The sequence below is a fragment of the Actinospica sp. genome (assembly GCF_035552695.1).
GTDB lineage: Bacteria > Actinomycetota > Actinomycetes > Streptomycetales > Catenulisporaceae > Actinospica.
This window is the reverse complement of record NZ_DASZKT010000249.1, coordinates 1-56,705: the sequence shown is the minus strand read 5'-3', so window position 1 is coordinate 56,705 and position 56,705 is coordinate 1. Positions and strand designations below refer to the sequence as shown.

General features: G+C 70.1%; 54 protein-coding genes (1 of these 54 running past the window's edge). 43 read left to right on the top strand and 11 right to left on the bottom strand.

The annotated features are described in order from the left end of the window. The 5 genes from VG296_RS28175 to VG296_RS28155 all read left to right on the top strand — a co-directional run. A protein-coding gene (locus VG296_RS28175) for a hypothetical protein (RefSeq protein WP_325570991.1) crosses the window boundary here: on the top strand, window positions 1-204 show its end. Its footprint begins 1,290 nt before the window's first position; 204 of the gene's 1,494 nt are visible here — the last part of the coding sequence; its start codon lies off the left edge, out of view; the stop codon is at window positions 202-204. A gap of 134 nt (window positions 205-338) precedes the next feature. Beyond that, a complete protein-coding gene (locus VG296_RS28170) occupies window positions 339-1,727 on the top strand; it encodes an ammonium transporter (RefSeq protein ID WP_325570989.1) in 1,389 nt (462 codons plus the stop codon). Next, window positions 1,727-2,065 (top strand): P-II family nitrogen regulator, encoded by a 339-nt coding sequence (locus VG296_RS28165; protein ID WP_212516065.1) that lies wholly within the window; start codon window positions 1,727-1,729, stop codon window positions 2,063-2,065. The genes VG296_RS28170 and VG296_RS28165 overlap by 1 nt, the downstream gene beginning before the upstream one ends. Window positions 2,066-2,102: 37 nt before the next feature. Further along, entirely contained in the window at window positions 2,103-4,484 is a 2,382-nt protein-coding gene (locus VG296_RS28160) for a [protein-PII] uridylyltransferase (RefSeq protein WP_325570986.1), read from the top strand. A gap of 77 nt (window positions 4,485-4,561) precedes the next feature. Further along, window positions 4,562-6,190 carry a fibronectin type III domain-containing protein gene (locus VG296_RS28155; protein WP_325570984.1) on the top strand — a complete coding sequence of 543 codons (1,629 nt, stop codon included), beginning with the start codon at window positions 4,562-4,564 and terminating at the stop codon, window positions 6,188-6,190. 76 nt (window positions 6,191-6,266) lie between these two features. Here VG296_RS28155 and VG296_RS28150 read toward each other — a convergent pair whose 3' ends face one another. Further along, the gene (locus VG296_RS28150; RefSeq protein ID WP_325570982.1) at window positions 6,267-7,148 is read right to left on the bottom strand and encodes an exonuclease domain-containing protein; all 882 of its coding nucleotides are present in this window, start codon (window positions 7,146-7,148) and stop codon (window positions 6,267-6,269) included. 126 nt (window positions 7,149-7,274) lie between these two features. Here VG296_RS28150 and ffh point away from each other — a divergent pair, with 126 nt between their 5' ends. From ffh to VG296_RS28035, 23 genes are all read left to right on the top strand, one after another. After that, window positions 7,275-8,819, top strand: coding sequence for a signal recognition particle protein (gene ffh / locus VG296_RS28145; protein ID WP_325570980.1), 1,545 nt, complete (start codon window positions 7,275-7,277; stop codon window positions 8,817-8,819). 186 nt (window positions 8,820-9,005) lie between these two features. Beyond that, window positions 9,006-9,509 (top strand): 30S ribosomal protein S16, encoded by a 504-nt coding sequence (gene rpsP, locus VG296_RS28140; RefSeq protein WP_325570977.1) that lies wholly within the window; start codon window positions 9,006-9,008, stop codon window positions 9,507-9,509. Between the two features lie 5 nt (window positions 9,510-9,514). Then, the gene (locus VG296_RS28135) at window positions 9,515-9,754 is read left to right on the top strand and encodes an RNA-binding protein (protein ID WP_325570975.1); all 240 of its coding nucleotides are present in this window, start codon (window positions 9,515-9,517) and stop codon (window positions 9,752-9,754) included. 48 nt (window positions 9,755-9,802) lie between these two features. Continuing rightward, window positions 9,803-10,312 (top strand): ribosome maturation factor RimM, encoded by a 510-nt coding sequence (rimM, locus tag VG296_RS28130; protein ID WP_349259724.1) that lies wholly within the window; start codon window positions 9,803-9,805, stop codon window positions 10,310-10,312. A 15-nt stretch (window positions 10,313-10,327) separates the two neighbouring features. Then, a complete protein-coding gene (gene trmD, locus VG296_RS28125; RefSeq protein ID WP_325570971.1) occupies window positions 10,328-11,116 on the top strand; it encodes a tRNA (guanosine(37)-N1)-methyltransferase TrmD in 789 nt (262 codons plus the stop codon). A 131-nt stretch (window positions 11,117-11,247) separates the two neighbouring features. Next, window positions 11,248-11,601: a 50S ribosomal protein L19 gene (gene rplS / locus VG296_RS28120; protein ID WP_325570969.1), complete on the top strand. Its 354-nt coding sequence runs from the start codon at window positions 11,248-11,250 to the stop codon at window positions 11,599-11,601. A gap of 216 nt (window positions 11,602-11,817) precedes the next feature. Beyond that, entirely contained in the window at window positions 11,818-12,687 is an 870-nt protein-coding gene (gene lepB / locus VG296_RS28115; protein WP_325570967.1) for a signal peptidase I, read from the top strand. 10 nt (window positions 12,688-12,697) lie between these two features. Next, window positions 12,698-13,741: a signal peptidase I gene (lepB, locus tag VG296_RS28110; protein ID WP_325570965.1), complete on the top strand. Its 1,044-nt coding sequence runs from the start codon at window positions 12,698-12,700 to the stop codon at window positions 13,739-13,741. Window positions 13,742-13,819: 78 nt separating this feature from the next. After that, window positions 13,820-14,575, top strand: coding sequence for a ribonuclease HII (locus tag VG296_RS28105; protein WP_325570963.1), 756 nt, complete (start codon window positions 13,820-13,822; stop codon window positions 14,573-14,575). Next, the gene (locus tag VG296_RS28100) at window positions 14,576-14,884 is read left to right on the top strand and encodes a DUF2469 domain-containing protein (RefSeq protein WP_212516052.1); all 309 of its coding nucleotides are present in this window, start codon (window positions 14,576-14,578) and stop codon (window positions 14,882-14,884) included. It abuts the gene before it with no gap. A 131-nt stretch (window positions 14,885-15,015) separates the two neighbouring features. After that, window positions 15,016-15,411, top strand: coding sequence for a YraN family protein (locus VG296_RS28095; protein WP_325570959.1), 396 nt, complete (start codon window positions 15,016-15,018; stop codon window positions 15,409-15,411). After that, window positions 15,411-16,979, top strand: coding sequence for a YifB family Mg chelatase-like AAA ATPase (locus tag VG296_RS28090; RefSeq protein WP_325570957.1), 1,569 nt, complete (start codon window positions 15,411-15,413; stop codon window positions 16,977-16,979). The genes VG296_RS28095 and VG296_RS28090 overlap by 1 nt, the downstream gene beginning before the upstream one ends. After that, complete coding sequence (gene dprA, locus VG296_RS28085; protein ID WP_325570955.1) at window positions 16,976-18,139, top strand: DNA-processing protein DprA; 1,164 nt, start codon at window positions 16,976-16,978, stop codon at window positions 18,137-18,139. Before VG296_RS28090 ends, dprA begins: the two co-directional genes overlap by 4 nt. 275 nt (window positions 18,140-18,414) lie before the next feature. Beyond that, window positions 18,415-19,179 carry an RNA polymerase sigma factor WhiG gene (whiG, locus tag VG296_RS28080; protein WP_349259722.1) on the top strand — a complete coding sequence of 255 codons (765 nt, stop codon included), beginning with the start codon at window positions 18,415-18,417 and terminating at the stop codon, window positions 19,177-19,179. A gap of 126 nt (window positions 19,180-19,305) precedes the next feature. Beyond that, window positions 19,306-19,857: a TetR/AcrR family transcriptional regulator gene (locus tag VG296_RS28075; protein ID WP_249160012.1), complete on the top strand. Its 552-nt coding sequence runs from the start codon at window positions 19,306-19,308 to the stop codon at window positions 19,855-19,857. Between the two features lie 424 nt (window positions 19,858-20,281). Beyond that, window positions 20,282-20,839 (top strand): M23 family metallopeptidase, encoded by a 558-nt coding sequence (locus tag VG296_RS28070; RefSeq protein WP_325570949.1) that lies wholly within the window; start codon window positions 20,282-20,284, stop codon window positions 20,837-20,839. A gap of 269 nt (window positions 20,840-21,108) precedes the next feature. Continuing rightward, complete coding sequence (gene rpsB / locus VG296_RS28065; protein ID WP_325570947.1) at window positions 21,109-22,086, top strand: 30S ribosomal protein S2; 978 nt, start codon at window positions 21,109-21,111, stop codon at window positions 22,084-22,086. 44 nt (window positions 22,087-22,130) lie between these two features. Further along, entirely contained in the window at window positions 22,131-22,970 is an 840-nt protein-coding gene (gene tsf / locus VG296_RS28060; protein ID WP_325570945.1) for a translation elongation factor Ts, read from the top strand. 101 nt (window positions 22,971-23,071) lie between these two features. Then, complete coding sequence (gene pyrH, locus VG296_RS28055; RefSeq protein WP_325570943.1) at window positions 23,072-23,824, top strand: UMP kinase; 753 nt, start codon at window positions 23,072-23,074, stop codon at window positions 23,822-23,824. Between the two features lie 63 nt (window positions 23,825-23,887). Next, window positions 23,888-24,445, top strand: a complete 558-nt coding sequence (frr, locus tag VG296_RS28050; RefSeq protein ID WP_325570941.1) for a ribosome recycling factor — start codon at window positions 23,888-23,890, stop codon at window positions 24,443-24,445. 178 nt (window positions 24,446-24,623) lie between these two features. Then, a complete protein-coding gene (locus VG296_RS28045) occupies window positions 24,624-25,451 on the top strand; it encodes a phosphatidate cytidylyltransferase (protein ID WP_325570939.1) in 828 nt (275 codons plus the stop codon). 38 nt (window positions 25,452-25,489) lie between these two features. Further along, window positions 25,490-26,599: a 23S rRNA (adenine(2503)-C(2))-methyltransferase RlmN gene (gene rlmN, locus VG296_RS28040; RefSeq protein ID WP_325570937.1), complete on the top strand. Its 1,110-nt coding sequence runs from the start codon at window positions 25,490-25,492 to the stop codon at window positions 26,597-26,599. An 11-nt stretch (window positions 26,600-26,610) separates the two neighbouring features. Continuing rightward, window positions 26,611-27,309 (top strand): HAD family hydrolase, encoded by a 699-nt coding sequence (locus tag VG296_RS28035; protein ID WP_325571023.1) that lies wholly within the window; start codon window positions 26,611-26,613, stop codon window positions 27,307-27,309. Here the strand turns inward: VG296_RS28035 and VG296_RS28030 are convergent. The 6 genes from VG296_RS28030 to VG296_RS28005 all read right to left on the bottom strand — a co-directional run bounded on the left by VG296_RS28030 (window position 27,254) and on the right by VG296_RS28005 (window position 32,713). After that, complete coding sequence (locus VG296_RS28030; protein WP_325570935.1) at window positions 27,254-27,877, bottom strand: hypothetical protein; 624 nt, start codon at window positions 27,875-27,877, stop codon at window positions 27,254-27,256. The genes VG296_RS28035 and VG296_RS28030 overlap by 56 nt on opposite strands. Next, window positions 27,874-28,638, bottom strand: a complete 765-nt coding sequence (locus VG296_RS28025) for an ATP-binding cassette domain-containing protein (protein ID WP_325570933.1) — start codon at window positions 28,636-28,638, stop codon at window positions 27,874-27,876. Before VG296_RS28025 ends, VG296_RS28030 begins: the two co-directional genes overlap by 4 nt. 95 nt (window positions 28,639-28,733) lie before the next feature. Then, window positions 28,734-30,104: an FAD-binding oxidoreductase gene (locus tag VG296_RS28020; RefSeq protein WP_325570931.1), complete on the bottom strand. Its 1,371-nt coding sequence runs from the start codon at window positions 30,102-30,104 to the stop codon at window positions 28,734-28,736. Between the two features lie 2 nt (window positions 30,105-30,106). Then, on the bottom strand, window positions 30,107-30,778 hold the full coding sequence (locus VG296_RS28015; protein ID WP_325570929.1) for a pyridoxamine 5'-phosphate oxidase family protein: 672 nt from the start codon (window positions 30,776-30,778) through the stop codon (window positions 30,107-30,109). 52 nt (window positions 30,779-30,830) lie between these two features. Further along, complete coding sequence (locus VG296_RS28010; protein ID WP_349259720.1) at window positions 30,831-32,222, bottom strand: aspartate aminotransferase family protein; 1,392 nt, start codon at window positions 32,220-32,222, stop codon at window positions 30,831-30,833. After that, the gene (locus VG296_RS28005; RefSeq protein WP_349259721.1) at window positions 32,219-32,713 is read right to left on the bottom strand and encodes an Lrp/AsnC family transcriptional regulator; all 495 of its coding nucleotides are present in this window, start codon (window positions 32,711-32,713) and stop codon (window positions 32,219-32,221) included. The genes VG296_RS28010 and VG296_RS28005 overlap by 4 nt, the downstream gene beginning before the upstream one ends. Before the next feature lie 161 nt (window positions 32,714-32,874). Here VG296_RS28005 and VG296_RS28000 point away from each other — a divergent pair, with 161 nt between their 5' ends. The 3 genes from VG296_RS28000 (at window position 32,875) to VG296_RS27990 (ending at window position 36,722) form a co-directional block, all read left to right on the top strand. Beyond that, a complete protein-coding gene (locus tag VG296_RS28000) occupies window positions 32,875-34,302 on the top strand; it encodes a gamma-aminobutyraldehyde dehydrogenase (protein ID WP_325570925.1) in 1,428 nt (475 codons plus the stop codon). A gap of 198 nt (window positions 34,303-34,500) precedes the next feature. Then, the gene (locus tag VG296_RS27995; protein ID WP_325570923.1) at window positions 34,501-35,001 is read left to right on the top strand and encodes a hypothetical protein; all 501 of its coding nucleotides are present in this window, start codon (window positions 34,501-34,503) and stop codon (window positions 34,999-35,001) included. 215 nt (window positions 35,002-35,216) lie between these two features. After that, complete coding sequence (locus VG296_RS27990; protein WP_325570921.1) at window positions 35,217-36,722, top strand: methionine--tRNA ligase; 1,506 nt, start codon at window positions 35,217-35,219, stop codon at window positions 36,720-36,722. Between the two features lie 26 nt (window positions 36,723-36,748). Here VG296_RS27990 and VG296_RS27985 read toward each other — a convergent pair whose 3' ends face one another. Beyond that, window positions 36,749-38,416 carry a PucR family transcriptional regulator gene (locus VG296_RS27985; RefSeq protein ID WP_325570919.1) on the bottom strand — a complete coding sequence of 556 codons (1,668 nt, stop codon included), beginning with the start codon at window positions 38,414-38,416 and terminating at the stop codon, window positions 36,749-36,751. A gap of 410 nt (window positions 38,417-38,826) precedes the next feature. Here VG296_RS27985 and VG296_RS27980 point away from each other — a divergent pair, with 410 nt between their 5' ends. From VG296_RS27980 to VG296_RS27945, 8 genes are all read left to right on the top strand, one after another. Beyond that, window positions 38,827-40,314: a gamma-aminobutyraldehyde dehydrogenase gene (locus VG296_RS27980; protein WP_325570917.1), complete on the top strand. Its 1,488-nt coding sequence runs from the start codon at window positions 38,827-38,829 to the stop codon at window positions 40,312-40,314. Between the two features lie 97 nt (window positions 40,315-40,411). Continuing rightward, the gene (locus tag VG296_RS27975) at window positions 40,412-41,710 is read left to right on the top strand and encodes a spermidine/putrescine ABC transporter substrate-binding protein (RefSeq protein ID WP_325570915.1); all 1,299 of its coding nucleotides are present in this window, start codon (window positions 40,412-40,414) and stop codon (window positions 41,708-41,710) included. Window positions 41,711-41,734: 24 nt separating this feature from the next. Then, window positions 41,735-42,874 carry an ABC transporter ATP-binding protein gene (locus VG296_RS27970; RefSeq protein WP_325570913.1) on the top strand — a complete coding sequence of 380 codons (1,140 nt, stop codon included), beginning with the start codon at window positions 41,735-41,737 and terminating at the stop codon, window positions 42,872-42,874. Continuing rightward, window positions 42,871-43,794, top strand: coding sequence for an ABC transporter permease (locus VG296_RS27965; RefSeq protein ID WP_325570911.1), 924 nt, complete (start codon window positions 42,871-42,873; stop codon window positions 43,792-43,794). Before VG296_RS27970 ends, VG296_RS27965 begins: the two co-directional genes overlap by 4 nt. Then, a complete protein-coding gene (locus tag VG296_RS27960) occupies window positions 43,794-44,600 on the top strand; it encodes an ABC transporter permease (RefSeq protein WP_325570909.1) in 807 nt (268 codons plus the stop codon). Before VG296_RS27965 ends, VG296_RS27960 begins: the two co-directional genes overlap by 1 nt. A gap of 122 nt (window positions 44,601-44,722) precedes the next feature. Continuing rightward, the gene (locus tag VG296_RS27955) at window positions 44,723-45,325 is read left to right on the top strand and encodes an RNA polymerase sigma factor (RefSeq protein WP_325570907.1); all 603 of its coding nucleotides are present in this window, start codon (window positions 44,723-44,725) and stop codon (window positions 45,323-45,325) included. Then, window positions 45,322-45,978 (top strand): hypothetical protein, encoded by a 657-nt coding sequence (locus VG296_RS27950; RefSeq protein ID WP_325570905.1) that lies wholly within the window; start codon window positions 45,322-45,324, stop codon window positions 45,976-45,978. The genes VG296_RS27955 and VG296_RS27950 overlap by 4 nt, the downstream gene beginning before the upstream one ends. Before the next feature lie 155 nt (window positions 45,979-46,133). After that, complete coding sequence (locus VG296_RS27945; protein WP_325570903.1) at window positions 46,134-46,601, top strand: hypothetical protein; 468 nt, start codon at window positions 46,134-46,136, stop codon at window positions 46,599-46,601. 167 nt (window positions 46,602-46,768) lie between these two features. Here the strand turns inward: VG296_RS27945 and VG296_RS27940 are convergent, their stop codons facing one another. After that, window positions 46,769-47,896, bottom strand: coding sequence for a hypothetical protein (locus VG296_RS27940; RefSeq protein WP_325570901.1), 1,128 nt, complete (start codon window positions 47,894-47,896; stop codon window positions 46,769-46,771). A gap of 208 nt (window positions 47,897-48,104) precedes the next feature. Here VG296_RS27940 and VG296_RS27935 point away from each other — a divergent pair, with 208 nt between their 5' ends. The 3 genes from VG296_RS27935 (at window position 48,105) to VG296_RS27925 (ending at window position 52,206) form a co-directional block, all read left to right on the top strand. After that, window positions 48,105-49,502 (top strand): FAD-dependent oxidoreductase, encoded by a 1,398-nt coding sequence (locus tag VG296_RS27935; protein ID WP_325570899.1) that lies wholly within the window; start codon window positions 48,105-48,107, stop codon window positions 49,500-49,502. A 130-nt stretch (window positions 49,503-49,632) separates the two neighbouring features. Then, complete coding sequence (locus tag VG296_RS27930; RefSeq protein WP_325570897.1) at window positions 49,633-51,150, top strand: CoA-acylating methylmalonate-semialdehyde dehydrogenase; 1,518 nt, start codon at window positions 49,633-49,635, stop codon at window positions 51,148-51,150. A gap of 93 nt (window positions 51,151-51,243) precedes the next feature. Then, the gene (locus VG296_RS27925) at window positions 51,244-52,206 is read left to right on the top strand and encodes a hypothetical protein (protein ID WP_325570895.1); all 963 of its coding nucleotides are present in this window, start codon (window positions 51,244-51,246) and stop codon (window positions 52,204-52,206) included. On the opposite strand, the gene VG296_RS27920 is transcribed toward VG296_RS27925, so the two are convergent. Beyond that, window positions 52,173-52,841 carry a phosphatase PAP2 family protein gene (locus VG296_RS27920; protein ID WP_325570893.1) on the bottom strand — a complete coding sequence of 223 codons (669 nt, stop codon included), beginning with the start codon at window positions 52,839-52,841 and terminating at the stop codon, window positions 52,173-52,175. The genes VG296_RS27925 and VG296_RS27920 overlap by 34 nt on opposite strands. Window positions 52,842-53,021: 180 nt before the next feature. Next, the gene (gene gabT, locus VG296_RS27915) at window positions 53,022-54,383 is read right to left on the bottom strand and encodes a 4-aminobutyrate--2-oxoglutarate transaminase (RefSeq protein ID WP_325570891.1); all 1,362 of its coding nucleotides are present in this window, start codon (window positions 54,381-54,383) and stop codon (window positions 53,022-53,024) included. A gap of 378 nt (window positions 54,384-54,761) precedes the next feature. Here gabT and VG296_RS27910 point away from each other — a divergent pair. Next, window positions 54,762-56,705 (top strand): DUF2510 domain-containing protein (locus tag VG296_RS27910; protein WP_325570889.1); only part of this gene is annotated, 1,944 nt, incomplete at its 3' end.

The window sequence follows — 56,705 nt, the reverse complement described above, 5'->3', positions numbered from 1 at the left end:
TCCGCCGAGGCGCACGCCGTGCTCGGCCACCGCGCCGCCGCGGTCGCCGCGCTGCGCACCGCCGGCGGGCTCGCCGTGCGGATCCGGTCACGGCTGGCCGAGGAGCGGCTGCGCGAGGCCGCCTGCCGGGTGCGCGCGGCCTTCCCCGAGGAGCGCGAGCCGGGCGACGGCGCGTCCCCGGCCCCATCGTTCACACATACGTAACCTTCTTGCCGATTCCGTCACGGCCGGGAAACAACGCACGCGGCGCCCGGTAACGGTGCGCCGCAATCGTGTTGCACCATCGCACCACTCTCCGGACCTTGACGAATTCGCGCCAACCGAAGGAAACGTGAACCATGCCAACACTGGACAGCGGCAACACCGCCTGGGTGCTCGCCAGCTCAGCGCTGGTCCTGCTCATGACGCCGGGCCTGGCGTTCTTCTACGGCGGCATGGTCCGCGCGAAGAGCGTACTGAACATGCTCATGATGAACTTCATCTGTATAGCCGTGGTCACCGTGGCCTGGGTGCTGTACGGATGGTCGGTATCGTTCGGTAACGCGAACGACGCGAACGGCAACGGTTTCTGGGGCACCCTCACCCAGTGGGGGATGCAGAGCATCAACACCGGCATCTCCAGCGGCAGCCACGCGACGATCTACGGCACCACCGGTGTGCCGATCTTCGCGGTCGCCTGCTTCCAGCTGATGTTCGCCATCATCACCCCCGCGCTGATCTCCGGCGCGATCGCGGACCGCACGAAGTTCGTCGGCTGGAGCATCTACGTGCTCGCGTGGGTGACCGTCATCTACTTCCCGGTCGCGCACTGGGTCTTCTCGCCGAACGGCTTCATCAACGCCAAGCTGCACGTGATGGACTTCGCCGGTGGTACGGCGGTCCATATCAACGCGGGTGCCGGAGCACTGGCCTGCGCGTTGGTGCTCGGCAAGCGGATCGGCTTCAAGAAGGACCCGATGCGTCCGCACAACGTGCCGTTCGTGATGCTCGGCGCGGCACTGCTGTGGTTCGGCTGGTTCGGCTTCAACGCCGGTTCGGCGCTGACCGCCGGCGGCCAGGCCTCGGTCGTGTTCATGAACACCCAGGTCGCCACCTGTACCGCGGTCATCGGCTGGCTGGTCGCCGAGAAGATCCAGCACGGCAAGTTCACCACCGTGGGCGCCGCCTCAGGTGCCGTCGCCGGTCTGGTCGCGATCACCCCGGCCTGTGCCTCGGTCTCCCCGATCGGCGCGATCTTCGTCGGCCTGATCCCCGGCTTCGTGTGCTGCTACGCGGTGAACCTGAAGAACCGCTTCGACTTCGACGACTCGCTCGACGTGGTCGGCGTGCACCTGGTCGGCGGTATCCTCGGCACCCTGCTGATCGGCTTCTTCGCCGCGCCGAACGAGGTCTCCGGCTTCACCAACGGCGCCAAGGCGGGCCTGTTCTACGGCGGCGGCATCGACCAGCTGCTCGCGCAGTCCGAGGGCGCGGGCATCGTGTTCGCCTACTCCTTCGTGGTCTCCTTCATCCTGGCTAAGATCGTCAACGCGACCGTCGGCCTCCGGGTCAGCGCCGAGGACGAGATCGCCGGCGTGGACCAGACCGAGCACGCGGAGACCGCCTACGACTGGGGCGGCCTGTCCGGAACCCTGCACCGCGCCGCGGTCAGCGTGGCCGCGGCGACCGCCACCTCCAATGGGTCGACCCCGGCGGGGGAATCCGACGAGGAGAAGGTCACCGTCTGATGAAGCTCATTACCGCAGTCGTCAAGCCGTACAAGCTGGACGAGGTGAAGACCGCGCTGCAGGCCTTCGGGGTGCACGGTCTGACCGTCAACGAGGCCTCGGGCTATGGCCGGCAGCGCGGGCACACGGAGGTCTACCGCGGTGCCGAGTACACCGTGGACCTGGTGCCTAAGGTCCGGATCGAGCTGCTCGCCGAGGACCACGACGTCGAGGACCTGCTCAACGTGATCGCCAAGGCGGCGCAGACCGGCAAGATCGGCGACGGCAAGATCTGGGTCACCCCGGTCGAGACCGTCGTCCGGGTCCGCACCGGGGAGCGCGGGGCCGAGGCGCTGTAAGCCCTCTGCTTCGTGGAGTCTCGGTAACGCCACCGAAGTGAACGACGAAGTCCGGCCGGCCAGCCGGGATCTCGAAGGGGAGCACGTTTTGCGATTCGCACAGGGACGCGAGGCGCGATCCGACGAGATGGACGCTTGGCTGGCCGGGCTTCTCGGCGACGTCGAGGGAGCCGCCCTGGTGGCGGTCGGCGGCTACGGCCGTCGACAGCTGAGCCCGGGCAGCGACCTCGACGTCGTGCTGCTGCACGACGGTTCACGGGACGCCGCGGCCATCGCCGAACTCGCCGACTCGATCTGGTACCCGATCTGGGACGCGAAGGTGAAGCTCGACCACTCCGTGCGCACGGTCGCCGAGGCGCGGTCGGTGGCGCAGGAGGATCTGGCCGTCGTGCTCGGCCTGCTGACGGCGCGTCACGTGGCCGGGGCCGCGGAGCTCACCGAGGCGCTGCGCTCGCTGGTGCTGGCGGATTGGCGCAAGCAGGCGCCGCGTCGGCTGCCGGAGCTGAAGGCGCTGCGCGAGGAGCGCCGCGAGCGGCACGGGGAGCTGGCCTACCTGCTGGAGGGGGACCTCAAGGAGTGCGCGGGCGGCCTGCGTGACGCGGACAGCCTGCGGGCGATCGCGGCGAGCTGGATCGCGGACGTGCCGCACGGCGCCCCCGAGGCCGCGCAGGGCTTCCTGCTGGACGTCCGCTGGGTGCTGCACACGCGCACCGGCCGGGCCGCGGACCGGATCCTGCTGCAGGAGCAGGACGAACTGGCCGCCGAGCTCGAATTCGAGAGCGCCGACGAGCTGATGCGGGCGGTCAGCGACGCGGCACGGACCATCGACTACGCCTGCGACGTCGCCTGGCGCCGCGTCGATCAGGCGCTCGCCACGCGGAACAGGTCGAGCGGCATCAGCGGGCTGCTGCGCCGCGGCGGCAACAGCGCTCCGCCGCGCGAGCCGCTGGCCGACGGCGTCGTCAAGGCCGAGGGCGAGGCGGCCCTGGCGCTCGCCGCCGACCCGAACGATCCGGTGCTGCCGCTGCGCATCGCGTCCGCCGCCGCGCGGGCCGGACTGCCGATCTCACCCGCGTCCCTCGAACGGCTGGCCGCGTCCCCGGCCGTGCTGCCCGAACCGTGGCCGGAACCCGCGCGCGCCGAACTGCTACGCCTGCTCGGCGCCGGACCCGGCCTGATCCCGGTCTGGGAGGCCCTGGATCGCACCGGGCTCCTCGTGCGGCTGCTGCCCGAATGGGAACGCATCAGGTCCCTGCCGCAGCGCAACGCCCTGCACGTACACACCGTGGACCGGCACATCGTGCAGACGGTCGTGCACGCCGCCGAGCGCACCCGTCGCGTGGACCGGGCGGACCTGCTGCTGGCGGCCGCGCTGTGCCACGACCTCGGCAAGGGGCTTCCCGGCGACCACTGCCAGACCGGAGCCGACATCGTCGCGAAGCTGGGCGTGCGCCTCGGCTTCCCGGCCCACGACGTCGCCACGCTCATCGCGCTGACGCGGCATCACCTGCTCTTCGCCGAACTCGCCGTGCACCGCGACCCGACCGACCCGGCCACGCTGGCGCCGCTGTTGGCCGCCGCGGGGGAGTCGGGCACCGGCCCGGGGGACTTCGTCGTGCTGCTGCACCTGCTGACGGAGGCGGACTCCCAGGCCACCGGGCCGGCCGTGTGGTCCACGTGGCGCGCGTCGCTGTACCGCGAACTCGGCCTGCGCGCGCAGGCCGTGCTGGCGGGGGAGGACCAGCCGAGCACGCAGACCGCCGGGCACGAGGAAGCCGATCAGACACTGGCCGGCCAGGCCGCGATCGCCCCGGACGGGATCGCCGTGCAGGCCGTGGCGCCGGGCAGTGCCGGAATCGGCCGCATCGACGTCGCGATCCCGGACCAGGTCGGCGCGCTCGCACTGGTCGCGGGCGTGCTGACGCTGCGTCACGTGCGGGTGCTGGCCGCCGAGCTGAGCTCGGCCAAGGCGGGTGCGGCCACGTATGCCGTGCAGCGGTGGACGGTCGCGGCCGAGTACGGCGAGCTGCCGGACCTGGTACGGCTGCGGACGGATCTGCGCGGCGCGCGGGCCGGGACGCTCAAGATCGCCGAACGGCTGGCCACCCGGGACCAGGAGCGCGCCGGGCAGCGCAGGCAGCGCCCCGCCACCCCGCCGGCCACCGTGCGCCTGCTGCCGAGCGCGTCGGAGACGGCGACCGTGCTCGAGGTCCGTGCCGAGGACACCCCCGGCCTGCTGCACCGGATCGGCGCGGCGATCGCCGGAACCGGCGCCGACATCGAGCGGGCCCGGATCGCCACGCTCGGTCCACAGGCTGTGGACGTGTTCTATCTGACCTTCGGCGTCGGCTCGGAGACGGCCGTCGGCAGCGCGGCGGCCGAGGAGCTGGTGGCGGAGGTGAGGGCCGCGCTCAACTGACAGTTCGCCCGGAAGTCACCTCGCATTTCTCCGCGCGGTAACGGCTCAGGACACCCTCCGCGACTAACGTCCGGGGCATGACTACCCATCACGCCGAAGGCGAGGGCAAGCTGCCGCTCTCGCGTCGTTCCGCGCTGCGCGCCGCCGCCGTCACCGGCACGCTGGCCGCCGCGCCCGTGATCCTCTTCGACTCGGAGGCCTTCGCCGCAGTGTCTTCCACCTCGTCCGCCAAGGTCGCCGCGTCCCCGAGCCCCTCCCCGCTGCTGTGGAAGCAGCCCGAGCGCCTCGGAGCGCCGCCGAACTCCGGTCTGCACCTGACCTTCGGCGACGACCCGGCCCGCGAGATGACCGTGTCCTGGAGCACCGCCACTTCCGTCGCCAATCCGCGGGTGCGCTTCGGCACGCCCGACGGCGGCTTCGGCAACGAGGTGCGCGCCGAGACCGTGACCTACGTGGACGGCGACTCGAAGATCGAGTGCTACATCCACCACGCCAAGCTCGCCGGGCTGCACCCGAACACGACCTACATCTACGCCGCGCTGGCCGACGGCGTCCTGCCGGATGCCGGGAGCTTCGAGACCGCGCCGGTCGGCCGCAACCCGTTCACCTTCACCAGCTTCGGCGACCAGTGCGTGCCGACCTCGAGCTGGGGCGCGAGCGGCACCTCGTACGCCGCGGAGCTCACCACGCTCGCCGCGCCGTCCGCAGGTGACATCGTCGGCGCGATCGAGCAGGTGCGTCCGCTGTTCCACCTCATCAACGGCGACCTGAGCTACGCGAACCTGTCCGTGGACCGGGTGCGCACCTGGAACGACTTCTTCACCAACAACGAGCGCTCGGCGCGCAAGCGGCCGTGGATGCCGGCCCCCGGCAACCACGAGAACGAACTGGGCAACGGCGCGATCGGCTACGACTCGTTCCGCACCCGCTTCTCGGTGCCCAGCAACGGCTCCGCGGACTACGAGGGGCTCTGGTACGCCTTCACCGTCGGCAGCGTGCGCGTGATCATCGTCGCGAACGACGAAGTGGCCCTGCAGGACGCGGGCGACAGCTACGTCAACGGCTACAGCGACGGCCGGCAGAAGGCCTGGCTGACCCGGCAGCTCGCGGCGGCGCGCAAGTCCAGGGAGATCGACTGGATCGTCGTCTGCATGCACCAGGTGATCATCAGCTCCTGCAACGCGAACGGCGCGGACCTGGGTATCCGGGAGAGCTGGGGCCCGTTGTTCGACGAGTACGAAGTCGACCTGGTCGTGTGCGGCCACGAGCACGACTACGAGCGCTCCTACGCGCTCCGGGGCACCGTCGCCGGCTCCGAGACGCTGACGCCGAACCCGGTATCGACCGAGGCCGCGAACATCGACACCAGCCAAGGCACCGTGCACATGGTGCTCGGCGGCGGCGGCAACTCCTCGAAGAGCAACACCGAGTTCTTCACCAACGGCCAGGCGAAGGTCATCACCGCGGTCAGCGGACCGGTCAGCACCGGCAAGCGCACGCCGACCTACGTGATGGAGGACGCCGTCTGGTCGGCCTTCCGCGACGAGGAGCACCCCTACGGCTTCGCCTCGTTCGACGTGGACCCCGGCTCCAAGCCCGGCGGAACGACCAGCATCCGGGTCACCTACTACAACGTGCTCCAGCCCTACGGCACGATGCAGAAGCTGGAGAGCTTCACCCTGTATCGCCGTCGTTCCGACGGCTGATCCTCGGAATCTTTATGCGGAACTCCGCATGATATTCCACGTGGAACATCATGCGGAGCTCCGTGCGTCAGAACAGTCAGAACAGCGCGCCGGGCACGTCCGGCATCTCCGCGAACCCCGGGACTGCCGCCTCGTCAGCCCCCGGACGCTGCCGCACCGGCCAGCCCGGCTCGGCCACATAGGCCTCGCCGCGGCGCAGCCGGTATGCCGCGAAGTCCTCCTCGGACGCGGCCTTCCACTGCTCCTGCTGCCGGTGCAGTTCCAGCGGGGTGGCCTCGCCCACCTCCGGATAGCGCTCGGCCAGCGCCTTCGCCACCTCCAGCGCGGCGATCGCGTCCACCGCCGCGTCGTGCGCCCCCTCGATCCGCACGCCGTAGTGCGCGCACTGCGACTCCAGGTTCCGCTTGCCCTTGCGGAAGCGGTCCACCGCCTTGTCGATCACCAGCGGGTCGATCACCGGCTCGATCCGGCCCGCGCGCGCCACCAGCGGGCGCAGGCCGTGCCGCTCGAGCTCCACCTCGAGCAGCGTCAGGTCGTACGGCGCGTTGAACACGATGAGGGGCAGCCCGGCGGACAGGTGCGCGGCGAGCAGTTCGGCGATCCGGTCCAGCGCCTCGGCCGGATCCGTGCCGTGCTCGCGGACCTGCTCGTCGGTGATGCCGTGCACGGCCGTGGTCTCCGGCGGGATCGGGACGCCCGGATCCACCAGGAAGTCGTACCGCCGCCCGTCGCTGGTCACGAAGGCCGCCGAGACCAGCCGCGCGGTCAGCGGGTCGCGGCCGGTGGTCTCGCAGTCGTAGGAGCCGAGCACGCCGGTGTGCCAGCCGGGCACGGGCGCGGGCAGGCAGTTCGGGTGGTAGACGACCCAGGCGCCCTGCTCCTTGCGCAGCTCGCCCTCCTCGGCGAGCACCTGGGTCCCGCAGGTCTTGCACGAACCGGGGAAACGGTTGGTAGCCATCCGCCGAACCGACCCTTCCTGTTGACTGCATCTCACGATAGGCGAGCCCGCCGACATCACTCGTGCAGCGGCTACCCTGGACGGGAGAACAGCATTCCACTCCACTCACCGAGGACTGACGCCGCCGTGTTCGACACGCTTTCCGACCGCCTCGCGGCGACCTTCAAATCCCTGCGGGGCAAGGGCCGGCTCTCCGAGGAGGACATCGACGCCACCTGCCGGGAGATCCGGATCGCGCTGCTCGAGGCGGACGTCGCGCTGGCCGCGGTGCGGCCCTTCATCGCGGCGGTCAAGGAGCGCGCGCTCGGCGCCGAGGTCTCCCAGGCGCTGAACCCGGCCCAGCAGGTCATCAAGATCGTCAACGAGGAGCTCGTCAAGATCCTCGGGGGCGAGACCCGCCGGCTGCGCTTCGCGAAGCAGCCGCCGACCGTCATCATGCTGGCCGGCCTGCAGGGATCCGGAAAGACGACGCTCGCCGGCAAGCTCGGCCGCTGGCTCAAGTCCAACGGGCACGCCCCGGTGCTGGTCGCCGCGGACCTGCAGCGGCCCAACGCGGTGACCCAGCTGCAGGTCGTCGGCGAGCGCGCGGGCGTGCCGGTCTACGCCCCGGAGCCCGGCAACGGCGTCGGCGACCCGGTGAAGGTGGCCAAGGACTCGATCGAGTTCGCCCGCGCCAAGGCGCACGACGTGGTCGTCGTCGACACCGCCGGCCGGCTGGGCATCGACGACGAGCTGATGCGGCAGGCCGCGAACATCCGCGACGCGGTCAACCCGCAGGAGATCCTGTTCGTCCTCGACGCGATGATCGGCCAGGACGCGGTCACCACCGCGCAGGCCTTCCTGGACGGCGTCGGCTTCGACGGCGTGGTGCTGACCAAGCTCGACGGCGACGCGCGCGGCGGCGCGGCGCTGTCCGTGGCCCAGCTGACCGGCCGTCAGGTGATGTTCGCGTCCAACGGCGAGAAGCTGGACGACTTCGACGTCTTCCACCCGGACCGGATGGCCTCGCGCATCCTCGGCATGGGCGACATGCTCAGCCTGATCGAGCAGGCCGAGAAGGCCTTCGACGCCGATCAGGCCGAGGAGATGGCCCGCAAGCTGATGGGCGGGGACACCTTCACGCTGGACGACTTCCTGGCCCAGATGGAGCAGATCCGCAAGATGGGATCGCTCTCCAAGATCATGGGCATGCTGCCCGGCATGGGCGAGATGAAGCAGCAGCTCAACCAGGTCGACGACAAGGAGATCGACCGGGTCCAGGCGATCATCCGCTCGATGACCCCGCAGGAGCGGCGCGAGCCGAAGGTCATCAACGGCTCCCGGCGCGCGCGCATCGCCAAGGGGTCCGGCGTGCACGTCTCGGCGGTCAACAACCTGCTCGAGCGCTTCGCCGAGGCGCAGAAGATGATGAAGTCGATGGGCCGCGGCGGCGTCCCCGGACTGCCCGGGATGCCCGGCTTCGGCGCCGGCAACGGCCGCCGGATGAGCGCCAAGGCCAAGGCGAACGCGCAGGCCCAGCGGCAGAAGAACAAGTCCCGCTCCGGCAACCCGGCCAAGCGCAAGGCGGACGAGGCGGCGAAGGCGGAGCGCGCCGCGGCGGCGGCGAACGGCGCCCCGGCGGTACCGCAGAACTTCGAACTGCCGGACGAGTTCAAGAAGATGCTGGGCTGAGGTTTGCCGTCCGCCGACGCGGTCGGAGCAGCGGTTGGGCTCTGGCATAATGGGACGCTGAGCACTCGGCCTCGGCGGCCCCTCTCTCCGCCGGACGCCGCGTCCTTCGGATAGGCGAAGCGGAGCAATCCCCACGCGCCGTTCCCGCCCGTCCACCCGAAGAAGAATTCAGGAGATTCCACTCCCGTGGCAGTCAAGATCAAGCTGAAGCGCCTGGGCAAGATCCGCAACCCCCAGTACCGCATCGTCGTCGCCGACGCCCGCACCAAGCGGGACGGTCGCGCGATCGAGGAGATCGGCAAGTACCACCCGAAGGAGGACCCGTCCTTCATCGAGGTCGACAGCGAGCGCGCGCAGCACTGGCTGAAGGTCGGCGCCCAGCCGACCGAGGCCGTCGTGGCCATCTTCAAGGTCTCCGGCGACTGGCAGCAGTTCAAGGGCCTGCCCGCCCCGGCGCCGATGAGGGTCGCCGCCCCCAAGGCGGACAAGAAGGCGCTGTTCGAGGCCGCCGCCAAGGAGGCCGAGTCCGAGCCGAAGCCGGCCGCGACGCCGAGGAAGAAGGCCGACAAGAAGGCCGAGGCGCCCAAGGCTGACGCGCCCAAGGCTGACGCGCCCAAGGTCGAGGCGCCCAAGGCCGAGGAGTCCGCCGCGACCGCGGAGACCCCGGCAGCCGCTCCGGCCGAGGCCTGAGGCCCATGCTCGAAGAGGCCCTCGAACACCTGGTGAAGGGCATCGTCGAACACCCCGACGAGGTCACCGTCCGCGATCGCACGCTGCGTCGCGGCCGGATCCTCGAGGTGCGCGTGCACCCCGACGACCTCGGCAAGGTGATCGGTCGTCAGGGACGCACCGCGAACGCGCTGCGCACTGTCGTTCATGCCCTCGGGGGCCGCGCCGTGCGCATCGACCTCGTCGAAGCGCCCGGTCTGCGTTGAGCCTGAAGTATGGGCACTGAGCAACGAGACGACGAGCCGCAGGAAGCCCTGCGGCTCGTCGTCGGCCGTATCGGCAGGGCGCACGGGGTCAAGGGCGAGGCCACTATCGAGGTCCGCACCGACGACCCGGAGCTGCGGTTCGCGCCCGGCGCCGTGCTGCTGACGGACCCGCCGGAGCGCGGCCCGCTGACCGTCCGCTCCGGGCGGGTGCAGGGCGGTCGCCTCGTACTCTCCTTCGAGGGGGCGTCGGACCGCACCGCCGTCGAGCGGCTGCGCAACACGATGCTCCTCGCCGACGTCGATCCGACCGAGCTGCCCGACGACCCGGACGAGTACTACGACCACCAGCTCGAGGGCCTGACGGTGCGTTCGGTGGACGGCGTCGAGCTCGGCGTCGTGGACCAGATGGTGCACGGCCCCGCGCAGGACCTGTTCGCCGTCCGCCGGCCCGACGGCGGCGAGTTCCTGCTGCCGTTCATCGCCGAGTTCGTGCCCGAGGTCGACCTGGAGGGCGGCGTGCTGGTCGTCGACCCGCCCGAGGGCCTGCTCTCGCTCTAGAAGGCGGCTCTATCCATGCGCATCGACGTCATCACCATCTTCCCGGAGTACCTCGAACCGCTCCGGGTCTCGCTGCTCGGCAAGGCCGCCGACAAGGGCCTGCTGGAAATCAACACGCACGACCTGCGGCAGTGGACCTACGACGTGCACCGCACCGTCGACGACACCCCGTACGGCGGCGGCCCCGGCATGGTCATGAAGGCCGAGCCCTGGGCGCAGGCGCTGGAGGCCGTCGCGGGTCCCGAGGACGCGCCGCGGCGGCCCACGCTCGTCGTGCCGACTCCCAGCGGACGCCCGTTCACGCAGGCCAAGGCCGCCGAACTCGCCGAACGCGAACACCTCGTCTTCGCCTGCGGGCGCTACGAGGGCATCGACCGCCGGCTGATCGACGCGGCCGCCGAGACCATGCCCGTCGAGGAACTCTCCATCGGCGACTACGTGCTGGCCGGCGGAGAGGCCGCGGTCCTGGTGATCGTCGAGGCCGTCGCGCGGCTGCTGCCCGGAGTCCTCGGCAACGCGGAGTCCGCGCGGGACGACTCGTTCGCCGCCGCCCTGAGCGGGCTGCTCGAAGGCCCGGTCTACACCAAGCCCGCCGAGTGGCGCGGCCGGGCCGTCCCGCCGGTCCTGGTCTCCGGCAACCACGGCGCCATCGCGCGCTGGCGGCGGGACCAGGCCTTCGCCCGCACGGCGGCCAACCGCCCGGACCTGCTCGCGGAGCTCGACCCGCGGACCCTGGACAAGAAGGACCGGGCCGCGCTCGCCGACCTCGGATTTCCGGATTCGCCGCCCGCCGTGCGAGACTGACTTTTCGGCGTGCCGCCCAGCCGTGTGCCTGCCCCTGCCACAGGGGGAGCGGGCGCGTCCGGAGTGCGGCAGCCTCGTCACCCCGAAGAATTGAGCCGTGCGTGACCTGTGGCACGTGCGAGGAGAAAACCATGAACAAGCTCGCTGAGCTCGACGCCAAGTCGCTGCGCTCGGACCTCCCGGCGTTCCGCCCCGGCGACACCGTGAACGTCCACGTAAAGGTCATCGAGGGCAACCGCTCCCGTGTCCAGCAGTTCAAGGGCGTCGTCATCCGCCGCCAGGGCGACGGCGTGCGCGAGACCTTCACCGTCCGCAAGATCAGCTTCGGCGTCGGCGTCGAGCGCACCTTCCCGGTGCACTCGCCGATCTTCGAGAAGCTCGAGGTCATCACCCGCGGTGACGTGCGTCGCGCCAAGCTGTACTACCTGCGCGACCTGCGCGGCAAGAAGGCGAAGATCAAGGAGAAGGTCGACTGGAACAGGTAGTTCCCAGCCGACGGCCGTCTTCAGCCGCCCCCGGTACCTTGGAGCGTTCAAGGTCCGGGGGCGGTGGCGTCTCCGGATTCCGAGCCCCTGGTGTGCAGCGCGGCGATCAGGGGACGTAGTAGTCTGCCGCGACGGATCAGCGTGCGGACGGTCGCCCATCGGCGGACCGGGTGACTGGAGGACCGGGTGGCGGCGAGAGGGCAGCGGCGCAGGCAGATGCCCGCACCCGCCCCCAAGGGAGGCCGCCGCCGACGGCTCAAGCCGATCAAGCTCTGGCGCGAGGTGCCGCTGCTGCTGGCGATAGCCCTCGTGCTGGCCCTGGGTATCAAGACCTTCGTGGTGCAGGCGTTCTTCATCCCCTCCCAGTCGATGCAGAACACGATCATGCCCGGCGACCGGGTGCTGGTGAACAAGTTCTCGCCGTGGTTCGGCGCGCAGCCGCAGCGCGGCCAGGTCGTCGTGTTCAACGACCCCGGCGGCTGGCTCCCGGACACCGTCACCCCGGACACCTCGAACGTGGCGGTGCGCTACGTCAAGGACGTGTTCACCTTCGTCGGCCTGCTGCCCTCGGACGACGAGCACGACCTGATCAAGCGGGCGATCGGCGTCCCCGGAGACGAGGTCAAGTGCTGTGACAAGCAGGGCAGGATCACCGTCGACGGCGTCGCACTGAATGAGAGCTCCTACATCTTCCCCGGCGCCGCGCCGTCCACCATCACCTTCGACGTGCATGTGAAGGCCGGCTTCATCTGGGTCATGGGAGACAATCGAGGCGATTCCGCCGACTCCCGGTTCCACATGACGGACAAATACGGTGGAATGGTCCCGATCAGCGACGTGGTGGGTCACGCGTTCGTGTTGATTTGGCCGCCAAGTCGCGCCGGAGGACTGGGAGTTCCGGCTACCTTTCAGCAGGAGGGCCTGACCGCGCTCTCCAGTCTGCCGACCGGGGCGCTCCCGGCGACCGCGCTGCTCGGCGCCTTCCCGCTGCGGCTGGTCGGCGGGCGGGTGGCGGGACAGGTGCGCCGAAGACGCCGGCGTACGTGTGGTAGGCAGGACCGGAAGGCTAGCCGAGGAACTGGATGAGGGGCGCACGATGACCGTCGAGAGACCGGAGACAGGCCTGCCTGAGGCCGTCGATCCGGACGAGCAGCCGCATGCCGGGGCCTTCGTCCCGGCGGCGGCGACGCCGAGCGAGTCCGCGGGCGCGGGCCCGGAGCCGTCGGGACAGGCGGTGGGCGGCAAGCCGGAGCAGGAGCCCGAGGAGGCCGGCGGGCGGCTCGCCGGAGTCGCCAGGCCGGGGTCCGCGCTCGGCTGGGTGCTGTTCCCGTTCGCCGTCGTCTGGCGCTTCCTGTTCCCGAGGAAGCCGCGCCCGTTCCTCGTCGAACTGCCCTTCCTGGTGGTCTTCGCGCTGGTCCTGGCGTTCCTGATCAAGACCTTCCTGGTGCAGGCCTTCTACATCCCGTCCGGCTCGATGCAGAACACCCTGCAGCCGGGCGACCGGGTGTTGGTCAACCGCGCGGAGCAGTGGCTCGGCGGCACGCCGACCCGCGGCGAGGTCGTCGTGTTCCAGGACCCGGGCAACTGGCTGGAGACCGAGGGCACCGCGACCAGCAGCAACTGGCTCAAGAGCACGCTGACCTGGGTGGGCCTGCTGCCCGCGGACGACGGCGACCTGATCAAGCGGGTCATCGGCGTCGGCGGCGACCACGTGGTGTGCTGCAACGGGCAGGGCCAGATCACGGTGAACGGCGTGGCGCTGAACGAGAACTACCTGTATCCCGGGGACGAGCCGAACTCCGGCTACCTCAAGCCCTTCGACGTGACCGTGCCGCAGGGCTACCTGTGGGTCATGGGCGACCACCGCAGCGTCTCCCTGGACTCCCGGTACCACCAGGACCAGGAGTTCGGCGGCATGGTGCCGGTGGGCAACGTGGTGGGCCGCGCGGACATCGTCGTCTGGCCGATCAGCCACTGGAAGACGCTGCCGATTCCGGGCACGTTCAAGCAGGTGGGGCTTTCCGCGCTGGGCCTGCCTGGAGCGATTCCGGGCGCCGCGCTGGTCGGCACGATGCCGCTCGCGTTGAAGCGCCGCAAGCGAAGGAGGCTGCTGGCGGCGAAGCGGGCCACCACCGGTTAACCTGAGGTGGTGTCGGTAGTCCCGAAGCAATCAGCCCGACGGGCTCGGCCCGGCCCCGCGGCCGAGGAGCCGAGTCCGTTGTTCGAAGGTCCGCGCCCGCCCCGTGTCGGTGACGGGCGCGACCTGTACGCGTACGGCCTCGAGCTCGAGGCGGCCGGCGTGTTCCCGGTGGCGGGCGCGGACGAGGCCGGGCGCGGCGCGTGCGCCGGCCCGCTGGTGGCCGGGGCCGCCGTGCTGCCGCCCGGGCTGCGCCTGGACGGCCTCGACGACTCCAAGCTGCTGACGGAGCGTCAGCGCGACCGGCTGTACGACGAGGTGACCGCGCGGGCGACCGCCTGGGCCGTGGCCGTGGTCCCGGCGACCGAGGTGGACCGCATCGGGGTCCAGGAGGCCAACTACCGGGCGCTGCGCGAGGCCGTGGCGGCGCTGGCGGGCGTGCGGCCCAGGCTGGCGCTGATCGACGGCTTCATGGTGCCCGCGCTGCCCGTGCCCGGCCAGGCCGTGGTCAAGGGCGACCGCCTGGTGGCCTGCATCGCGGCGGCCTCGATCCTGGCGAAGGTGACCAGGGACCGGATGATGGCCGAGCTGCACCTGAGCTGGCCGGACTACGGCTTCGCCATGCACAAGGGCTACGCCACGGCCGTGCACCAGGCGGCGCTGAACCGGCTCGGTCCCTGCCCGGAGCACCGGCTGAGCTACGCGAACGTCCCCGGACGCGCGCCGGGTGACAATGGAGCCGACGGGCCCGGGCCGGACACCGGCGCGGACACGTCCGTCCCGCCGTCCCAGGGCGACCTGCTCGACCTGACCGACACCCAAGTGGGGAGCGCGTAGATGAGCGCGGAAGACCTCGAGAAGTACGAGACCGAGATGGAGCTGCAGCTCTACCGGGAGTACCGCGACGTGGTCGGCCTGTTCCGGTACGTGGTGGAGACCGAGCGGCGGTTCTATCTCACCAACCAGGTCGAGCTCGAGCCGAAGACCAGCGACGGCGAGGTCTACTTCGAGGTGACCATGGCCGACGCCTGGGTGTGGGACATGTACCGGCCGGCGCGCTTCGTGAAGAACGTCAAGGTCGTCACCTTCAAGGACGTCAACGTCGAGGAGCTGGCCAAGCCCGACCTCGAGGTGCCCACCGACTGAGCCTGAAACGGGCACGAGGGCACCTTCACGCCCTCCCCATTTCTAACCTTTCACTGAGATACCGGACATAGTGCCCCTGCTCTGCCCCACCCTGGAATTCAGCGGATTCCACGGATCATGGGGAGGGCACTATGGACAGGCGCAATGCCAGGATCGGCCGCCTGGGCGAGCAGGCGGCCCGGCGGTTTCTCGAGGAGCGCGGCTATCGCGTACTCGACCACAACTGGCGCAGCCCGGCGCCCGAGCAGCGGGGTGAGATCGACCTCGTGCTGCGGGACCGGCGGGCGCTGGTCGTCTGCGAGGTCAAGACGCGCACCGGCGCCGCGCTCGCGCACCCGGCCGAGGCGGTCACCGCCGAGAAGGCGGCCCGCCTGCGCCGGCTGGCCGTGCTCTGGCTGCGCGCCCAGCCGCCGAGCCGCCGCCCGCGCGGCACGCCGGCAATCCGCATCGACGTCGTCGCCGTGCGCCTCGGTCCCTGTGAGCCGCATCCGCTGCTTTCGGTCGAGCACCTGCGGGCGGTGGTCTGATGGCCGGCTACGGTCGTGCGTCGGCGGTCGCGCTGCTCGGCCTCGCGGGCGTCCTGGTGCAGGTGGAGGCCGTGGTCGCGGCCGGTCTCTCGCGCTTCAGCCTGATCGGCCTGCCGGACACCGGCCTGTCCGAGTCCCGCGACCGCGTGCGCGCGGCGGTGATCAACAGCTCGATCAGCTGGCCGCAGGCCTCGCTCACCGTCTCGCTCGCCCCTGCCACGATCCGCAAGCAGGGCAGCAGCTTCGACATGGCGATCGCCATCGCCGTGCTGCGTGCCGACGGCAAGGTGCGTCCGGCGGGCATGAGCGAGACGGTCTTCATCGCCGAACTGGGCCTCGACGGCTCGGTGCGTCCCGTCCGCGGTGTACTGCCCTCCGTCCTCGCGGCGGCCCGGGCCGGGTATTCGTCGGTCTGCGTCGCCGAGCAGAACGTGGTCGAAGCGGAGCAGGTGACCGGCATCGAGTGCATCGGCGTCCGGACCCTGCGCCAGGCCGTCGCCTACGCGAACGGCGAACCCATCCCCGACGAGCCGCCACCGCCGGCCCCTCGCCCCGTCGCGTCGCCGGTATCGAATCCCGACGCACCCGACATGGCCGACGTCCTCGGTCAGTACGAGGCCCGCCTCGCCCTGGAGGTCAGCGCGACCGGCGGCCATCACCTGTTCCTGTGCGGCGCGCCGGGCTCCGGCAAGACGATGCTCGCCGAGCGTCTTCCCGGGCTGCTCCCGCCCCTCGATGAGCGCGCGGCCCTGGAGGTGACCGCGGTCCACTCGCTCGCGGGCACCCTCCAGCCGGCGAAGCCCCTGGTCACTGAGCCACCCTTCTGCGCCGTCCACCACTCGGCCACCGTTCCCGCCCTGGTCGGCGGCGGCTCAAGCGTGCTCCGGCCGGGTGCCGTCTCACGCGCTCACCGCGGGGTGCTCTTCCTCGACGAGGCCCCGGAGTTCGGCCGCGTCGCCCTGGACTCGCTGCGCGAGCCGATCGAGTCGAGGGAAGTGGTGATCGCGCGAAGTTCGGGTATCGCCACGTTCCCCGCCGACTTCCTGCTCGTCGCCGCCGCGAATCCGTGCCCCTGCGGCCTGGCCATGTCGGCGCACGGAGCGTGTACCTGCAGCCCACGCAGCCGTAGCTCTTACCTCGGGCGAATATCCGGCCCGCTGCTGGACCGCATCGACCTGCGCGTCGACGTCCGTCCGGTCGGTCCGGCGGAGCTGCTCTCGGCTGCCGCGGGCGGTGTGGCGAGCGAGAGCACGGCGCAGGTCGCCCAGCGTGTCCGGCAGGCGCGAGAGCGTGCGGGGCGGCGGCTCAAGGACACCCCGTGGCGGCTGAACGCGCAGGTCCCTGCCAGATTCCTGCGCTCGCACTGGCCGCTGAGCTCGGACTCGCTCGAAGGCGCGGAGCAGGCGCTCGAATGCGGCGTGCTCACCGCGCGCGGCCTCGATCGCGTGCTGCGCGTGGCCTGGACCCTCGCCGACCTCGCGGCACGCGATCGCCCGAGCCGGACCGAGATCGACACCGCGCTCAGCTTCCGACTGTCCACGACCTTCAACGCCGGAGCATTCGCATGATTCTTTCCGCCTCCCGAATCGACTACTCCGACGAGCGCACGGTCCGGCTGCTGCTGAGCCGCCTGATCGAGCCGGAGGACAACCTCTTCACCGGCCTCCGCGAATGGACCGTGCCCGCAGACCTCTTGCGCCTGATTCTGGAGGGCGGTTCGTCGCCACCGGGCTGGCCGCCCGGCCTCGCGGAACGGCTCGACAAGCGCCGCGCCGGGATACAGCTGAGGCTCGCTCAGGCCGATCCGGAGGCCGATCTCGCAGCCGGGGCCGCCGTCGATGCGCGCTTCCTGATCCCCGGAGACGCGGACTGGCCCGCATCGCTCGACGACCTGGGCAGTCGCGCGCCGTTCGGCATCTGGATCATCGGCTACTTCGACCCGCGCGCGCCGGCCGTCTCGATCGTCGGGGCACGCAGTTGCACCGGCTACGGCTCGCAGGCCGCCGGGCAGCTGGCCGCCGACCTCGCGCGGGCGAACACCGTGATCGTCTCCGGCGCGGCGCTCGGGATCGATGGGGCGTCACATCGCGGTGCGCTGCACGTCGGCGGCGCGACCGTCGCCGTGCTGGCCTGCGGGATCGACCGCACCTATCCGGCGTCCCATCACGCGCTGATCCAGACGATCGGCCTGCGCGGGGCCATCCTCGCCGAGTTGCCGCCGGGTATGCGGCCGACCAGATTTCGATTTCTGGCGCGCAATCGGCTGATCGCGGCGCTGGGAATGGCGACGGTGGTCGTCGAGGCGGCGGTCCGCAGCGGGTCCCTGGTGACCGCGCGCCACGCCGCGGAGCTCGGCCGGGCCGTGCTCGCTGTGCCCGGGCCGGTGACCTCCCTCCAGTCCGGCGGCACGAACCGGCTGCTGTGCGACGGCGCCACCCCGGCCGTGGACGGACGCCAGGTGCTCGCCGAGCTCGGCATCGAGGTGTCGGCTCCGCCGGCGCCTCGTCCGGAGAGATCCGACACCCCGTCAGCCGAGCCGAAGTTGGATCCGCGCGCCGTGCTGGTGCGCGAGGCCCTGCCCACGGCGAGCTCGGGGCGCGCCGCCGAGGTGCTGGCCCTCGCGGCGGCGACCGGGCTGGCTCCGGGCGAGGTCCTCGCCCTGCTCGGGCAGCTGGCGGCGGTCGGAAAGGCCGTCAGGACCGGGGGAGGGTGGGCGCTGCGGCGGTGACGGACCTTTCGCCCTCCGCTGACGCGGTAGCGGGATCAGATCACCGGATCGTGTGGAAGACGGCCTTGGTTACCGGGCGTGCCGAACCGTGTGCGATACGCTCATGGCCAGTCGGTATACCTTTCCGGAACCACCCGTGGCCGCTCGCGTAAAGGTTGAGTAGATCAGGGCTCGACATGTCCAGGAACAGCCAGCAGCGCGGGAGCGCCGTGGTGCAGGCCGAACCAGGCCGTGCGTCCACGACCGCTTTCGGCGGCGGGGCGCCTGACGCGGTCATGGGCGCGGCGGCGATGGCCGAGCTGTGGGCCAAGTTCAAGGCCACCGGCGATCCGCGGCTGCGCGAGCAGCTGATCCTGCACTACTCGCCCCTGGTCAAGTACGTGGCCGGACGCGTCTCCGTCGGGCTTGTCGGGTCCATGGAGCACGCCGACTTCGTCTCCTACGGCATCTTCGGTCTGATCGACGCCATCGAGCGCTACGACCCGGAGCGGGCGATCAAGTTCGAGACCTACGCGATCAACCGCATCCGCGGGGCCATCATCGACGAGCTGCGCGCGCTCGACTGGATCCCGCGCTCGCTGCGGCAGAAGGCCCGCGAGATCGAGCAGGCCGTGGTCCGCCTCGAACACAAGCTGGGCCGCACGCCCTCGGAGCGGCAGATCGCGGCCGAGTTGCACATCGGCCTCGGCGAGCTGCACCAGATCTTCTCCCGGCTCTCGCTCGTCAACGTCATCGCGCTGGACGAGGTGCTCACCCTGTCCACCGGGGACGGCGGGCGGCTGAGCCTGATGGAGACCCTCGAGGACGTCTCCGCGGAGAACCCGGTGGAGGTCGCGGAGAACCGCGAGACGCGCCATCTGCTGGCCCGGGCCGTCAACACCCTGCCCGACCGGGAGAAGACCGTGGTGACCCTCTATTACTTCGAGGGCATGACGCTCGGCGAGATCGGCGGCGTGCTCGGGGTCACCGAGAGCCGGGTGTGCCAGATCCACGCGAAGGCCGTGCTCACGCTGCGCACCCGGCTGGCCGAACTTCGGTGACGCGGCCGGGCGCGGCGCGAGCGTCGCGTGTCGAACTTCGCTGATGCGGTCCCACGCGGGCCGGGCGTCGTCTACGCTGAGCGTGTGCCGAGGATCAAAGCAGCGACCGTCGCCGAGCATCGGAGTATGCAGCGCGCGGCCCTGTTGGATGCGGCCAGGGACCTGCTCGCTCAGGGCGGGATCTCGGCGGTGACCTTCTCCGCCATGGCGGAGCGGGCCGGCCTCGCGCGTTCCTCGGTCTACGAGTACTTCAAGACCAAGGGCGACGTGGTCGAGGCGCTGGCCGTCGAGGACTTCCCGGCGGCGGTGAACGACATCAGGGGTGTGATGCTCGCGCAGCCCACCCCGGAGCGGCAGATCGCCGCGTACGTGCGCCGGCAGCTGGAGCTGGTCTCCCAGCCCGGCCATCGCAACCTGTTGGCACTCTCGGCGCTGGAGCTCGACGGCTCGGCCAGGGACCGGATAAGGAGCGCGCACAGCCTCCTGGTCGACCTGGTCGTCGGCGCGCTGCGCCGGCTCGGCCACTCCGACGCCCGGGCCACCGCGGCCGCGCTGCAGGGCGCGATCGACGGCGCGGCCAAGCGGATCGACGCGGGGGCCGACCCGAATGCGACCATCGAGGCGACGCTGACGCTGATCCTGTTCGGGGTGCGTGGAGCCCGCCGCCGCCTGTCCTGAGCGTCTGAACGGCCATATTCGCACCAACTGTGTCCTCTCCGGGGTGCGTGGAGCCCGCCGCCGCCTGTCCTGAGCGTCCGAGCGGCCATATCCGCACCGGCTGTGTCCTCTTCGGGTGCGTGGAACTCTCCTTCGGCTGTGCTGAGCGTCTGAACGGCCATATCCGCACCGGCTGTGTCGTCTTCGGGGTGCGCGGAGCTCGCTGCCGCACCATCGAGGCGGCGCTGACGCTGATCCTGTTCGGGGTGCGTGGAGCCCGCCTTCGGCTGTCCTGGGCGTCTGAGTGGCCATATCCCACCAGCTGTGTCCTCTTCGCGGTGCGTGGAGCTCGCTGCCGCTTGTCCTGGGCGTCTGAGTGGGCATATCCGCACCAGCTGAGGACGATTTCGGCGCATAGAAACGGCCAGCTGTGCACCGTGGAGATATGCGTCTTCTGATCACTCTGGTGACGGTGCTGGCCTCGGCGTTCTCGGCGGTGTACGCGAGCGGCGCGGCGGCAGTCGCGGATCCGCCCTGCCGGCCGACGAAGAACGACACCGCCTGGTCCTGGCCGCTCGGCGGGCCGTGGGTGCGTGCGGGCCCGACGATCCTGCGTCCCTTCGAGCCGCCGCCGCACCGCTGGGACGCCGGGCATCGCGGCGTCGACCTCGCGGGCCATGTCGGGGAGCCGGTGCGCGCGGCCGGGCCGGGCGTCGTGCTCTACGCGGGCAAGCTCGTCGACCGCGGGGTGGTGGTGATCGGGCACGGCGTACTCCGAACCAGCTACGAGCCCGTCGAGGCGACGCTTCCGGTCGGCGCCACGGTCGCGCTCGGAGAGCAGGTCGGGACGCTCGACGCCGGGCACTGCCCGGCCGGCCCCTGTCTGCACTGGGGGCTGCTCACCGGCCACGGCCACGCCACCGGCTACTACGACCCGCTGCTGCTCCTCGGCTGCGGGCAGGTCCGCCTCGAACCGGTCATGGCCGGTCCCCGAAGCCGTTAGAATGTCCCCGCAGTACAAAACCAGAACCCAGGTCCTCCGCGCCCCGGCTCTCACGACCGGAGCGCGCGCGGACCGAATTCGCGTGTCCATGGCCGAGTCCGCCCCCGGGCGGACCTGACCGGCGGCCGCACGGTTCCGCCCCGACCCGCCCCTGTGCGGGTACGGCGCGGCGCGGCCTCCGCCCGGGCACCAGGGCGAAGGTCCCGAGCCCCCCGCGGGCCCGAGACCTCGCGGACAAACCGGAAACGAACTACGAGGAGGACACGGCAATGGCCGTCGTCACCATGCGCCAGCTCCTGGAGAGCGGCGTCCACTTCGGACACCAGACCCGTCGCTGGAACCCGAAGATGAAGCGCTTCATCCTGACGGAGCGCAACGGCACGTACATCATCGACCTGCAGCAGTCGCTGTCCTACATCGACCGCGCCTACGAGTTCATCAAGGCCACGGTCGCGCACGGCGGCACCGTCCTGTTCGTCGGCACCAAGAAGCAGGCCCAGGAGGCCGTCGCCGAGCAGGCCAAGCGGGTCGGCATGCCCTACGTCAACCAGCGCTGGCTGGGCGGCATGCTCACCAACTTCTCCACCGTCTACAAGCGGCTGCAGCGGCTCAAGGAGCTCGAGCTCATCGACTTCGACGACGTCGCCGCCTCCGGCATGACCAAGAAGGAACTGCTGGTCCTGCGCCGCGAGAAGGAGAAGCTGGACAAGACCCTCGGCGGCATCCGGGACATGCAGAAGGTCCCCTCCGCGGTGTGGATCATCGACACCAAGAAGGAGCACATCGCCGTCGGCGAGGCGCGCAAGCTGCGCATCCCGGTGATCGCGATCCTGGACACCAACTGCGACCCGGACGAGGTCGACTACAAGATCCCGGGCAACGACGACGCGATCCGCTCCGTCGCGCTGCTCACCCGCGTCGTGGCCGACGCCGTGGCCGAGGGCCTGGTCGCCCGTTCCGGCCAGCAGGCCGCCGCGACCGAGGGCGCCGAGGCCGGCGCCGGCGAGCCGCTCGCCGAGTGGGAGAAGGACCTGCTGGTCGGCGACTCCGCCAAGGCCGAGCAGCCCGCCGCCGAGCCCGCTGCGGCCGAGCCCGCCGCCGTCGAGGCCGTCGCCGCCGAGGCCGTAGTGGAGCCCGTCTCCGAGGCTGTGGCCGAGGCCATCGCCGAGGACGCTCCGGTTGCCGACGTCGTCGCCGACGCCGAGGCCGAGGCCCCCGCGACCGAGACCACGGCCGAGCAGGCCTGACCTTCCTTACCGCGACAAGGTAGAGACAGGGGATCACACAGAAAATGGCGAACTACACCGCCGCCGACATCAAGCGGCTGCGCGAGCAGACCGCGGCCGGCATGCTCGACGTCAAGAAGGCTCTCGACGAGTCCGACGGCGACTTCGACAAGGCCGCCGAGTACCTCCGGGTCAAGGGCCTCAAGGGCGTGACCAAGCGCGAGGGCCGCACGGCCAGCAACGGCCTGGTCACCGCGCAGATCAGCGAGGACGGCAGCAAGGGCACCCTGCTCGAGCTGGCCTGCGAGACGGACTTCGTCGCCAAGGGCGACCGGTTCCAGCAGGTGGCCGCCGAGCTGCTCGCGCACGTTGTGGCCACCGGCCCGGCCGAGGTCCCGTCGCTGCTCGCGACGACGTTCCCGACCAGCGGCAAGACCGTCCAGGAGTTCGTGGACGAGGCGAACGCGACGCTCGGCGAGAAGATCGAACTGCGTCGCACCGCCACCCTTGAGGGCGGCTACGTCGGCGTGTACCTGCACAAGACCTCGCCGGACCTGCCGGCCCAGGTCGGCGTGCTGGTTCAGCTGGACAAGGCGAACGCGGTGGCGGCGAAGGACGTGGCCCAGCACATCGCCGCGTTCGCGCCGACCTACCTGTCCCGCGACGAGGTTCCGGCCGACATCGTGGCGAACGAGCGGCGGCTGGCCGAGGAGACCTCCCGCGAGGAGGGCAAGCCGGAGGCCGCGCTGCCGAAGATCGTCGAGGGCCGGGTCAACGGCTTCTTCAAGGACAACGTCGTGCTCGAGCAGGCGTTCGCCAAGGACCCGAAGAAGACGGTCGCCAAGGTCCTCGAGGAGGCCGGCGTGACACTGCGGGCCTTCGCCCGCTTCCGCGTCGGGGTCTGATCCGAGCCACGAGGGGCGGTTCCGTGTGAGGTGGCGATCTGCACCCACACGGAGCCGCCCTTCCGTGCGAGAAGCCGAAAAACCGAGCCAGGAGGCCGAGCGTGCCGGAAGAACTCGACAAATCCCCGTACAAGCGCGTCCTGCTGAAGCTGTCCGGGGAGGTGTTCGGCGGCGGCAAGGTCGGCGTCGATCCTGACGTGGTGCAGTCGATCGCCCGGCAGATCGCCGACGCCCAGCGCGCCACCGGGACGCAGATCGCGGTGGTGGTCGGCGGCGGCAACTTCTTCCGCGGTGCCGAGCTCAAGAACCGCGGCATGGAACAAGCCCGCGGCGACTACATGGGCATGCTCGGCACCGTGATGAACTGCCTGGCCCTGCAGGACTTCCTGGAGAAGCAGGGCGTGGAGACGCGAGTGCAGACCGCGATCAGCATGGCCCAGGTGGCCGAGCCCTATATCCCCCGCAAGGCCATCCGGCACCTGGAGAAGGGGCGCGTGGTGATCTTCGGCGCGGGCGTAGGAATGCCCTTCTTCACCACGGACACCACGGCCGCCCAGCGCGCGCTGGAGATCGGCGCCGAGGTGGTGCTGATGGCCAAGCAGGGCGTGGACGGCATCTACGACTCGGACCCGAAGTCGAACCCGAACGCGCACCGCTTCGACGTGATCGACCCGCGCGAGTTCCTGGTGCGCGGCCTGAAGGTGATCGACGCCGCGGCCATCTCGCTGTGCGGCGACAACAAGCTGCCGCTGCTGGCCTTCGAATTGGAGACCGAGGGCAACATCGGCCGCGCCGTCGCCGGCGAGAAGATCGGTACCCTGGTGTGCCGTGTCGACGACGTCGACGCGCAGTAGCGTGAGCCCTGCAGCACCTTAGTCTTAGCCCAAATCAAGCAGAACCGGATGTAGGGAGCCGTGATGATCGACGAGACCCTCCTCGAGGCCGAGGAGAAGATGGACAAGGCTGTGTCCGTGGCCAAGGAGGACTTCGCCGGCATCCGCACCGGCCGGGCCACCCCGGCGATGTTCAACAAGATCATGGTGGACTACTACGGCACGATGACGCCGGTCCCGCAGATGGCCACGATCCAGGCGCCGGAGCCGCGGATGGCCACGATCGCCGTCTACGACAAGACCTCGCTGGCCGCGGTGGAGAAGGCGATCCGCGACTCCGACCTCGGCGTGAACCCGTCGAACGACGGCAACCTGATCCGGGTGCTCTTCCCGCAGCTGACCGAGGAGCGCCGCCGGGACTACATCAAGCTCGCCAAGTCCAAGGGCGAGGACGCCAAGGTGTCGGTGCGCAACATCCGGCGGCACGCCAAGGAGGCCATCGACAAGCTGGTCAAGGACGGCGAGGTCGGCGAGGACGACGGGCGCCGCGCCGAGAAGGAACTCGACGACCTGACCGCCAAGCACACGGCCAAGGTCGACGACCTGCTCAAGCACAAGGAAGCCGAACTGCTCGAGGTGTGATCGGTGCGGCGGGGGTGGCTGTCGGCGGGTTTCGGGTCCGCGGGCTGCTCGAGCCGTGAGCGCGGAGGCGGTGTAGCCTTCCTGCGGCGATGATCCTGGGCGAGGATTGTGCCCAAGAGAGTGAATAGAGAAAGTGGGCGGGCTGATGACGAATGCCGTGAAGCGGAGGGAGCAGCCCGTGGCGGAGCCCAAGGCCACGGGCAAGGCCGGTCGCAACCTGCCCGCGGCCATCGGCGTCGGCCTGGGTCTCGCGGCGGTGATCGTCGCCTCGCTGCTGGTCCAGAAGGCCGCGTTCATCGGCGTGGTCGCGGTGGCCGTCATGTTCGCGCTCCGCGAGCTGAGCAACGCCCTCAAGGAGCGCGGCATCGTGCTCCCGCTGGTGCCGGCCTGCGTGGGCGGGCTCGGCATACTCGCCGCCGCCTACTTCTCCGGTGAGGGCGCGCTGGCCTCGGTGCTGGCGCTGACCGCGGTGGCGATCCTCGTCTGGCGGCTGGCCGACGGCGCCGAGGGCTACCTGCGGGACGCGACGGCCGGGATCCTCGCGGTCGTCTACGTCCCCTTTCTCGCGGGCTTCGCCGCGCTGCTGACCGCCGAGAACCGCGGCGACCTGCGGGTGCTGCTCTTCCTGCTCCTGGTGGCCTGCAACGACACCGGCGGCTACGCGGCCGGCGTGCTGATCGGCCGGCACCCGCTGGCGCCGAAGATCTCGCCGAAGAAGTCCTGGGAGGGCCTGATCGGCTCGCTGGTCGCGGCGGGCGCGGCGGGCGCGATCGGGATGCACCTGATGCTGCACGGCCAGTTCTGGCAGGGCGCGGTGACCGGGGCCGCGGTCGTGGCCAGCGCGACGCTCGGCGATCTGTGCGAGTCGATGATCAAGCGGGACCTCGGCATCAAGGACATGGGTCACCTGCTGCCCGGCCACGGCGGCATCATGGACCGGCTCGACTCGCTGCTGCCCACCGCTCCCGTCGTCTACCTGCTGCTCTCCGTCTTCCTCAAGAACTGAGGTCGTAGCCACCCCGCGGGTGATGGGACAATAACGGGATGAGCGCACAAAAGCCGGGGGTGTTGGTCTTCGAGGCCCCGCGTCGGGGCAAGCCCCCGCGTCACCTCGCCGACCTGACCCTCGCCGAGCGCAAGCAGGTGCTGACCGATGTCGGGCTGCCCGGGTTCCGCGCCGCCCAGCTGTCCAAGCACTACTTCGACCGGCTCGAGGACGACCCGCAGGGCTGGACGGACATCCCGTTGACCCAGCGCGAGCAGCTGCGGCAGGCGATGCTGCCCACGCTGATGACCCCGGTCCGCGAGCTGACGGCCGATCAGGGCACGACCCGCAAGACGCTCTGGAAGCTGCACGACGGCGCGCTCGTCGAGTCAGTGCTCATGCGCTATCCGGACCGCACCACGATGTGCGTCTCCTCGCAGGCCGGCTGCGGGATGAACTGCCCGTTCTGCGCCACCGGCCAGGCCGGGCTGACCCGCAACATGTCGACGGCCGAGATCGTCGAGCAGGTGGTCGCCGGCGCCCGTACGCTGGCCCGCGGCGAGGTGCCCGGCGGGCCCGGCCGGGTGTCCAACGTCGTGTTCATGGGCATGGGCGAGCCGCTGGCGAACTACAGGGCCGTGATCAGCGCCGTGCACCGGCTGATCGAGCCGGCGCCGGAGGGCCTCGGCATCTCGCAGCGCCACATCACCGTCTCCACGGTCGGCCTGGTCCCGGCGATCGAGCGGCTGACGGCCGAGAACCTGAACGTCACGCTGGCCGTCTCGCTGCACGCCCCGGACGACGAGCTGCGCGACGAACTCGTGCCGGTGAACACCCGCTGGAACGTCGGCGAGGTGCTCGGCGCGGCCTGGGACTACGCGGGACAGACCGGTCGGCGCGTGTCGATCGAGTACGCGCTGATCAAGGACATCAACGACCAGGCCTGGCGTGCCGACCTGCTCGGCAAGCGGCTCAAGGGCAAGCTCGTGCACGTCAACCTGATCCCGCTGAACCCGACGCCGGGCTCCAAGTGGACCGCCTCCCGGCCGGAGGACGAGGCCGCGTTCGTGCGCACGCTCCAGGCGCACGGCGTGCCGGTGACGGTCCGCGACACCCGGGGCCGGGAGATCGACGGCGCCTGCGGCCAGCTCGCCGCGCACGAGGACTGACCGGGGTGGGCATGGGGTTGAACGGCGGTATCCGGCACATCGTCTGGGACTGGAACGGCACTCTGTTCGACGATCAGCCGCTGGTCACGCGCTCGACCAACGCCTCGTTGAACGCCGTCGGCTTCCCGTCGCTCGGCGCCGACTGCTATCAGGACCTCTACCGTCGCCCGCTGCAGGACTTCTACGTCGCCATGGTCGGACGGGAGTTCACGGCCGAGGAGTGGGAGCGTGTCGAGGACGCCTTCAGCAAGACGTACTCCACCGGGATGCACGCGTGCGGCCTGACAGCCGACGCCCTCTTCGCGCTCGACTCGTGGGCGCCGTACTCCCAGTCGCTGCTGTCCATGTACGACCACGACAAGCTGATCCCGCTCGTCGACTCGTTCGGGCTCGCCGCGCGGCTGGCCCGGATCGACGGCCGTCCTCCCGAGCTGGACTACGGGCCGAAGACCAAGTACCTGGCCGCGCACCTGACCCAGCTTCAGACCGCCTACCCGGGGTTGGTTCCCGCGCGGGTGGCGCTGGTCGGCGACTGCGTGGACGACGCCATGGCCGCGCTGGAGGTCGGTGCGACGGCCGTGCTCTACACCGGCGGCTCGTCCAGTCGGAGCAACCTGGAGGCCGCCGGTCTCGGGCTGCCGGTGGTGGATTCGCTCACTGAGGCTGTGGAGCTGCTTCGCGACGGCCGAGCTTTGCGGCCATCCGCCTGAGTCCCGCGTAGCAGTCGGCAGAACGTTCGCTGCTGAGCACGGCCGTGAACGCGACCAGCAGCAGCACCGACAGCACCGCGGCGAACAGCCAGTTCCCGGACGAGTTCTTGATGGCGATCGCGAGCGGCGCCTGCTGGGGCAGCGCGCGGGCCACCGGGCCGTGCACCGCGGTGATCAGCGCCGTGCCGACGATCGCCCCTGCTGTGGGATACGCCAGCTGCTGGCTGATCGAGGTCGCCGTCGCGCTGCGCGTGTTGATCCGCGCCTGACGCAGTGCCAGGGCCGTTTCGCGGCGGCGCGAGCCGAGCGCAATCGCGCTCATCCACCACACCGGCAGTGCGGGCGCCGACAAGAACAGCAGGCTGAGCAGCGTCAGGCCGGGCACGTGGTCCGCTGCCAAACCCACGGCCAACGGCATCGCGAGGTACCCGCAGGACCCGGCGACCCAGGTGAGCATCCGCCGATCCTGGCGGTCCAGCGGTGGCAGGAAACGCCAGGCCAGCCACAGCAGCACGGGCAGCCGCGAGTTCTCCGGCGCCTCCTCGGGCCGCGCGTTCGCCGCGCTCACCGGACCGGTCCCAGCGGCAGGCCGAAGCTCGCGGCCTCGCCGGTCGACGCCAGCAGCGGCACGGCGACCGGCGGCGGGGTCGCGGGCATCGTGTCGGTGCGGCCGTCGGCGAGCTTGACGGTGCGGTTGAAGTACGCGGCCGTCATCGGGTCGCGGGTGAAGACGACGATCGCGGTGCCATGCGAGACGGCGATGGAGCGCAGGATCCGCGCGGTGGACTCGGCGGTCTGCACGGCCAGGTCGGCCAGCGGCTCGTCGGCCAACAGCACCACGGGGTCGCCGACCAGCGCGCGGGCCAATGCGGCGCGGCGCAGCACCGGCCTGGTCAGCCCGGCGGCCCGGCTCGAGGCGTGATCCTCTATCTCGAAGCGCTCCAGCCAGATCAGGGACCGCGCTATGGCCCGCGCGGAGCTCATCCCGGCCAGCCGCAGCGGCAGCGCGACGTTCTCGGCGACGGTGAGTTCCGGCAGCAGCCGGCAGGCCTGCGGGAGCACGCCGAACTGCCGCCGGAAGAAGGCCTGCCGCCGTTCGGCCGGGAGCACGTGCAGCGGCCGGCCGTTCGCCCACAGGCTGCCGGCGGTCGGCTCCAGCATGCCGCAGAGCAGCGCGAGCAGCGCCGACTTGCCCGAGCCGGCCTCGCCGAGGACGGCCACCGCCTCGCGTTCCCCGACGGCCAGATGGGTTCCGCGCAGCACCGAGCCGTCGGCCGGGAAAGTCAGGCCTACGGCGTTGAGGACGGGATTGTCCGAGGGAAGACTCACCCTCCCACTGTGCCCGAATCAGACGCCCGCTTCTCGCCGATTCGGGCCGAATTCATCCGATCTGACGATCTTCTCGCCTGGCGAGTGGCGGGGCTTCAGCTTCCCAGGAATCTGCCGAAGAGGGCCGCGCGGCGCGAGGGGCGGCCGGTGCGCGCCTCCTCGGAGTCCGCGCCGTCCATCACCCGCAGGCCCAGATTCGCGCCGAACCAGCGGAAGGGTTCGAACTCCCAGTTCGGCGAATGGTGGCCGACCCAGGGCAGCGTCGTCAGTTCGGTGCGCCGGCCGCGGACCAGGTCGGCGAGCGTACGCCCGGCCAGGTTGGCCGCGCCCACGCCGTCACCCACATAGCCGCCCGCCCACGCCAGCTTGGCCGCGCGGTCGAAGCCCACGGAGGCGAACCAGTCGCGCGGCACGCCGAGCGCGCCGCCCCACGTGTGGCTCACACGTACGTCGCGCAGCGTCGGGAACAGCTCGTCGAGCACCCGCTTGAGCTCGGCGTGCACGCGCGGGTGACTGTCGTAGCCCGGCTTGATCGAGGAGCCGAAGTGGTACGGCGCCCCACGGCCGCCGAAGGCGAAGCGGCCATCCGCCGTGCGCTGGCCGTAGATGATCAGATGCCGGCCGTCGGAGAACGTCTGACGCCTGTTCAGGCCGATCTCGGCCCACTGCTCGTCGGACAGCGGCTCGGTCGCCAGCATCAGCGAGTAGACCGGTGCGAGCGTGCGCTTGAAGCCCGAGATCGTCTTCGTGTAGCCCTCGGTCGCGCGTACGACGGTCTCCGCGCTGACTTTTCCGTGCGGGGTGCGCGCCTCGCCGTTCCAGATCGAGGTGACCGGCGTCCGCTCGTAGATCTGCACACCCATCCGCTCGACCACGTCGGCCAGGCCCCTGACCAGCAGTGCGGGTTGGATCGCCGCACAGTGCGGGGTGTACGTGGCGCCGAGCACGTCCGATGCGGCGAGTTCGGCCTTGGCTTCCTCGGCCGTCAGCAGGCGAAGATCCTCCTCGCCGAAGCCGTACTCCCGGAACTCGGCGATCTCCGCACGCGCCCGCTCGAGTTGGACCGGCGTGCGCGCCAGGACGATCGTGCCGCCCTTGGCGTAATGGCAGTCGATGCCCTCGGCCTCGGCGACGGCGCCGACCTCGTCCACGGTCTCGTTGAGCGTGCGCTGCAAGGCGATCGCGGCGTCGCGAGAACCGGCGACTTTGGCCACTTTGCCCAGGCTGGACGGGAACAGCGCCGAGCACCACCCGCCGTTGCGACCGGACGCGCCGAACCCCGCGTACTCGGATTCGAGCACGATGACGCGCAGCCCGGGGTCGGCCTTCTTCAGGTAGTACGCCGTCCACAGGCCGGTGTATCCGGCGCCGACGATGACGATGTCGGCGTCTCGGTCGCCCGGAAGCGCCGGTCGCGGAGTGACGGGGTGCGGCAGGGCATCGTGCCAGAAACTCGGTCCGGTCACGGCTACGCCTTCCAGCGGTGGATGTAGTCGGGTATCCGGGCGTACTCGGGCTTCAGATCCGTGGCGGGTACCGGGTCGCCGCACTGCCGGACCAGCGGCACGCGGCCGGCCCACACCGGCAGCGCGACGTCTTCCGCGTCGTCGTCCGGGCCGTCCGCGTTGATCTTCACCGAGCACTCGTCGAGGGGCAGTTCGAGCACTGCCGTGGCCCTCAGCTCCTGCGCGGAGGGCTTGCGGATCTCGTCCCAGCGCTCCGGCATCAGATGCTCGGTGATCAGCCGCAGGCCGAGCTCCTTGGACTTGCCGTGCAGCACGGTGCAGTGCCCGAGCACCATGACGCTGCGATAGTTCATGGAGGATTCGAAGGCCGAGCGCGCCAGCACCAGACCGTCGAGCAGCGTCACCGTGAAGCAGACCGGCGTGCCCGCGGCGCAGAGCCGGAACAGGCGGCTGGCGGCCGAGCCGTGCATGACCAGCGACTCGCCGTCGCGCGCGTACGCCACCGGGAGCGCGTACGGCTGACCGGTCTCGTCGGCCAGCGCGAGGTGGCCGAGCAGCCCGGCGTCGAGGACCTGATGGAGCGTCGAACGGTCGGTGACGGCGAGCTCGGGGATACGGCGGACCCGGGTCCGCTCGGTGGAACCCGGGTTCGCGAGCATTGCTTCCATGCTCATGCGCGGCCGGAACCCGGGTTCGCGAGCAGTGGCTGTGTTTCCATAAGAGTGCTTAGAGCCTCGTCCAGGCCTCGGTGAGCACCGAACGCAGGATCTGCTCGATCTCGTCGAACTGCTGCTGGTCGGAGATCAGCGGCGGGGCGAGCTGGACGACCGGGTCGCCGCGGTCGTCGGCGCGGCAGTACAGGCCCGCGTCGAACAGCGCCGTGGACAGGAAGCCGCGCAGCAGCCGCTCCGACTCGTCATCGTCGAACGTGGTCTTGGTGGCCTTGTCCTTGACGAGCTCGATGCCGTAGAAATACCCGTCACCGCGCACGTCGCCGACGATCGGCAGGTCGTGCAGCTTCTCCAGCGTGGACCGGAACGCGTGCTCGTTCTTGAGCACCTGCTCGTTGAGGCCCTCGCGCTCGAAGATGTCCAGGTTGGCCATGGCGACCGCGGCCGAGACCGGGTGGCCGCCGAAGGTGTAGCCGTGCGGGAAGTAGTTGTCGCCCTGGTAGAACGGAGCGGCGATGCGGTCGGAGATGATCGCGGCGCCGATCGGGGAGTAGCCCGAGGTCATGCCCTTGGCGCAGGTGATGATGTCCGGGACGTAGCCGAACTTGTCGCAGGCGAACATCGTGCCGAGCCGGCCGAAGGCGCAGATGACCTCGTCCGAGACGAGCAGCACGTCGTACTTGTCGCAGATCTCGCGCAGCCGCTGGAAGTACCCGGGCGGCGGCGGGAAGCAGCCGCCGGAGTTCTGCACCGGCTCGACGAACACGGCCGCGACGGTGTCCGGGCCCTCGGCCAGGATCGTCGCCTCGACCTGGTCCGCGGCCCAGCGGCCGAAGCGCTCGAGGTCCTGGCCGAGCTCGGGGACGCCGGAGATCTCCTCGGCGCGGTAGAAGTTCGTGTTCGGCACCTTGTGCGCGCCCGGGACCAGCGGCTCGAAGTACTTCTTGGCGTCCGGGATGCCGGTGATCGACAGGGCGCCGTGCGGGGTGCCGTGGTAGGCCACCGCGCGGCTGATCACCTTGTGCTTCATCGGCTTGCCGACCAGCTTGAAGTACTGCTTGGCCAGCTTCCAGGCGGTCTCGACCGCCTCGCCGCCGCCGGTGGTGAAGAAGACCTTGTTCAGGTCGCCCGGCGCGTACGCGGCGAGCCGGTCGGCCAGGTCGATCGCGTTGGGGTGCGCGTAGGACCAGACCGGGAAGAACGCCAGCTCCTTCGCCTGCTTCGCGGCGGCCTCGGCCAGCTCGGCGCGGCCGTGCCCGGCCTGCACGACGAACAGGCCGGCGAGACCGTCCAGGTACTTGCGGCCGTTCGCGTCCCAGATGTACGCCCCGTCGCCCTTGACGATCGTGGGCACCGGGCTGTCCTTGTAGGTGGACATCCGGGTGAAGTGCATCCAGAGATGGTCATAGGCCCGGCTGTCGCTGCTCACGGCGGCGCTGTCTGTCATCGCGTACCCCAGGTGTAGGTCTGTTTGTGCAGTTTCAGGTAGACGAAGGTCTCGGTGCTGCGAACCTGCGGGATCGCCCGGATCCGCTTGTTGATGACGTACAGGAGCTGGTCGTCGTCCTCCGCGACCACCTCGGCCATCAGGTCGAACGAGCCCGCGGTGGCGACGACGTAGTCGACTTCCTCCATGGCGGCCAGCGTCTCGGCCACCGGCTCGATATCACCCTCGCACCGAATGCCGATCATCGCCTGCCGGTTGAAGCCGACGGTGAGGGGGTCGGTGACCGCCACCACCTGCATCACTTCGGAATCGAGCAGACGCTGCACCCGTTGGCGCACCGCCGCCTCGGACAGCCCCACCGCTTTGGCGATCGTGGCGTAGGACCGCCGACCGTCCTGCTGGAGCTGTTCGATGATCGCCTTGGACACCGCGTCCAAGGACGCTCCCGGGTTCTTGCGCCGGGCCGCGCCGTCGATCGACACGTCATTCATCATGGGTGCTGTTCCCGTCGTTTGGCAAGGCCGATCCAATGGATTTCGTGTTTCGTGGCCATCATCACCACGGAATCCACAGGATCCGGGGTCTCGCCGAGTCTCGATATTCGGACTAGAGTGCTGTCGCAGAGCGACCTCACGACCTTCAGGAGAGCTGTATGGAGCCCCGCGTGCTGCGCAACATCGTCGGCGGCAAGCCCGTCGAGACTGCGGGCGGCAAGACCAGCGAGATCATCGACCCGGTCACCGAGCAGGTGATCGCCCTCGCGCCGGTGTCCAGCGCGGAGGATGTCGAGCACGCGCTGCGCACCGCCGCCGAGGCGTTCAAGGACTGGCGCCGGAGCACGCCCGCCGTACGCCAGCTGGCCCTGCTCAAGCTGGCCGACGCGGTGGAGGCGCGCGCGGACGAGTTCGCCGCCGTCGAGTCGCAGAACACCGGCAAGCCGCTGGGCCTGACCCGCTCGGAGGAGCTCACCCCCATTATCGACCAGCTGCGCTTCTTCGCCGGAGCCGCGCGGCTGCTCGAGGGCAGGGCGACGGGTGAGTACATGGAAGGCCACACCTCCTCGGTCCGGCGCGAGCCCGTGGGCGTGTGTGCCCAGGTCACGCCATGGAACTATCCGCTGCTGATGGCGATCTGGAAGATCGCCCCCGCGCTCGCGGCCGGCAACACCGTAGTGCTCAAGCCCTCGGACACCACGCCGATGTCCACGCTGCTGCTGGCCGAGGTCGCCCAGGAATTCTTCCCGGCCGGCGTGTTCAACGTCGTATGCGGCGACCGCGACACCGGCCGCGCGCTGGTGGAGAGCAGGATTCCGGCGATGGCGAGCATCACGGGCTCGGTCCGGGCCGGCATGGAGGTCGCGGCCTCCGCGGCCAAGGACGTCAAGCGCGTGCACCTCGAGCTCGGCGGCAAGGCCCCCTGCATCGTCTTCGAGGACGCGGATGTCGACGCGGCCGTCGAGGGCATCAGCGTCGCCGGCTACTTCAACGCCGGCCAGGACTGCACCGCCGCCACGCGCGTCCTGGTGCACGAGAGCGTGTACGACGCCTTCGTCGAGAAGCTCACCGCCGCCGCGGCCGACACCAAGACCGGCCGCCCGGACGACGAGGACGTGCTCTACGGCCCCCTCAACAACGCCAACCAGCTCGCCCGCGTCCAGGGCTTCATCGAGCGCCTGCCCGAGCACGCCGCGCTCAAGACCGGCGGCCACCGCGTCGGCGACACGGGGTACTTCTTCGCCCCCACGGTCGTCGCGGACCTGAAGCAGGACGACGAGATCATCCAGAACGAGGTCTTCGGCCCCGTCATCACCGTGCAGAAGTTCACTGACGACGAGCAGGCCCTCGAATGGGCCAACGGCGTCGAGTACGGCCTCGCCTCCTCGGTGTGGACCGGCTCCCACTCGCGCGCCCTGGCGTTCAGCCGCGACCTCGACTTCGGCTGCGTGTGGATCAACACCCACATCCCGCTTGTCGCCGAGATGCCGCACGGCGGCTTCGGCCACTCGGGCTACGGCAAGGACCTGTCGATGTACGGCTTCGAGGACTACACCCGCGTGAAGCACGTGATGTCGGCGATCTAGGAATGACCGAGGTCCGCTCCCGCTCAAGCGGGAGCGGGCCTGTTGACACTCAGTCAGTCGACTGTTAGAAATGGAAATCGCGGGGGCAACGGGGAAACGCGCTCCCGCATCAACAGGGGATAACAGGGGATTTACGACACGAGGCACGACTGTGCGGTTATCACGCATGTCGTCGACCTCGTTTGGGGGTATTAAGAAATGAGCGTCAAGCGCTCCGTTTTCGGCCTGCTCGGACTTCTGCTCGCGGTCGTGCTGGCGGCTTTCGCCGCCGCGCCGGCCAACGCGGCGACCGTCCAGGCCCACGTCTCCAGCAACGGCAATCACGTCCTGATTTTCCCGCCGGCTCCTCCCGGCGCCCGGTCGGCGGCGGTTCACCCGAACGTCGTCGCGCCGACGAGCTCTCCGGCGGTCACCACGGTCCACGGCGCCCCAGGATCCTCGTACACCTGCAACTCCGGGGATCTGTGCGCGGTGGTCTGGGACCCCACCACGTCCAGCTACGAGGCCTTCGTGTTCTACGTGTGCCAGCGGTACCACCTCGCGAACTGGTTCGGCGACGGAAACTACTTCGACAACCAGTCCTCCAGCGCACACACCTACTTCTACGGCTCCGGCGGCAACGTCCTTACTTCCTTCTATCCCCAGCGCACGAACATCGCGTACGACTGGGATCCGGTCTACTCGATCCGCAACTGCTAAGTGCGTAAACGCCGGCCCGGTGTTTATCTTCGGGCCGGCACCATGCGCACCGTGCTACCCTCGAAATCATGATCAGGACTTCCGCGCAGATGATGCCCCGTTCGCGGGGCTGCTGACGCACGGACGAATTTCGCATCCGAGGCCCCGAGACGGGGCCTTTCGTGTTTTCCCGGTCGGGTCCCGGCTCGCGGTCTCCGCATGAGACGGAGCAACCTATGACCGCATCACGGACCTACATCACGACGACGATCCCGTACGTCAACGCGCGTCCGCACCTCGGGTTCGCGTTGGAGCTCGTGCAGGCGGACGTGCTCGCGCGGCGGGCTCGGCAGCGCGGTGAGGATGTGCGGGCGCTGACGGGGACGGACGACAACTCGCTGAAGAACGTGCTGGCGGCGCGGGCGGAGGGCGTGCCGGTGCGGGAGCTCGTCGATCGCAACGCCGCCGCGTTCGAGGCGCTGCGTGAGCCGCTCGATCTCTCCTTCGACGACTTCATTCGCACGAGCAGCGATCCGCGTCACCGCAGCGGCGTCGAGCGGCTCTGGGAGCTGTGCGACGCGCGCGGCGACCTCTACCGGAAGCATTACTCCGGGCTCTATTGCGTTGGCTGCGAGCAGTTCTACGCACCCGAAGACCTGGTCGACGGGCGGTGTCCCGAGCACGGCACCGAGCCGCAGCTCGTGTCCGAGGAGAACTGGTTCTTCCGGCTCTCGCGGTACGCGGACCAGCTCAGGGAGCTGATCGGGAGCGGGCGACTGCGCATCGAACCGGCTTCGCGGCGCAACGAGATCTTGTCGCTCATCGACAGCGGGCTGCACGACTTCTCGGTCTCGCGCTCGCACAGTCGCGCGCACGGCTGGGGGATTCCGGTGCCCGGCGATCCGTCGCAGGTGGTCTACGTGTGGTGGGACGCGCTGGGGAACTACGTGACCAGCCTCGGCTTCGGGACCGACCATCCGGATTACGCGACGTGGTGGGGTGGGAGCGAGCGCCGCATTCATCTCGTGGGGAAGGGCGTGATCCGGTTTCACGCCGTGTACTGGCCCGCGATGCTGCTTTCGGCCGGGCTGCCGCTGCCGACCGAGATTCTGGTGCACGACTACCTCACCATCGACGGCCGCAAGATCAGCAAATCCAGTGGAGCTACGGCGGATCCGGCGCGGCTGGTCGCGCAGGCCGGGACGGACGCGGTGCGGTGGTGGCTGCTGCGCGAGGTACCGCGTGTGGGGGATGCGGACTTCACGCTGGAGCGGCTGGTCGAGCGGGCGAACGCCGAGCTGGCCGGGGGATTGGGGAACCTCGTGCATCGCACGATCACGATGATTCACAAGTACCGCGGGGGAGCGGTGCCGACCGCGAGCGGTGGCGGCGAGGCGCTCAAGAGCGCGTATGAGGAGGCGTCAGCAGCGATCGACGAGGCGCTTGATGACTTCGACTTCCGGCGTGCGACGTCGGCCGTTTGGCGGATCGTGGATGAGGCCAATCGGGCGATCGACGGCACGCGGCCCTGGGAGTTGGCCAGGGCCGAGCGCGACGGCGATCTTCTGGCGACGGAACGCCTCGATGCGGCACTGGCGGCCCTACACGCCGCGTGCGTAACTCTCGCGGCGAGCCTCACGCCGTTCCTGCCGTCGGCCGCGGAGCTGATCGCCGCCCAGTGCACGCCGGTCGACGGGGTGCTGCCACAGAGTGCTGCGTTGTTTCCCCGGATCGAGGTCTGATCGAGCTCTGATCGGCGTTCGATGCGCTAGATGTTCCGAACCGCTTCCAGCGCGAGCAGCGCGACGTGCAATGAGAGGCAGGACTCCACCGAGTCGAGGTCCACGCCGAGGACGCGCTCGATCCGGTGCAGGCGCTCGTAGAAGGAGGGTCGCGACAGGTGCGCGGCGTCGGCGGCGGCGGACTTGTTGCGGCCCTGGTCGAGGTAGATGCCGAGCATGGAGACGAGATTGGTGCCGCGTTCGGTGTCGTAGGCGAGCAGCGGGCCGAGCTCGCGCTCGACGTACGTCTGCAGCCGTGCGTCGTCGCGCAGCAGGTGCAGCAGACCCCTGAGGCGCACGTCCACGAGGCGGTGGTACGAGGGGCCGCCGGTCTGCCGGATGGCGGCGTCGGCGACCTGGACCGCCTCGAGCAGTGACCGGCGCGCATCCCGGACCGCGCCGACAGAGGTGCCGACGGCGATGGCGAAGTCGCCGCCGTCCGGGCCGGCCAGCTTCCGGACCGTCGTCGCGAAGCTCTCCAGTGCCGCGTCCTCGCGGTCCTGCGGGCCGAGCGCGAGCAGCAGGCCGACCGAGTGCTCGTCCACGGCGCCGATCAGGGCGGCGAGGCGCTTGTCGCGGACGGCCGCCGCCGCGTTGTCGGTCAGCTCGCGCAGCCTGGACTGATGCTCCAGAGACGAGGCGTGGCCACGGAGCCGCAGCACGATGCCGACCAGGCGCTTGTCGTCCAGACGCACGCCGATCGCCCGCGCGCGCAGCGATATCTCCGAGGACGAGTGCGCGTGATTGAGGATGGCCGTGAGCAGCGTGCGGTGCGTCTGGCGCTCCAGCGACTCCCGGTCCCGCTGCATCAGCCGGTTCAGCGCCAGGGTCGCCGCGCCGCGCTCGGCCAGCATGATGAGCCGGCTCGGCGCCGGCGCCGGGATGCCGTCGCACACCAGCACGAGGCGGCCCCAGTCCTGGCCGCGCGCGCCGACGACCGTGGTCAGCCAGCCGGAACGCTCGTCGTACGCGGTCCTGGTCGCCGGCCGCACCGCGCGGGAGCGGCCCTCCCAGCCGTCGAGCAGCGCCTCTTCGGTGGTCGTGGCCGTGTCGTAGACCAGCACCTGGTGCGCCAGGTTCTCCAGCACGACGGGGTGCCCGGCCATCTTCGCGATCTGCCGGACCACCTCGGCGGGCTCCGCGCCCTCGACCGCGAGCTCGGTAAAGGTTTGGTGAACCTCCTCCGAGGCGCGCAGCTCGGCCAGCTGCGCGTCGATGATCCGGGCGTGTACCGCCTCGGTAATCGTGACGAAACGGGTGTCGCGGCCGAGCGTGATCACCGGTAGCCGGTGCTTCTCCGCCGCGAGCAGCAGTGGCTTCGGCGGGGACTGCGGGTAGCGGCGGCCGAGCTCGACGACCAGACCGGCGGCGCCGAGTCCGGCCAGGTCGGCTATGTACCGGGCCAGCGACTCGCGGTCGTCCGGCCAGGCGATCGCGGTGGAGAGCACCAGTTCGCCGCCGCGCAGGATCTCGCGCACGTCGGTCAGCTCGGTCACGTGCACCCAGCGCACCCGCCGGGCCAGACCCGCGGCGCCCGCCACCACCCGCGGGTTGCCCTGGCGCACGGCGTCCAGCGCGAGCACCTCGGCGACGGTCGGGTAGCCGGGCAGCAGCGGAACGCGGGAATCGGGCTCGTTGGACGGAGACAGCGACATCGGTGTCAGGCCTTCGGATCGACGGTCGGCGGCAGACGGCGGGTGAGCGGTTGTTCATTCGCCCGACACGCCGTGGTGCGACAGGTTGTCGCACGAATGGGCTTACTAGAGGCACTGTGACAGCTGGACGCTGCACTGGCAAGGTGGAAGAGCATTTCCGCAGACGACGGACTTCGACGATCGTGATCGGAAAGTCATCAAGAATCCGTCGTTCTGACTAAGTTTCCCTGCGGAATCCCTTGTCTGAACCTCGTTGTTTATGTCACGATCCTTCGGTCAGCGCGGCAGCGTGCTCGCCGACGCCGAGCGGGCCGTCTTCCGACAATCTGCCAATGCGCGACGAGCTTCGGCGTCAAAGCGTCTGAAGGACCCCTGAAGAGCCAGAACCTCACGCTCCGGGAGCGGACACTATGCATCAGTACATCGACGGCCGGCTCGCTGACGGCACCGGGGACGAGGAACTGACGGTTCTCGACCCGGCCACCGGACGCGTGGTGGCCGGGTCGGTGCACGCGGGCCCGGCCGACGTGGACCGCGCCGTCGCCGCCGCGCGCGCCGCGCTGCCCGGCTGGGCCGGGGCCACGCCCGCCGAGCGGAGCACGCTGATGCACAAGCTGGCCGCGATCCTGGACGAGAAGTCCGCGCAGCTCGCCCGGCTGGAGACCTCGCAGACCGGCAAGCCGATCCGGCTGACCACGAACTTCGACGTGCCCGGCACCGTGGACAACGTCGCGTTCTTCGCGGGCGCCGCGCGGCACCTCGAGGGCAAGGCGCAGGCCGAGTACAGCGGGCTGCACGCCTCCTCCGTCCGCCGCGAGCCGGTCGGCGTGGTCGGCTCGATCGCGCCGTGGAACTATCCGCTGCAGATGGCCGGGTGGAAGATCCTGCCGGCCATCGCCGCAGGCGACACCATCGTGCTCAAGCCGGCCGAGATCACCCCGCTCACCGCCCTGGCCTTCGCCGAGGCGTGCACCGAGGCCGGGATCCCGAACGGCGTGGTGAACGTCGTGACCGGGCGCGGCCGGGTCGCCGGCGAGGCGCTGATCGGCCACCCCGACGTGAACATGGTCTCCTTCACCGGGTCCACGCCGGTCGGCAAGCGGATCGCCGAGATCGCCGCGCAGACCGTCAAGCGCGTGCACCTGGAGCTCGGCGGCAAGGCGCCGTTCGTCGTGTTCGACGACGCGGACCTCGAGGCGGCGATCCACGGCGCCGTCGCGGGCTCGCTGATCAACACCGGACAGGACTGCACGGCCGCCACCCGCGCCTACGTGCACCGTTCCCGCTTCGACGAGTTCGTCGAGGGCGTCGCGGAGCTGTTCGCCGCCATCAGGCTCGGCGACCCGAACGACCCGGCGACCGACCTCGGCCCGCTCAGCTCGCCGCGGCAGCGCGACTCCGTGGCCGGATACGTGGAACGGGCCCGCGGCTACGGCGCGAAAATCGTGGTCGGCGGCGAGTTCCCGGCGGAACTGCGCGGCACCGAGTTCGAGCCCGGCGCCTACTACCGTCCCACCCTCGTGACCGGCGTGAGCCAGGACGCGGAGATCGTGCAGCAGGAGCTGTTCGGCCCGGTCCTGGTGGCGCTGCCCTTCGACTCGGACGACGAGGCGATCCGCATGGCCAACGACACCCCGTTCGGCCTCGCCGCCTCCGCGTGGACCAAGGACCTGGTCCGCGCGCACCGGGCCAGCCGCGACATCCAGGCCGGCTGCGTGTGGATCAACGACCACATCCCGATCATCAGCGAGATGCCGCACGGCGGCTATAAGCAGTCCGGCTACGGCAAGGACATGTCCGCGTACTCGCTCGAGGAGTACACGCAGGTCAAGCACGTCATGCACGACATCACCGGCATCGCCCGCAAGGACTGGCACCGGACGATCTTCGGCGCCTGACACCCGCACGACCCGCCGTCCCGGCAAGCCTGGGTTGCAGCAAGGACCTGATAAATACCCCCGGGGGTACCCGGATCACCAGAAGGCTGAGTCGTCTATGCCACCCTCGATACCGTTTCGCGACCCGGACGAAGTCCACGAGCAGCGCTCCCTGATCGCCCGGGCCGCGCGGGCCGGCTCGATGCGCAGAAGCAGCCGCGCGTACGCCGACTCGACCGCCGTCAGCCGCCGCAGGCTGCTGCGCGCCGGCGCGTTCGGTTCGCTCGCGGTGGCCGGGGCCGGTGCGCTGAGCGCCTGTGGCGTGGACCCCAAGTTCCCGGTCATCCCGGAGTCGATATCCACCGGCCGCTCCGCCGCCGACTACTCGGACTCCGAGAAGGTGGTCAACTTCCACAACTGGGGCTCGTACATCGACATCGCGTCGAGCACGAACACCAGCGACCACCCGACGATCGACGCGTTCACCAAGCAGTACGGGATCAAGGTGAACTACGTCGAGGACATCACGGACAACAACGAGTACTACACGAAGCTCGATCCGGACCTGTCCGCGGGCAAGGACACCGGCGTGGACCTGATGGTCTTCTCGGACTACATGATCCCGATTCTCCGGTACTACAACTACATCGAGAAGCTGGATCTCTCGGTGATGCCCAATCACAAGAACGTGCTGCCGGAGATCCTCAACGACCCGATCGACCCGGGCCGCAACTTCACCCTCCCCTGGGCCTACGGCTACACCACGATCGCGTACAACAACAAGATCGTCAAGGAGCCGGTCACCTCCGTCAAGGAGCTGTTCGAGCGACCCGATCTGCGCGGTCAGGTCGTACTTTTCGCCGAGATGGAGGACACGGTCGCCTTTGCGCTGCTGGCCCTCGGCCTCGACCCGGCGAACTTCACCGACGCGCAGTACACCGACGCGCTCAACTACATCTCCGCGGCGCGCGCCCGCGGCCAGGTGCGGCAGTTCATGGGCCAGGACTACATCAGTTCCTTCAGCCAGGGGAACATCGGCGCGACGATGGCCTACTCGGGCGACGTCGCGCAGCTCGGCCAGGCGAACCTGGTCACCGTGAACGTGCCCACAGAGGGCATGCTCGCCTGGTCCGACAACATGTGCATCCCCAACTACGCGCGGCACAAGAAGAACGCCGAGCTGCTGATGAACTGGTACTACAGCCCGGACATCGCGGCGCAGCTCGACGACTGGATCGACTACATCCCCTGCGTGCAGGGCGCGGTGGAGTCGCTCCAGAGCCTCGACCCGACGGCGGCGAGCAATCCGCTGATCGTGCCCACATCCAAGATGAAGACCGGCGCCAAGGGGTTCATGAACCTCAACGTCGACCAGCTCAACGCGTACACCACCCGTTTCCAGCAGATCGCCGGCTGACCCCCAGAATCGAAGGCAATTGCGATGAACACTCTCGACGCGGTCGGCGATCTGCGGCTGACCGGACTGACCAAGCGCTTCGGCTCGTTCACCGCGGTGGACGGCCTGGACCTGTCGATCCCGCAGGGCTCCTTCTTCGCCCTGCTCGGCGCGTCCGGCTGCGGCAAGACCACCACGCTGCGGATGGTCTCCGGGCTCGAGGACCCGACGGCCGGCCGGATATTCATCGGCGACACGGAGGTCACCACGACCAAGCCGTACAAGCGCCCGGTGAACACGGTCTTCCAGAACTACGCGCTCTTCCCGCACCTGAACATCTACGACAATGTCGCCTTCGGCCTGCGCCGCCGCGGCGTCAAGGACGTCAAGAAGCAGGTCGACGACATCCTGGCGCTTGTCGAGCTCGGCCACCTGGCCAAGCGGAAGCCGACCCAGCTGTCCGGCGGCCAGCAGCAGCGCGTCGCCGTGGCCCGCTCGCTGATCAACCAGCCGCAGGTGCTGCTGCTCGACGAGCCGCTCGGCGCGCTGGACCTGAAGCTGCGTCGGCAGATGCAGATCGAGCTCAAGCGCATCCAGACCGAGGTCGGCCTCACCTTCGTGCACGTGACGCACGACCAGGAAGAGGCGATGACCATGGCTGACACCATCGCCGTGATGAACGCGGGAGCGATCGAGCAGCTCGGCTCGCCCGAGGAACTCTACGAGAACCCGGCCACCACCTTCGTCGCCAACTTCCTCGGCCAGTCCAACCTCGTGGCCGGCACCGTCACCGGCAAGGAGGACGGCGTCGTCACGGTCGAGGCGCACGGCCACCGCGTCGCCCTGCCCGCGGAGCGTTCGCGTGTCGAGACCGGCGCGGTGATCATCGGCGTGCGGCCGGAGAAGGTGCAGCTCGCGGCGTCCGACGAGGAGGTTCCGGCCGGTCGCAACGTGCTGACCGGCGGCGTGGTCAGCGACGCGTCGTTCATCGGCGTGTCCACGCAGTATCTGGTGAAGATGCCCTGGGGCCAGGAGCTCGCGGTCTTCGAGCAGAACACCGGCAAGGAGATCTTCCGCCCCGGCACCGAGGTCGCGCTGCACTGGGACGCGAGCCAGACCTTCGGCCTGGACGGCAGCCAGGACATCGAGGCCGGCGCCGAGATCGACGACGAGGCGGCCAAGTGACCACACTCACCGAAGCGCCGCCGAAGGCCTCCGCGGTCCTCGGCGAGCCGAAGAAGAAGCGCAACCTGCTGCCCTACATCCTGCTCGCGCCGGGTGTGCTGTGGCTGGTGATCTTCTTCCTGATCCCGATCTTCACCGCCGTCTCCGCCTCGGTCCAGACCGGAAGCCTGGACATGGGCTTCAAGGTGACGTGGAACTGGGCGAACTACTCGGCCACCTTCAGCACCTACAACACCGAGATCGTGCACTCGCTGATCTACTCGGTCGCGTGCACGGTGATCTGCCTGGTGCTCGGCTACCCGCTCGCATACTTCATCGCCTTCCGCGGCGGCAAGTGGAAGAACCTGCTGATGGCCCTGGTGATCGCGCCCGCGTTCACCAGCTTCCTGATCCGCACGATCGCCTGGGAGACGATCCTGTCCGACCACGGCACGGTGGTCCGGATCATGACCGACCTGCGGATCACCAACCTGATGGACCACCTCGGCCTGATCACCGGGAACCACGTGCTGAACAGCCCGTTCTCGGTCGTGTTCGGCATGGTCTACAACTTCCTGCCGTTCACCGTGCTGCCGCTGTACACCTCGCTGGAGAAGATCGACCCGCGGCTGCACGAGGCGGGTCGCGACCTGTACTGCTCGGGCTACCGGACCTGGCGCTACGTCACCTGGCCGCTGTCCCTGCCCGGCGTGATCGCGGGCACCCTGCTCACCTTCATCCCGGCCGTCGGCGACTACATCAACGCCTACATGCTGGGCAGCCCGAACACCCAGGTGATCGGGCAGGTGATCGAGAACGAGGCGTTGCGCGACGTCTTCGGCTACCCGATCGCCTCGGCCATGGGCGTCATTCTCACCTTCGGCACGCTGGCGATCGTGCTCGCGTATGTCAAGAAGGCCGGATCGGAGGACCTGCTGTGATGACGAAGACCTTCGACTGGATCAAGGCGCACACCCTGCTGTTCGTCTCCACCCTGATCTTCATCTTCCTGATCGCGCCGAACGCGGTCATGCTGCTGTTCTCGTTCAACCAGCCGGCCAACAAGTACAACTTCATCTGGAACAGGTTCTCCACGAACGCCTGGAAGAATCCGTGCGCGAGCTCGGACATGTGCAGCTCGATCAAGCTCTCGGTCACCATCGCGATCATCGCGATGATCCTGTCGACGGTGCTGGGCACGATGGTCGCGTTCGCGATGATGCGGTACCGCTTCAGGGGCCGCACGTTCCTCAACGTGCTGCTGTTCCTGCCGATGGCCGCGCCCGAGGTCACCATGGGTATCACCCTGATGACCTTCTTCTTCAACACCACAGGCAGCAACTCGCTCGGCTTCGGGACGATCGTCATCGCGCACGTGATGTTCTCGCTGAGCTACGTGGTGGTGACGGTCAAGGCCCGGCTCGCGGGCATGGATCCGACGCTGGAGAAGGCCGCGGCGGACCTGTACGCGACGCCGATCCAGACCTTCCGCCGCGTGACGCTGCCGCTGGTGATGCCGGGCATCCTGGCCGCCGCACTGCTCTCCTTCGCGCTGTCGATCGACGACTACATCATCACGGTGCTGACGGCGGGCAACGAGGTGACGTTCCCGATGTACGTCTACGCCTCGTTCCAGCACTCGGTTCCGGCGCAGATCGACGTCATCGGTTCGACGATGCTGCTCATCACGCTGGCCGGCATCACGTTCGCCCAGGTGCCGCAGATCATCAAGACCCGCAAGGCATAACGGTTCATTTCGATTGGGGGCCCGGGCCCCGCGCGGCACCGGCCGCGGGTTAGGGTGTTGAACCGCCGAACCCGCGGCCGGTTCGGTGTTTTCGGGATCGGGCGCGGCGGAGGGAGTTCGCGGTGGGCGCGGAGTTCGACGCTGCTCTGGAGGCGGCCCGGGGTGGCGCCGCCGAGGGGGTGGCCGTGCTGTGGCGCGCGCTCAATCCCGCGCTCGAGCGTTACCTGGCCGCGCTGGTCGGGCAGGCGGCGCAGGACATCGCCTCCGAGACGTGGCTGCAGGCCGCGCGCGATCTGCCTTCCTTCCGCGGGGACGCCGCCGGGTTCCGGGTGTGGCTCTTCCGGATCGGGCGCAACCGGGCGATCGACGAACAGCGGCGCGCCGGCCGACGGCGCGAGGAACTGCTGGCGGAACCGGGCGAATTCGCCGGCGCGGCCCCGGACGCCGCGGCGGTGGCCGAGGAGCGGTGGGGCACCGATCGGGCGCTGGCGCTGCTGGCGCGGCTGCCGAGGGAGCAGGCCGAGGCGGTGCTGCTGCGCTCGGTGGCCGGGCTGGACGCGAACGAGTGCGGGCGGATTCTCGGCAAGCGGCCGGGAGCGGTGCGGGTCGCGGCGATGCGCGGCCTGCGCGGGCTCGCGGCCATGCTGGAAGACGCGGCCATTCTGGAAGAGGAGCCCGCGCACGAGTCTTCATCTGCCGACGTGGTGAGCGGGGTGTTCCGATGAGGCAGGGTCCGTCGATCAGTTCCCGCGGCGCACGGCGGCTGTTGCGCGGTGCCCCGTCCGCCGACCCGCACGAGCAGCGGGTGGCCGGCGTGCTCTCCGCGCTGGCGCCGGATGACGCGTCGGGTGCGGAGGTTCCCGAGGTCGTGCTGCGGGCATTCGCGCGGAACGCTCCCGTCGGCGGAGCACGGCGCTCGGGCGCCCGGATGCTCCGCGTCAGTCGTACGGCCGCGCTGAAGGCGGCGGTGGTCGTCCTGGCTCTCTCCAGCGGCACGGTCGCGGCGGCCGCCGCCGACGTGCTACCGGGACCGGCGCAACGTACGGCGCACAGCCTGTTGGGCGGATGGGGAGTTCCCGCGCCGCGCACGGCGGCACCCCATTTCGCTCCGACCTCGCCCGCCACGACACCCAGCGCCAGTGCGGGTGCCAGTGCCGGCGCGGGTGCGGGAACCGCGCAGCCGAGCGCTTCGAACACCGCCACGGCGTCGCCGACCATGACCGCGTCGTGTTCCGGCCCGAATACGCACGCGGCGAGAGCGCACTGCGCGCCACCGGCCGTGACGAGCTCGGCGACCACCTCGCCCGGCCCCGGGCACCCGACGCAGACGGCCGGGCACGGCCACACGCCGAAGCCGCACAGCGGTTCGACGCACTGAGATCCGTCGTCACCAGCACCGGTAACAATCGCGGCGCCCGGCTCGCCTCTTAGTCCGGAGCCCCGCTGCCGGGCTCGCGTGCCGCCGCGCAGGCCCGATCCCCCCGTAGCGCTTCCGCGGCGGCACGCCTCCAGAGCACGCCGAAGGCACAGTCCATGCCCGAGAACGACCCGAACGAGACGACGCAACTGCTGCCGCTGGCACGCGCCGCCGATCCCCAGACCGCCCCGATACCCGTGTTCGCGGACTCCACCAGCCGCCGCCGCGTGGTGCGCCGGACCGCCGTGGGCGCATTCCTCGCCGCGGTCGGTTACTCGCTGATGGTGGTCTGGGGCCTGCTCGGCGGGCCGGTCTCCCCGAGCACGCTGACGCCGTTCTCCGCGCCGCATGCGGCTCCTGCCGCGCAGCCGAAGACGCCGTCGGCCGGGACGGTGACCGTGCCACCGGCACCGTCCACCTCAAGCGTGAGCGGCGGCACGTCCTCGGCGGCGACCCACTCCGCGAGTCCATCCGCCGCACCAAGCACCCCGGCTTCCACGTTCGCCTCGCCGAGCCCGAGTGTCTCGGCCACCGGGCATCGCCAGGGCAAGCCGGGTAAGACCGCCAGCCCCGGGCATGGCTGACGGCCACCCGCTATGCGCGAGTAACACTTCTGAGCCCTCTGTCGCCTATACATCGACGAGGTCACCGGATACATGGTGTGGGCCGTACCCGGAGGTCTCGTGAAGGCTGCGGCCGCGGCGCCCTGACTCCCGTCCCCGTCGCCGCGTCCGCAGCCTTCGGCCCCGCCTCAGTTCTGCCGCAGCGCCGGCATCGGCACCGGCACGTTCAGACTCGTCGCGCCGACGCCGACGCCGCCGGCACAGCTGTTCGGCGGGAACGTCGTCTGACCGCGGCTCGACGGGGCTCCGGCGGCCCAGAACATGTAGCCGAGCATGCCGTTCGTGCTTCCGGCGCCGGCCGGGGCGATCGAATCGACCCAGCCGCTCGTCGAACTCTGCAGCGAAGAGGCGAAATTGTTGCACTCGGGCAGCACCTGGCTCTGCCCGGCGACGAACACCGAGCCGGTGAACTTCGCCGGGGCGAGCGGTGCGATCGGCGGGCTGTAGTTGGGTTTGCCGTCGACGTGCTCGAGCCAGTTGCTCTCCGCGCTGCTGGTGGACGGCTGCTTGCTCGGCACCATCGCGTTCGCGTAGTCGAGCACGGGCTTGCTCGTGGTCAGCCAGTTCGCCGTCGCATACTGGTCGAGCGCGATCAGGTAGCGGTCGCCGGCCGCCAGATCGATCGTCAGCCGCGCGGTCGGGTCGGCGCCGGTCGCGTCGTACGCGTGAACCGCGCGGTAGGCGCTGATGAACGACTGCATGCCGGTCAGATTCGGGCTTGAGCTGTTCTCATAGTCGATCTCGATGCCCACACCGAGCTGCGTGGCCAGCGCCGCCGCCTTCTGGCCGAGCAGGGTGGCGTTCTGCGTCAGGGCACTGTCCCAGTCGGCGGTGTACGTGATGCCGCCGATCGAGAGCATGACCCGGACGCCGTGGCTCGTGAAGTAATCGACGACAGCCTGGTCCATGCCGTTGGGCACGCCGTTCGTGTCGCCGGCGTCGGTCGTCCCGTCGAGCAGCTTGAGCGGATCGGCGAACGCGAGCACGACCAGGTTCACCGAGGGACTGCCGTTGCCGCGGTCGATCATCCAGTGGTTCTGCGTGTCGAACGTGGTCATGTTCGGGGCAGTCGCCCACGTGCACTGATCCGAGCCGCACAGCCAGGCCCCGTAGACCTGGACGGGATCCGTGCCGGCAGCGGCCGACGCCTGGGCCGCGGCGTGGGTCTGGGCGTGTGCCGGGGCGGTGAGCGCCGGGGTGATCAGCAGGGCGGCCGCGGCGCCGAGCACGCCGAGCCGGTGGGTGATTGTCCGCATGAAGCTGTACGCCTCCTGGCGTTGCCGGGGTTCCCGTCCCCGAGCACACCAGAACTGGTTTAGACCTTTGTCAAGCGGCGTGAATGACTTCCACAGTGCAAGATTCGGGTAGCTGATCTGACACCGGTGCGGTTGGTGTCTGCCCCATGGCCAGCACCAAGATGGTTCGTCGAAGCCCGTGACGCAGACACAGTGAGAGGGATCCCCCATGGAAGTCAGCCATGCGTTGGCCGGGGCCGCGCCGGTGCCGTTCTGGCTGGACGACCCCGGCCGACCGCAGGCACTGCCCGCGCTCGCCGAGAACCTGACCTGCGACCTCGTCGTGGTCGGCGGCGGCTACAGCGGGCTGTGGACGGCGCTGATCGCCAAGGAGCGGGACCCCGGCCGCGAGGTCGTGCTCGTCGAGGCGAACCGGATCGGCTGGGCGGCCTCCGGGCGCAACGGCGGCTTCGCCGAGGCCTCGCTGACACACGGACTGCCCAACGGCATCGACCGCTTCGAGCCCGAGTTGCGCACGCTCGTGAAACTGGGCGAGGCGAACCTGGACGCGATGCAGGCGAGCGTGCAGCACCATGGCATCGACTGCGACTGGGAGCGCACCGGTCAGCTGAGCGTGGCCACCGCGGAATGGCAGGCGAACGACCTGGCCGAGTACGCGGACGTGGCCGGGCAGTACGGCGAGCATGTGGAGTTCCTCGACCGCGACGCCGTCCGCGCGCAGGTGGACTCGCCGACGTACCAAGCCGGGCTGTGGGACCGCGAGGGGTGCGCGATGGTGCACCCGGCGAAGCTGGCCTGGGGGCTGCGCGACGCGTGCCTGGCGCTGGGCGTGCGGATCTACGAGGGCACCCGCGTGACCGGGCTGGAGAAGTCCGGCAACGGGATGGCGCTGCGTACCCTGAACGGCCGTCAGATCTCGGCCGAACGGGTGGCTCTCGGCACCAACGTCTTCCCCTCGCTGCTCAAGCGGGTGCGGCCGTACATCGTGCCGGTGTACGACTACGCACTGATGACCGAGCCGTTGACCGAGGCGCAGATGGAGTCCATCGGATGGCGTAATCGTCAGGGAATCGGCGACAGCGCGAACCACTTCCACTACTACCGGCTGAGCGCGGACAACCGGATCCTGTGGGGCGGCTACGACGCGGTCTACCACTACGGCAACCGCATCGCGCCCGAGCTCGACCAGCGGCCGAAGACCTTCGAGAAGCTGGCCCGGCACTTCTACGAGGCGTTCCCCCAGTTGGCGGACGTCCGCTTCACCCACAAGTGGGGCGGCGTCATCGACACCTGCACCCGATTCTGCGCGTTCTTCGACACCGCTTACGACGGACGAGTGGCGTACGCGGCTGGCTTCACCGGTTTGGGTGTAGGCGCGACCCGGTTCGGCGCACAGGTGATGCTGGACCTGCTCTCCCGGGAGCAGACCGAGCTGACCGAGCTGGACCTGGTGAAGTCGAAGCCGCTGCCGTTCCCCCCGGAGCCGTTCAAGTCCGTCGGGATCAACGCGACGGCCTGGTCGCTCGGCCGCGCGGACCACAACGAGGGCAAGCGCAATCTCTGGCTGCGCACGCTCGACCGCTTCGGCCTCGGCTTCGACTCGTGAGCAGTTGAGAGTGCCGCTGTAAGGCAAAACGCGCGCCCACCGACACTCTGGAAAGTGACGCGGCCCCCGCCTGCGGCGCAGACTCGAAACCAGAACCCCACCGGACACCGTGACACTGAAGAGGTCTTTCGTGAGCAAGCATGTGACGCACTGGATCGACGGCGGACCGTGGAGCGGCTCGGCCGAACGGCGCGGCGACATCTACGACCCGGCCACCGGCGCGCTCACCGGCTCGGTGGACTTCGCCGCGGTGCGCGAGGTGGACGACGCGGTGGCCGCCGCGGCCGCCGCGTTCCCGGCCTGGCGCGGCACCTCGCTGGCCAAGCGGGCCACGGTGCTGTTCAACTTCCGCGAGCTGATCAACGCGCGGCGCGACGAGCTCGCGTCGATCATCGTCTCCGAGCACGGCAAGGTGCACTCGGACGCGCTCGGCGAGGTCGCCCGCGGCATCGAGGTGATCGAGTTCGCCTGCGGCATCCAGCAGTTGCTCAAGGGAGGTTTCACGGACCAGGCGTCCACCGGGGTCGAGGTCTACGAGCTGCAGCAGCCGCTCGGCCCGGTCGCGATCATCTCGCCGTTCAACTTCCCGGCGATGGTGCCGATGTGGTTCTTCCCGCTCGCCATCGCCACCGGCAACACGGTGATCGTCAAGCCCAGCGAGAAGGATCCGTCGGCGGCGAACTGGATCGCCGCGCTGTGGAAGGAGGCCGGCCTGCCGGACGGCGTGTTCAACGTCGTGCACGGCGACAAGGTCGCGGTGGACCGGATCCTGGAGCACCCGGACGTCAAGGCGGTCTCCTTCGTCGGCTCGACCCCGATCGCCCGCTACGTCTACGAGAACGGCACCCGCTACGGCAAGCGGGTGCAGGCCCTCGGCGGCGCGAAGAACCACATGCTGGTGCTCCCGGACGCCGACCTGGACCTGGCCGCCGACTCGGCCGTCAACGCCGGCTTCGGCGCGGCCGGCGAGCGCTGCATGGCGGTGTCCGTGCTGGTCGCGGTGGACCCGATCGGCGACGAGCTGGTCGGCAAGATCGTGGACCGGATGGGCAAGCTGCGGGTCGGACCCGGCTGCTCGGCCGCCTCCGAGATGGGCCCGCTGGTGACCGGCGTGCACCGGGACAAGGTGACCTCCTACCTGGACGCGGGCGTCGCGGCCGGGGCCAGCCTGGTCGTCGACGGCCGCAAGCACCCGGTCGACTCGCTCGCCGAGACCGGCGTGGACACGGCCAACGGCTTCTGGCTGGGTCCGACGCTGTTCGACAACGTCGGCCGGGACATGCCGGTCTACACCGACGAGATCTTCGGCCCGGTGCTCTCGGTGGTGCGCGCCAAGTCCTACGAGGACGCGCTCGAGCTGATCAACTCGAACCCGTACGGCAACGGCACCGCGATCTTCACGAACGACGGCGGCGCGGCGGCGAAGTTCCGCAACGAGGTCGAGGTCGGCATGGTGGGCATCAACGTGCCGATCCCGGTGCCGGTCGCCTACTACTCCTTCGGCGGCTGGAAGGCCTCGCTGTTCGGCGACTCGCACGCCTACGGTACGCAGGGTGTGCACTTCTACACCCGGACGAAGGCCGTGACGCAGCGCTGGCTCGACCCGTCGCACGGCGGCATCAACCTGGGCTTCCCGACCAACGCCTAAGGGTTCTTCCGGTGAAACACATCGTGCATTCGGCGTACTTATATACGCCGATTGCACGATGTTTCGTCGTGCCGGCCCGGCGATGCTGGATACATGACGAAATGTACGAACTATGACAAGGGAGCCGTCGAGCGGCTCTTCGAGACCCAGGGCGGCCTGGCCACCCGGGCGCAGCTGATCGAACTCGGCGTTCCGCCCTCCACGCTGCGGCTGCGGGAGGGCCCGGACAGGCCGTGGAGCCGCGTGCTCAAGGGCGTGTGCGCGAGCCGGGCGGATGCGCTGAAGGGCCTCGGCCGGATCCGCGCCGCGCTGCTGTATGCCGGTCCTGGCGCGATCGTGACCGGGCTGGCCGCGCTGCGCGTGCACCGGGTCGCGGCCGCGCGGACCGATGATCCGCGCATCAAGGTGCTCATCCCGCACGGCAGGCGGCGGCAGTCGCACGGTTTCGTGCTCGTCGGGCGCACGACCAGGCCGCCCGAGCCGGTGCGGATCGAGGGCTGCGCGGTGGCGCCGCTGCCGCGCGCCGCCGTGGATGCGTGCCTCGACCTCAAGGACAAGGAATTCGTCCGCTCGATCATCAACGAACTCGTCTACAGCCGCCGCTGCACCCCGGCCGAGCTCTGCGCGGAACTGGCGGCGCATCAGGTGCAGCGTTCGGCGCGGATGCGTGCCGTGCTGGCCGAGTTCAGTGCGGGAATCCGCACCGGCGAGGAGGCGGACTGCCAGGAGCGGCTCGCCCGTGCGATAGCGCCGCGTCCGGTGTGGAACCGCAGGATCGTCGAGCAGGCGACCGGCTGCGTCGCCGTGCTCCCGGGAGCGCTATGGCCGGATCGGGGCATCGCCCTCGAGGTGGCTCCGGGCTTCCAACCGAGCTCCGCCGCGCTGGACCGGGCCGCGGCGCGCCGTCGCTGGATGGCGACGGTGCTCCGGCTGACGGTGGCTCAGGTGAGTCCGTCCCAGGTCCGCGAGCGCTGGGACGAGGTGTGGGAGGAGCTCAGCCGACTGCTCGACCGACCGCCGACCTACCGCCTGCCGCGCGGATACGCCCTGGCCTGATCGAGATGAGCGAGTACCAGCAGCCAGGCGCCGCACCAGCAGAGCGAGCCCAGAACGTCCGTCAGCCAGTGGTAGTTCGACCAGAGCAGTCCGAAGATCGTCAGCACGAGCAGCGCCGCGACGATTCCGCCGAGCAGTTGTCGCGCGAGCCGGCTCGTCCAGACGCACACGCCGAGCAGGTAGCCGGCCGTCACATAGCAGCAGACCGCGTCGGCCGTGTGCCCGGAGGGGAAGAAGCCGAGGGTCGCGTTGCCCAGCGTGACCTCGCCGGGCCCGGGTCGGCCGACCCAGATCTTCAGCGGAATCACCGTGGCCAGCACGATCCCGGCCGCCGCGGCGAGGAGCGGCGGCCGCCAGGATCGCGTCAGCCAGGTGGTCAGCCCTGCGACTGCCAGCAGGCTGAGTACCGCGGGGGCCTCATCCCCGAGGTTCGCGCAGCCGCGCCCGAGGGAGGCGAGCCAGTGCAGCCCCGAGGTGGTGGCGGCGTCCTGGATCCCGTTGCGCACGTGCACGTCGAGCCTCGTCAGCGGCCCGTGCGAGGCCACCTGCCAGAGCAGCAGGCCGAAGGCGCAGAGCAGCGCGGCCGGCACGATCCACCAGGAACGCCGGGACGGGGAGGGGCCGCGCTCGATCATCGCCCCAGACCCTACGCCCTCGGCCGGCTCCGGGCGGGCAGCCCGCCGCGGGCACGGAAACGCCCGGCGCCGACTCCCCGTCTCCGAGGTGCCGACGCCGGGCCGAACAGTCTAAATCGCCTTGAATGTCACGTTACGCCCGCTTCCGCGGTTTCGCATCCCTCGCCGCGCGACCGCCCCTTACTGGGCGGTGAGCTGCTCGAAGGCCGCCTCGATGAGGTCCAGGCCCTCGGTCAGCAGGTCCTCGCCGATGACCAGCGGCGGCAGGAAGCGCAGCACGTTGCCGTAGGTGCCGCAGGTGAGCACGATCAGGCCCTGCGCGTGGCAGACCTTGGCGATCTGCGCGGTGAGCGCGGCGTCCGGGTCCTTGGTGCCCGGCTTGACCAGCTCGACGGCGATCATCGCGCCGCGGCCGCGCACGTCGCCGATCTGCGGGAAGCGCGCGGCCAGCTTGTTCAGCCGGGGCAGCATGATCTCGCCGATCCGGCGGGCGGCGGCGGGCAGGTCCAGGCCGCGCATCGTCTCCAGCGCGCCGAGGGCGCCCGCGCAGGCCACCGGGTTGCCGCCGTAGGTGCCGCCGAGGCCGCCGGCGTGCGCGGCGTCCATGATCTCGGCGCGGCCGGTCACCGCCGCCAGCGGCAGTCCGCCGGCCAGGCCCTTGGCCGTGGTGACCAGGTCCGGTACGACGCCCTCGTGGTCGACGGCGAACCAGTCGCCGGTGCGGCAGAAGCCGGTCTGGATCTCGTCCGCGATGAACACGATGCCGTTCGCCCGGCAGAACTCGGCGATCCGCGGCAGGAAGCCGAGCGGCGGCTCGATGAAGCCGCCCTCGCCCTGGATCGGCTCGATGATGACGGCGGCGACGTTGTCCGCGCCGACCTGCTTCTCGATCTGCGAGATCGCCTGCGCCGCGGCCTCCTCGGCGCAGTTCTCCGGGCCGGTCGGCCAGCGGAACGGGTAGGCCATCGGCACCCGGTAGACCTCGGGGGCGAAGGGGCCGAAGCCGTTCTTGTAGGGCATGTTCTTCGCCGTCAGCGCCATCGTCAGGTTGGTCCGGCCGTGGTAGCCGTGGTCGAAGACGACGACTGCCTGCCTCTTCGTGTGGGCGCGGGCGATCTTCACCGCGTTCTCCACGGCCTCCGCGCCCGAGTTGAACAGCGCCGACTTCTTCGGGTGCTCGCCCGGGGTCAGCTCGGCCAGCTGCTCGCAGACCGCGACGTAGGACTCGTAGGGCGTGACCATGAAGCAGGTGTGGGTGAACCGGCGCAGCTGCTCGCCGGCCCGGTTGACCACGGCCTCGGCGCTGTTGCCCACGCTGGTGACCGCGATGCCGGAGCCGAAGTCGATCAGCGAGTTGCCGTCCACGTCCAGCACCACGCCGCCGCCCGCCTGGGTCACGAACACCGGCAGCGTGGTCGAGACGCCGTTCGCCACGACCGCGTTGCGCCGCTCGAACAGCTCCCGCGAGAGCGGGCCCGGGATCTCGGTGACGAGGCGGCGCTCCTGCGGGAGCGAAGGACCGCCGTGGGCGAGCGCGGACATGGGGGGTCTCCATTCGATCGGCATGCGGAGGCTGCGAAGAGGCTCTCGATCGACCCTAACCGAGCGCGCGGCGGCCGACACCTCGCAGATCGTCGCGAAAATCCGGACCTTCCTTCGCACAGTGTCTACGCCTACCGCGGTCTACGCCTACCGCGCCGCCCCCGGATCGATACCATCAAGCCGACACGTCATCAGGCCTCAGGCAGGGAAGTCGCGGCGGCGTTGCTTTGGCGATGCGATGTCGCGGACGGCCTCAGGGTAGGGAAGTCACGGCAGCGTTGCTTTGACGGTGCCAGCGGACGGCCTCATGGTAGGGAAGTCACGGCAGCGTTGCTTTGGCGATGCCAGCGGACGGCCTCATGGTAGGGGAGCGTTGCTTTGACGATCGACGACAGCGTGTCCGCGGGCACTGACGCCCCCCGGCGGCAGGGCATGCGCGAGGGCTGGTACCCGTGCCCGAGCGGGGCGCCGCAGCTGCGCTACTGGACCGGCTCGGCGTGGACCGAGCAGACCCGGCCGGACCTGGTCAGCTGGGTGCACGGCGACCGCATGCTCGACGTGCCCGGCGTCTTCGCGTACGGCCGCACCCCGGACGAGAGCGCGGGCGGCCGACCCGGTCCGCTCGAGCCCCATATCTGGCGCCGCGCCCGGCTCGCGCTCATTCTGGCGGTCCCGATCTGGGCAGCGATGACCTTTCCGCTCGGGCTGCTGCTGTCGTACCTCAACCTGCCAGGGTCGGTGATTCCGTTCCTGGCGCTGGTCATCGTGCTGGCGGGCGTCGGGACGTACGGCAGGTGGCAGATCGTCGGGCGCTGGCTGTGGCTGCGCTACCGGCCGGAGCCCAAGAAGGCGGTCCCGATCCCCAAGCAGCGGCCGGATCTGTGGGCGGAGCTGCGCGAGGCGGGCTTCGTGGACGCGGCGCGCCGGCTGGACGAGGAGGTCGCGACCGGCGAGCTGACGGACGTGGACTACGTGCGGGTGGCGCGGGTGGTGCAGCGCACGGCGCGGCAGAACGGCCCGGAGCAGCTGGCTCCGATAGCGGTGGCCATCCAGGAGAAGGGCGGCAGCGCCTTCCCGCACTCCTCCGGGCAGCGCGACCTGCCGATGCCGCGGCTGGTGCAGCACGACCTGGTGACCGGCCAGGCCCGGCTCGGCGTGGCCGCGCAGAGCGACCGGAATCCGGCGACGCATCAGAAGGAGTGGTTCGCGCTAGACACGGAGGTGCTGCGCACGTCCATGCTCGTGGTCGGGCCGCCCGGAGCCGGTAAGACGCGATCCTTCGCGCGGCCGATCATCGAGCTGCTGGGGCTGCAGACGCTCGTCGGGATGGCCTCGGTCGTCGTCATCGACCCGACCGGTTCGGCGTTCGACGCGCGGCAGCTGCCGGACTTCTTCGACGTCGACATCGATCCGAACGGGGAGCCGGGGCCGGGTGCCTGGGGCTTCGACCTGTTCGGCGGGGCGAGTGGGCCCGAGGAGGCGGCGGACCGGCTGGCCGGAGCGGTATTGCCGCCGGACACCGCGGTGCACGACCCGGCCGTGGACTCGGCCGCGCGCAATGCGCTGTACAGCGTCATCGCGGAGTTCCACGAGCGCAACGACCGCTATCCGCTGCTGCGCGAACTACTCGACCTGGTGCTGACGCAGAGCCCGGTGCCGCTGCTCAACGAGCGGCTGCGGCTGCTCGACCGGCCACAGCTGATCGACCTGTTCGACGGCCGCCCGCGCAAGTTCTCCATGCGCGATATCGACCGGCCGCTGCGCGTGCGCATCGCCCTGCCGGAGGGCAGCTCGCCGCAGGCCGCGCGGATCCTCGCCCGGCTCGCCATCGCCCAGTTCGTGCAGGTGGTGGCGGCGCCGGAGGCCAATCGCGAGGTCTTCAAGGGCCTGATCGTGGACGAGGCGGGCCGCTTCGTCGACGAGTACGTGGTGCAGGGTCTCCAGCGAGCGCGTGCGGCCAACGCCGGGATCGTGCTGCTCACGCAGTCCCTCTCACAGTTTCCGGAGCACCTGCGCTCGGCCGTCTTCACCGGCACCGGCTGCAAGGCCGTGTTCGCCGGCGTCGAGCCGGCCGACGCGCGCTACTTCGCGGACTACTGGGGCACGTCGTGGTCGGCGGAGACCACCGTCACCACCGGCACCGCCACGACGACGTCCACCGGGCACATGTCCACGCCCGGGTCGCCGGGCCGCTTCGGGCGCGGCGGGGAGAAGTCCGTCGTGCAGTCGCTGACCGGCTCGACCAGCACGCAATACCAGCGTTCGGTGGCGACGCGGGCCGTGGAGCGGTACGTCTGGTCGCCCTCGGACATCATCAACGAG

Bases quoted from the DNA above. Each gene is read 5' to 3' on its own strand.
- VG296_RS27980 (WP_325570917.1), top strand. From the start codon at position 38,827: ATGCATCAGTACATCGACGGCCGGCTCGCTGACGGCACCGGGGACGAG.
- lepB (WP_325570967.1), top strand. From the start codon at position 11,818: ATGCCCGCACCCGCCCCCAAGGGAGGCCGCCGCCGACGGCTCAAGCCG.
- VG296_RS28155 (WP_325570984.1), top strand. From the start codon at position 4,562: ATGACTACCCATCACGCCGAAGGCGAGGGCAAGCTGCCGCTCTCGCGT.
- rlmN (WP_325570937.1), top strand. From the start codon at position 25,490: ATGAGCGCACAAAAGCCGGGGGTGTTGGTCTTCGAGGCCCCGCGTCGG.
- rplS (WP_325570969.1), top strand. From the start codon at position 11,248: ATGAACAAGCTCGCTGAGCTCGACGCCAAGTCGCTGCGCTCGGACCTC.
- VG296_RS27960 (WP_325570909.1), top strand. From the start codon at position 43,794: ATGACGAAGACCTTCGACTGGATCAAGGCGCACACCCTGCTGTTCGTC.
- VG296_RS28095 (WP_325570959.1), top strand. From the start codon at position 15,016: ATGGACAGGCGCAATGCCAGGATCGGCCGCCTGGGCGAGCAGGCGGCC.
- VG296_RS28015 (WP_325570929.1), bottom strand. From the start codon at position 30,778: ATGAGCATGGAAGCAATGCTCGCGAACCCGGGTTCCACCGAGCGGACC.
- gabT (WP_325570891.1), bottom strand. From the start codon at position 54,383: ATGTCCGCGCTCGCCCACGGCGGTCCTTCGCTCCCGCAGGAGCGCCGC.
- VG296_RS28035 (WP_325571023.1), top strand. From the start codon at position 26,611: ATGGGGTTGAACGGCGGTATCCGGCACATCGTCTGGGACTGGAACGGC.
- VG296_RS28010 (WP_349259720.1), bottom strand. From the start codon at position 32,222: ATGACAGACAGCGCCGCCGTGAGCAGCGACAGCCGGGCCTATGACCAT.
- whiG (WP_349259722.1), top strand. From the start codon at position 18,415: ATGGGCGCGGCGGCGATGGCCGAGCTGTGGGCCAAGTTCAAGGCCACC.
- VG296_RS27990 (WP_325570921.1), top strand. From the start codon at position 35,217: ATGACCGCATCACGGACCTACATCACGACGACGATCCCGTACGTCAAC.
- VG296_RS28090 (WP_325570957.1), top strand. From the start codon at position 15,411: ATGGCCGGCTACGGTCGTGCGTCGGCGGTCGCGCTGCTCGGCCTCGCG.
- VG296_RS28135 (WP_325570975.1), top strand. From the start codon at position 9,515: ATGCTCGAAGAGGCCCTCGAACACCTGGTGAAGGGCATCGTCGAACAC.
- VG296_RS28150 (WP_325570982.1), bottom strand. From the start codon at position 7,148: ATGGCTACCAACCGTTTCCCCGGTTCGTGCAAGACCTGCGGGACCCAG.
- VG296_RS28075 (WP_249160012.1), top strand. From the start codon at position 19,306: ATGCAGCGCGCGGCCCTGTTGGATGCGGCCAGGGACCTGCTCGCTCAG.
- dprA (WP_325570955.1), top strand. From the start codon at position 16,976: ATGATTCTTTCCGCCTCCCGAATCGACTACTCCGACGAGCGCACGGTC.
- VG296_RS28165 (WP_212516065.1), top strand. From the start codon at position 1,727: ATGAAGCTCATTACCGCAGTCGTCAAGCCGTACAAGCTGGACGAGGTG.
- VG296_RS27935 (WP_325570899.1), top strand. From the start codon at position 48,105: ATGGAAGTCAGCCATGCGTTGGCCGGGGCCGCGCCGGTGCCGTTCTGG.
- VG296_RS28005 (WP_349259721.1), bottom strand. From the start codon at position 32,713: ATGAATGACGTGTCGATCGACGGCGCGGCCCGGCGCAAGAACCCGGGA.
- VG296_RS28070 (WP_325570949.1), top strand. From the start codon at position 20,282: ATGCGTCTTCTGATCACTCTGGTGACGGTGCTGGCCTCGGCGTTCTCG.
- VG296_RS27950 (WP_325570905.1), top strand. From the start codon at position 45,322: ATGAGGCAGGGTCCGTCGATCAGTTCCCGCGGCGCACGGCGGCTGTTG.
- lepB (WP_325570965.1), top strand. From the start codon at position 12,698: ATGACCGTCGAGAGACCGGAGACAGGCCTGCCTGAGGCCGTCGATCCG.
- VG296_RS27995 (WP_325570923.1), top strand. From the start codon at position 34,501: ATGAGCGTCAAGCGCTCCGTTTTCGGCCTGCTCGGACTTCTGCTCGCG.
- VG296_RS27985 (WP_325570919.1), bottom strand. From the start codon at position 38,416: ATGTCGCTGTCTCCGTCCAACGAGCCCGATTCCCGCGTTCCGCTGCTG.
- VG296_RS27925 (WP_325570895.1), top strand. From the start codon at position 51,244: ATGACGAAATGTACGAACTATGACAAGGGAGCCGTCGAGCGGCTCTTC.
- VG296_RS27940 (WP_325570901.1), bottom strand. From the start codon at position 47,896: ATGCGGACAATCACCCACCGGCTCGGCGTGCTCGGCGCCGCGGCCGCC.
- frr (WP_325570941.1), top strand. From the start codon at position 23,888: ATGATCGACGAGACCCTCCTCGAGGCCGAGGAGAAGATGGACAAGGCT.
- VG296_RS27970 (WP_325570913.1), top strand. From the start codon at position 41,735: ATGAACACTCTCGACGCGGTCGGCGATCTGCGGCTGACCGGACTGACC.
- VG296_RS28100 (WP_212516052.1), top strand. From the start codon at position 14,576: ATGAGCGCGGAAGACCTCGAGAAGTACGAGACCGAGATGGAGCTGCAG.
- VG296_RS28000 (WP_325570925.1), top strand. From the start codon at position 32,875: ATGGAGCCCCGCGTGCTGCGCAACATCGTCGGCGGCAAGCCCGTCGAG.
- VG296_RS27975 (WP_325570915.1), top strand. From the start codon at position 40,412: ATGCCACCCTCGATACCGTTTCGCGACCCGGACGAAGTCCACGAGCAG.
- trmD (WP_325570971.1), top strand. From the start codon at position 10,328: ATGCGCATCGACGTCATCACCATCTTCCCGGAGTACCTCGAACCGCTC.
- VG296_RS28170 (WP_325570989.1), top strand. From the start codon at position 339: ATGCCAACACTGGACAGCGGCAACACCGCCTGGGTGCTCGCCAGCTCA.
- tsf (WP_325570945.1), top strand. From the start codon at position 22,131: ATGGCGAACTACACCGCCGCCGACATCAAGCGGCTGCGCGAGCAGACC.
- VG296_RS27920 (WP_325570893.1), bottom strand. From the start codon at position 52,841: ATGATCGAGCGCGGCCCCTCCCCGTCCCGGCGTTCCTGGTGGATCGTG.
- VG296_RS27945 (WP_325570903.1), top strand. From the start codon at position 46,134: ATGCCCGAGAACGACCCGAACGAGACGACGCAACTGCTGCCGCTGGCA.
- rpsB (WP_325570947.1), top strand. From the start codon at position 21,109: ATGGCCGTCGTCACCATGCGCCAGCTCCTGGAGAGCGGCGTCCACTTC.